Annotated in this window: 53 protein-coding genes, 2 tRNA genes, 1 other RNA gene and 1 pseudogene (2 of these 57 running past the window's edge); 20 read left to right on the forward strand and 37 right to left on the reverse strand. The window is 54.2% G+C overall.

What is annotated here, in order from left to right:
• The 4 genes from acnA to dut all read right to left on the reverse strand — a co-directional run.
• On the reverse strand, positions 1–1,439 hold the 5' portion of the coding sequence (acnA, locus tag HCR00_RS02125; RefSeq protein WP_167142312.1) for an aconitate hydratase AcnA. 1,258 nt of this gene lie to the left of the window's left edge; the window shows 1,439 of its 2,697 coding nt (coding positions 1–1,439); it begins with the start codon at positions 1,437–1,439; its stop codon lies beyond the left edge, outside the window.
• 211 nt (positions 1,440–1,650) lie between these two features.
• The gene (locus HCR00_RS02130) at positions 1,651–2,346 is read right to left on the reverse strand and encodes a DUF3159 domain-containing protein (RefSeq protein ID WP_167142315.1); all 696 of its coding nucleotides are present in this window, start codon (positions 2,344–2,346) and stop codon (positions 1,651–1,653) included.
• A 14-nt stretch (positions 2,347–2,360) separates the two neighbouring features.
• Positions 2,361–3,119 (reverse strand): DUF3710 domain-containing protein, encoded by a 759-nt coding sequence (locus HCR00_RS02135; protein ID WP_243854501.1) that lies wholly within the window; start codon positions 3,117–3,119, stop codon positions 2,361–2,363.
• A gap of 53 nt (positions 3,120–3,172) precedes the next feature.
• Entirely contained in the window at positions 3,173–3,616 is a 444-nt protein-coding gene (dut, locus tag HCR00_RS02140; RefSeq protein WP_166984676.1) for a dUTP diphosphatase, read from the reverse strand.
• Between the two features lie 100 nt (positions 3,617–3,716).
• Here dut and HCR00_RS02145 point away from each other — a divergent pair, with 100 nt between their 5' ends.
• On the forward strand, positions 3,717–4,172 hold the full coding sequence (locus tag HCR00_RS02145; protein WP_243854502.1) for a DUF3093 domain-containing protein: 456 nt from the start codon (positions 3,717–3,719) through the stop codon (positions 4,170–4,172).
• Positions 4,173–4,231: 59 nt separating this feature from the next.
• Here HCR00_RS02145 and HCR00_RS02150 read toward each other — a convergent pair whose 3' ends face one another.
• Positions 4,232–4,525, reverse strand: a complete 294-nt coding sequence (locus HCR00_RS02150; protein ID WP_166984674.1) for a DUF4193 family protein — start codon at positions 4,523–4,525, stop codon at positions 4,232–4,234.
• A 200-nt stretch (positions 4,526–4,725) separates the two neighbouring features.
• Between HCR00_RS02150 and sepH the strand changes: the two genes are divergently transcribed.
• Positions 4,726–5,829: a septation protein SepH gene (gene sepH, locus HCR00_RS02155; protein WP_167142321.1), complete on the forward strand. Its 1,104-nt coding sequence runs from the start codon at positions 4,726–4,728 to the stop codon at positions 5,827–5,829.
• Positions 5,830–5,834: 5 nt separating this feature from the next.
• Here the strand turns inward: sepH and HCR00_RS02160 are convergent, their stop codons facing one another.
• Positions 5,835–6,968, reverse strand: coding sequence for an alkaline phosphatase family protein (locus tag HCR00_RS02160; RefSeq protein WP_167142324.1), 1,134 nt, complete (start codon positions 6,966–6,968; stop codon positions 5,835–5,837).
• A 112-nt stretch (positions 6,969–7,080) separates the two neighbouring features.
• Here HCR00_RS02160 and HCR00_RS02165 point away from each other — a divergent pair, with 112 nt between their 5' ends.
• Positions 7,081–9,480, forward strand: a complete 2,400-nt coding sequence (locus tag HCR00_RS02165; RefSeq protein WP_167142939.1) for a DNA gyrase/topoisomerase IV subunit A — start codon at positions 7,081–7,083, stop codon at positions 9,478–9,480.
• Here the strand turns inward: HCR00_RS02165 and HCR00_RS02170 are convergent, their stop codons facing one another.
• From HCR00_RS02170 to HCR00_RS02180, 3 genes and pseudogenes are all read right to left on the reverse strand, one after another.
• A complete protein-coding gene (locus HCR00_RS02170; protein ID WP_167142327.1) occupies positions 9,481–11,556 on the reverse strand; it encodes a DNA gyrase/topoisomerase IV subunit B in 2,076 nt (691 codons plus the stop codon).
• Positions 11,557–11,572: 16 nt separating this feature from the next.
• Positions 11,573–13,093, reverse strand: a pseudogene (locus tag HCR00_RS02175) (RNA polymerase sigma factor); the annotation flags it as partial.
• 113 nt (positions 13,094–13,206) lie between these two features.
• A complete protein-coding gene (locus HCR00_RS02180) occupies positions 13,207–14,208 on the reverse strand; it encodes a PAC2 family protein (RefSeq protein WP_167142334.1) in 1,002 nt (333 codons plus the stop codon).
• Positions 14,209–14,368: 160 nt separating this feature from the next.
• On the opposite strand from HCR00_RS02180, the gene lpdA reads away from it, so the two are divergent.
• From lpdA to HCR00_RS02200, 4 genes are all read left to right on the forward strand, one after another.
• Complete coding sequence (gene lpdA, locus HCR00_RS02185; protein WP_166984668.1) at positions 14,369–15,742, forward strand: dihydrolipoyl dehydrogenase; 1,374 nt, start codon at positions 14,369–14,371, stop codon at positions 15,740–15,742.
• 36 nt (positions 15,743–15,778) lie between these two features.
• Positions 15,779–17,215 (forward strand): 2-oxoglutarate dehydrogenase, E2 component, dihydrolipoamide succinyltransferase, encoded by a 1,437-nt coding sequence (sucB, locus tag HCR00_RS02190; protein WP_167142337.1) that lies wholly within the window; start codon positions 15,779–15,781, stop codon positions 17,213–17,215.
• Between the two features lie 161 nt (positions 17,216–17,376).
• Positions 17,377–17,865 (forward strand): hypothetical protein, encoded by a 489-nt coding sequence (locus HCR00_RS02195; protein WP_167142340.1) that lies wholly within the window; start codon positions 17,377–17,379, stop codon positions 17,863–17,865.
• On the forward strand, positions 17,858–18,562 hold the full coding sequence (locus HCR00_RS02200; protein WP_166984665.1) for a DUF4191 domain-containing protein: 705 nt from the start codon (positions 17,858–17,860) through the stop codon (positions 18,560–18,562). The genes HCR00_RS02195 and HCR00_RS02200 overlap by 8 nt, the downstream gene beginning before the upstream one ends.
• 54 nt (positions 18,563–18,616) lie before the next feature.
• On the opposite strand, the gene HCR00_RS02205 is transcribed toward HCR00_RS02200, so the two are convergent.
• Positions 18,617–19,060: an RDD family protein gene (locus HCR00_RS02205; protein ID WP_166984664.1), complete on the reverse strand. Its 444-nt coding sequence runs from the start codon at positions 19,058–19,060 to the stop codon at positions 18,617–18,619.
• 184 nt (positions 19,061–19,244) lie between these two features.
• Between HCR00_RS02205 and glnA the strand changes: the two genes are divergently transcribed.
• Entirely contained in the window at positions 19,245–20,669 is a 1,425-nt protein-coding gene (gene glnA, locus HCR00_RS02210) for a type I glutamate--ammonia ligase (RefSeq protein ID WP_166984663.1), read from the forward strand.
• A gap of 55 nt (positions 20,670–20,724) precedes the next feature.
• Here glnA and HCR00_RS02215 read toward each other — a convergent pair whose 3' ends face one another.
• The 5 genes from HCR00_RS02215 to HCR00_RS02235 form a co-directional block, all read right to left on the reverse strand.
• Positions 20,725–23,784, reverse strand: a complete 3,060-nt coding sequence (locus tag HCR00_RS02215) for a bifunctional [glutamine synthetase] adenylyltransferase/[glutamine synthetase]-adenylyl-L-tyrosine phosphorylase (protein ID WP_167142343.1) — start codon at positions 23,782–23,784, stop codon at positions 20,725–20,727.
• Complete coding sequence (locus HCR00_RS02220) at positions 23,771–25,108, reverse strand: glutamine synthetase family protein (protein WP_166984661.1); 1,338 nt, start codon at positions 25,106–25,108, stop codon at positions 23,771–23,773. The genes HCR00_RS02215 and HCR00_RS02220 overlap by 14 nt, the downstream gene beginning before the upstream one ends.
• The gene (locus tag HCR00_RS02225; protein ID WP_166986384.1) at positions 25,105–25,320 is read right to left on the reverse strand and encodes a hypothetical protein; all 216 of its coding nucleotides are present in this window, start codon (positions 25,318–25,320) and stop codon (positions 25,105–25,107) included. Before HCR00_RS02225 ends, HCR00_RS02220 begins: the two co-directional genes overlap by 4 nt.
• Before the next feature lie 45 nt (positions 25,321–25,365).
• Positions 25,366–25,737: RNase P RNA component class A (gene rnpB, locus HCR00_RS02230), an RNA gene on the reverse strand.
• Between the two features lie 28 nt (positions 25,738–25,765).
• Entirely contained in the window at positions 25,766–26,485 is a 720-nt protein-coding gene (locus tag HCR00_RS02235) for a zinc ribbon domain-containing protein (protein ID WP_166984660.1), read from the reverse strand.
• 144 nt (positions 26,486–26,629) lie between these two features.
• Here HCR00_RS02235 and HCR00_RS02240 point away from each other — a divergent pair, with 144 nt between their 5' ends.
• Together HCR00_RS02240 and HCR00_RS02245 are read left to right on the forward strand one after the other, a co-directional pair.
• Positions 26,630–28,051: a glyceraldehyde-3-phosphate dehydrogenase gene (locus tag HCR00_RS02240; protein ID WP_166984659.1), complete on the forward strand. Its 1,422-nt coding sequence runs from the start codon at positions 26,630–26,632 to the stop codon at positions 28,049–28,051.
• 54 nt (positions 28,052–28,105) lie between these two features.
• Entirely contained in the window at positions 28,106–28,954 is an 849-nt protein-coding gene (locus HCR00_RS02245) for a universal stress protein (protein ID WP_166984658.1), read from the forward strand.
• A gap of 53 nt (positions 28,955–29,007) precedes the next feature.
• On the opposite strand, the gene HCR00_RS02250 is transcribed toward HCR00_RS02245, so the two are convergent.
• A tRNA-Val gene (locus HCR00_RS02250) sits at positions 29,008–29,081 on the reverse strand.
• 58 nt (positions 29,082–29,139) lie between these two features.
• Positions 29,140–29,661 carry a redoxin domain-containing protein gene (locus HCR00_RS02255; protein WP_166984657.1) on the reverse strand — a complete coding sequence of 174 codons (522 nt, stop codon included), beginning with the start codon at positions 29,659–29,661 and terminating at the stop codon, positions 29,140–29,142.
• Between the two features lie 160 nt (positions 29,662–29,821).
• Here HCR00_RS02255 and aceE point away from each other — a divergent pair, with 160 nt between their 5' ends.
• Entirely contained in the window at positions 29,822–32,548 is a 2,727-nt protein-coding gene (gene aceE / locus HCR00_RS02260; RefSeq protein WP_167142346.1) for a pyruvate dehydrogenase (acetyl-transferring), homodimeric type, read from the forward strand.
• Positions 32,549–32,687: 139 nt separating this feature from the next.
• On the opposite strand, the gene HCR00_RS07040 is transcribed toward aceE, so the two are convergent.
• On the reverse strand, positions 32,688–33,044 hold the full coding sequence (locus tag HCR00_RS07040; protein WP_167142348.1) for a helix-turn-helix domain-containing protein: 357 nt from the start codon (positions 33,042–33,044) through the stop codon (positions 32,688–32,690).
• A gap of 95 nt (positions 33,045–33,139) precedes the next feature.
• On the opposite strand from HCR00_RS07040, the gene HCR00_RS02270 reads away from it, so the two are divergent.
• Entirely contained in the window at positions 33,140–33,511 is a 372-nt protein-coding gene (locus tag HCR00_RS02270; protein WP_167142352.1) for a helix-turn-helix domain-containing protein, read from the forward strand.
• Positions 33,512–33,774: 263 nt separating this feature from the next.
• Here HCR00_RS02270 and HCR00_RS02275 read toward each other — a convergent pair whose 3' ends face one another.
• The 3 genes from HCR00_RS02275 to HCR00_RS02285 form a co-directional block, all read right to left on the reverse strand.
• Positions 33,775–33,978: an XRE family transcriptional regulator gene (locus HCR00_RS02275; protein ID WP_167142355.1), complete on the reverse strand. Its 204-nt coding sequence runs from the start codon at positions 33,976–33,978 to the stop codon at positions 33,775–33,777.
• A 465-nt stretch (positions 33,979–34,443) separates the two neighbouring features.
• On the reverse strand, positions 34,444–34,644 hold the full coding sequence (locus HCR00_RS02280) for a transcriptional regulator (protein WP_208317288.1): 201 nt from the start codon (positions 34,642–34,644) through the stop codon (positions 34,444–34,446).
• Between the two features lie 203 nt (positions 34,645–34,847).
• The gene (locus HCR00_RS02285; protein WP_167142358.1) at positions 34,848–35,093 is read right to left on the reverse strand and encodes a hypothetical protein; all 246 of its coding nucleotides are present in this window, start codon (positions 35,091–35,093) and stop codon (positions 34,848–34,850) included.
• Positions 35,094–35,324: 231 nt separating this feature from the next.
• On the opposite strand from HCR00_RS02285, the gene HCR00_RS02290 reads away from it, so the two are divergent.
• The 6 genes from HCR00_RS02290 to HCR00_RS02315 all read left to right on the forward strand — a co-directional run bounded on the left by HCR00_RS02290 (position 35,325) and on the right by HCR00_RS02315 (position 40,809).
• Complete coding sequence (locus HCR00_RS02290) at positions 35,325–36,533, forward strand: PucR family transcriptional regulator (RefSeq protein ID WP_166984653.1); 1,209 nt, start codon at positions 35,325–35,327, stop codon at positions 36,531–36,533.
• 76 nt (positions 36,534–36,609) lie between these two features.
• Complete coding sequence (locus tag HCR00_RS02295; RefSeq protein WP_167142362.1) at positions 36,610–37,563, forward strand: ACP S-malonyltransferase; 954 nt, start codon at positions 36,610–36,612, stop codon at positions 37,561–37,563.
• Positions 37,564–37,592: 29 nt separating this feature from the next.
• The gene (locus tag HCR00_RS02300) at positions 37,593–38,594 is read left to right on the forward strand and encodes a beta-ketoacyl-ACP synthase 3 (protein ID WP_166984651.1); all 1,002 of its coding nucleotides are present in this window, start codon (positions 37,593–37,595) and stop codon (positions 38,592–38,594) included.
• Between the two features lie 57 nt (positions 38,595–38,651).
• On the forward strand, positions 38,652–38,897 hold the full coding sequence (locus HCR00_RS02305) for an acyl carrier protein (protein WP_166984650.1): 246 nt from the start codon (positions 38,652–38,654) through the stop codon (positions 38,895–38,897).
• A 125-nt stretch (positions 38,898–39,022) separates the two neighbouring features.
• Positions 39,023–40,255: a beta-ketoacyl-[acyl-carrier-protein] synthase family protein gene (locus tag HCR00_RS02310; RefSeq protein ID WP_167142365.1), complete on the forward strand. Its 1,233-nt coding sequence runs from the start codon at positions 39,023–39,025 to the stop codon at positions 40,253–40,255.
• Positions 40,255–40,809: a PadR family transcriptional regulator gene (locus HCR00_RS02315; protein WP_166984648.1), complete on the forward strand. Its 555-nt coding sequence runs from the start codon at positions 40,255–40,257 to the stop codon at positions 40,807–40,809. The genes HCR00_RS02310 and HCR00_RS02315 overlap by 1 nt, the downstream gene beginning before the upstream one ends.
• Positions 40,810–40,836: 27 nt before the next feature.
• On the opposite strand, the gene HCR00_RS02320 is transcribed toward HCR00_RS02315, so the two are convergent.
• The 4 genes from HCR00_RS02320 to HCR00_RS02335 all read right to left on the reverse strand — a co-directional run bounded on the left by HCR00_RS02320 (position 40,837) and on the right by HCR00_RS02335 (position 44,775).
• Positions 40,837–42,162, reverse strand: a complete 1,326-nt coding sequence (locus HCR00_RS02320; RefSeq protein WP_167142368.1) for an ABC transporter substrate-binding protein — start codon at positions 42,160–42,162, stop codon at positions 40,837–40,839.
• Between the two features lie 117 nt (positions 42,163–42,279).
• Complete coding sequence (locus HCR00_RS02325) at positions 42,280–43,119, reverse strand: carbohydrate ABC transporter permease (RefSeq protein WP_167142371.1); 840 nt, start codon at positions 43,117–43,119, stop codon at positions 42,280–42,282.
• On the reverse strand, positions 43,109–43,999 hold the full coding sequence (locus tag HCR00_RS02330) for a carbohydrate ABC transporter permease (protein ID WP_167142375.1): 891 nt from the start codon (positions 43,997–43,999) through the stop codon (positions 43,109–43,111). Before HCR00_RS02330 ends, HCR00_RS02325 begins: the two co-directional genes overlap by 11 nt.
• 65 nt (positions 44,000–44,064) lie before the next feature.
• Positions 44,065–44,775, reverse strand: a complete 711-nt coding sequence (locus HCR00_RS02335; RefSeq protein ID WP_167142378.1) for a type 1 glutamine amidotransferase — start codon at positions 44,773–44,775, stop codon at positions 44,065–44,067.
• A gap of 153 nt (positions 44,776–44,928) precedes the next feature.
• Between HCR00_RS02335 and HCR00_RS02340 the strand changes: the two genes are divergently transcribed.
• Positions 44,929–45,002: transfer RNA gene (locus HCR00_RS02340), tRNA-Ile, on the forward strand.
• A 79-nt stretch (positions 45,003–45,081) separates the two neighbouring features.
• On the opposite strand, the gene HCR00_RS02345 is transcribed toward HCR00_RS02340, so the two are convergent.
• The 11 genes from HCR00_RS02345 to efp all read right to left on the reverse strand — a co-directional run bounded on the left by HCR00_RS02345 (position 45,082) and on the right by efp (position 56,743).
• Complete coding sequence (locus HCR00_RS02345; RefSeq protein WP_243854503.1) at positions 45,082–45,996, reverse strand: DMT family transporter; 915 nt, start codon at positions 45,994–45,996, stop codon at positions 45,082–45,084.
• A gap of 8 nt (positions 45,997–46,004) precedes the next feature.
• Positions 46,005–46,877 carry a guanylate kinase gene (gene gmk, locus HCR00_RS02350; protein ID WP_166984643.1) on the reverse strand — a complete coding sequence of 291 codons (873 nt, stop codon included), beginning with the start codon at positions 46,875–46,877 and terminating at the stop codon, positions 46,005–46,007.
• Position 46,878: 1 nt separating this feature from the next.
• The gene (pyrF, locus tag HCR00_RS02355) at positions 46,879–47,736 is read right to left on the reverse strand and encodes an orotidine-5'-phosphate decarboxylase (protein ID WP_208317289.1); all 858 of its coding nucleotides are present in this window, start codon (positions 47,734–47,736) and stop codon (positions 46,879–46,881) included.
• A gap of 1 nt (position 47,737) precedes the next feature.
• Positions 47,738–51,028: a carbamoyl-phosphate synthase large subunit gene (gene carB / locus HCR00_RS02360; RefSeq protein WP_167142381.1), complete on the reverse strand. Its 3,291-nt coding sequence runs from the start codon at positions 51,026–51,028 to the stop codon at positions 47,738–47,740.
• Positions 51,028–52,269, reverse strand: coding sequence for a glutamine-hydrolyzing carbamoyl-phosphate synthase small subunit (gene carA, locus HCR00_RS02365; RefSeq protein ID WP_243854504.1), 1,242 nt, complete (start codon positions 52,267–52,269; stop codon positions 51,028–51,030). Before carA ends, carB begins: the two co-directional genes overlap by 1 nt.
• Positions 52,263–52,760 (reverse strand): PH-like domain-containing protein, encoded by a 498-nt coding sequence (locus tag HCR00_RS02370; protein ID WP_167142384.1) that lies wholly within the window; start codon positions 52,758–52,760, stop codon positions 52,263–52,265. The genes carA and HCR00_RS02370 overlap by 7 nt, the downstream gene beginning before the upstream one ends.
• Positions 52,760–54,103 carry a dihydroorotase gene (locus HCR00_RS02375; RefSeq protein ID WP_167142387.1) on the reverse strand — a complete coding sequence of 448 codons (1,344 nt, stop codon included), beginning with the start codon at positions 54,101–54,103 and terminating at the stop codon, positions 52,760–52,762. The genes HCR00_RS02370 and HCR00_RS02375 overlap by 1 nt, the downstream gene beginning before the upstream one ends.
• Positions 54,103–55,047 carry an aspartate carbamoyltransferase catalytic subunit gene (locus HCR00_RS02380; protein ID WP_166984639.1) on the reverse strand — a complete coding sequence of 315 codons (945 nt, stop codon included), beginning with the start codon at positions 55,045–55,047 and terminating at the stop codon, positions 54,103–54,105. Before HCR00_RS02380 ends, HCR00_RS02375 begins: the two co-directional genes overlap by 1 nt.
• A complete protein-coding gene (gene pyrR / locus HCR00_RS02385) occupies positions 55,047–55,586 on the reverse strand; it encodes a bifunctional pyr operon transcriptional regulator/uracil phosphoribosyltransferase PyrR (RefSeq protein WP_166984638.1) in 540 nt (179 codons plus the stop codon). Before pyrR ends, HCR00_RS02380 begins: the two co-directional genes overlap by 1 nt.
• 168 nt (positions 55,587–55,754) lie before the next feature.
• Positions 55,755–56,171 (reverse strand): transcription antitermination factor NusB, encoded by a 417-nt coding sequence (gene nusB / locus HCR00_RS02390; protein ID WP_166984637.1) that lies wholly within the window; start codon positions 56,169–56,171, stop codon positions 55,755–55,757.
• 8 nt (positions 56,172–56,179) lie between these two features.
• Positions 56,180–56,743 (reverse strand): elongation factor P, encoded by a 564-nt coding sequence (efp, locus tag HCR00_RS02395; protein ID WP_166984636.1) that lies wholly within the window; start codon positions 56,741–56,743, stop codon positions 56,180–56,182.
• 56 nt (positions 56,744–56,799) lie between these two features.
• On the opposite strand from efp, the gene HCR00_RS02400 reads away from it, so the two are divergent.
• Positions 56,800–57,411, forward strand: coding sequence for a thioesterase family protein (locus tag HCR00_RS02400; protein WP_243854505.1), 612 nt, complete (start codon positions 56,800–56,802; stop codon positions 57,409–57,411).
• A gap of 59 nt (positions 57,412–57,470) precedes the next feature.
• Here the strand turns inward: HCR00_RS02400 and aroB are convergent, their stop codons facing one another.
• On the reverse strand, positions 57,471–57,671 hold the end of the coding sequence (gene aroB / locus HCR00_RS02405; RefSeq protein ID WP_166984635.1) for a 3-dehydroquinate synthase. 882 nt of this gene lie beyond the right edge of the window; the window shows 201 of its 1,083 coding nt (coding positions 883–1,083); its start codon lies beyond the right edge, outside the window; it ends in the stop codon at positions 57,471–57,473.

The raw sequence follows: 57,671 nt of genomic DNA on the forward strand, positions 1-57,671 counted from the left end.
GTAACGACCTTAGAGCCTGGCGCGAGTGAGGTCTTCACCCACGGTTTCGATGTCAAGCCCTTGCGCACAGCATTGCGTGCCAGCACACCGGCTGCCACCATAACTGATGGGTTTGAGGTGTTAGTGCAAGAGGTGATCGAAGCGATTGATACCGCACCGTGGTCAAGGGTGAATTCACCGGCTTCGGTCTTAACCTGAACCGGAGTGCTCTGTCGGCCGAGCTCAGCATCAACGGCGACATCATCGGCAACATAGTTTGTTAGATCCGAACGGAACTGCTGCTTTGATGCTGTCAGTGCGATGCGATCCTGCGGGCGTTTCGGGCCGGCGATTGACGGCACAACGGTCGACAGATCGAGTTCAAGATACTCAGAAAACGCTGGTTCAATCTCAGGGTTGTGCCACAGCCCCTGCAGTTTTGTGTACTCGCGCACGAGATCGATCTGCTCTTCTGAACGACCGGTCAGGCGCAGGTAATCGAGGGTCACGTCGTCAATCGGGAAGATTGCCGCGGTTGAGCCAAACTCCGGGCTCATGTTACCGATCGTCGCACGGTTAGCAAGCGGCACAGCAGACACGCCCTCGCCGTAGAACTCCACGAACTTTCCAACTACGCCGTGTTTACGCAGCATTTCGGTGATGGTGAGCACAACATCGGTTGCGGTTGCGCCGGCAGGGATTTTACCCGAGAGTTTAAACCCAACAACACGTGGGATCAGCATTGAAACAGGCTGACCGAGCATCGCTGCTTCTGCTTCGATGCCGCCGACACCCCAGCCGAGCACGCCGAGACCGTTCACCATGGTGGTGTGCGAGTCCGTGCCAACACAGGTGTCTGGGTAGGCGCGCAGCACACCATCAACCTCGCGGGTCATGGTGATACGGGCGAGATGCTCAATATTCACCTGGTGCACAATGCCCATACCAGGCGGCACAACCTTAAAGTCGTCAAAAGCGGTCTGCCCCCAGCGCAGGAACTGATAGCGTTCACCGTTGCGCTGGTATTCGATGTCCATGTTGCGCTCAACTGCGTTTTCAGAGCCGAAAACGTCGATCTGAACTGAGTGGTCGATAACCATCTCAGCGGGTGCGAGCGGGTTAATGCGTTTTGGGTCACCGCCGAGCTCTGCAACCGCTTCACGCATAGTTGCGAGGTCTACCACACAAGGAACGCCGGTGAAGTCCTGCATGATCACACGTGCGGGGGTGAACTGAATTTCAGTGTTTGGCTCCGCCGCGGGATCCCAGTTAGCAAGCGCCTTAATGTGGTCGGCGGTAATATTTGCGCCGTCTTCTGTGCGCAGCAAGTTCTCAAGCAAAACCTTCAAGCTAAATGGGAGCTTCTCGTAACCCTCAACTGCGTCAAGCCGGTAGATTTCGTAGCTCTTGTCACCGACAGCGAGCGTGTCTTTTGCATTAAAGCTGTTTACGTTGCTCACGTTTTCTCCAATCCGCGACACTGCCGCAAATAGTTTGATGTCAAGATAATTCTATAGCACTTCTTCCCACCCAGAATACACCTCAGATCGCCGTGTTTATGCGGCGCAAAAGCCTATTCATCAGATGTAGGCAAGGCGTAATTTGCTAATAATTTTCTTGCGGATCGCAGCGCAAAACACTGTTAAAGCAAGCACGCGCGCTGATCCCCGACTATTCGATAATCAGTTTTTTCGAGCGCTGCTTTTCTACCGCAAACGCCGCAGCAAAACCGCGCCAAGTAAGAAACAGCAACAAACCATAGAGGGGTAATCCCATCACTATGCGCGAGAGGCCCAGAGCCTCAACATGACCTGCAAAATAAAGCGGCAGCTGCACCGCTAGACGCGCAATGAACAACCCCAGCCAGGCAAAGGTAAACACCCACGCAGTGCGACGCAGCGGTTTCGAGTCGCGCCACGCAGTCAGGCTGCCGGTGAGAGCGCCGGTGATAATTCCTAATAACGGCCATCTAACAGCCAGAGACACAATGATTACTATCGCCCACAGCGTGTTTATCCAGAACCCCGGAACGTAGTATGTGGTTCCTTTACCCGTGAACAGCACCAACAGTGTGCAGATACCAACAGCTGCTGCACCGTACAGTGCGGGCAGCGGATTTTCACGCCTGAACGCCCGCACTAAAACAAGCGCGAATGACAGTGCAAGGGAAATGAGCGCCGCCCAAACCGCCTTCTGAGTCAGCGTGAAAATAATTAGAAAGATAATTCCTGGCGCGGCGCTCTCAATGAGCCCGCGCACACCACCCATGCTCGTAACAACCGAGTTGGCGGTAGCTTCTTCTCCGCGGGCGGCACGGCGCACAGCGGTCACCATTCCGCCGCCAGCGTTTTTCCCCAAAAAAGCCACTAGTTAAACCCGCGCTAAGCTTCGATGTTGCCGGTGACACTATTTGGGGTTGCTTGCTCCTGAGCCGCGCCAGCAGGCACCCGCAACGGTAGCAACTCACGCGGCGGCATGGGAGCCTGCCCCCGCACCACAACAAGCTCACGGAACACGCTTTCAATCTGTTCGACGCCCTCCCCACCGGCAGCGGCATCTCCGACGATGACGCCGCGCAGCATCCAGCGTGGGCCGTCAACCCCAATGAAGCGAATTGGCTTGGCGTTCTCAGGCGCATCCGGGCGTGGACTAATAATCAGCTCGCCACCGAATCTGCCAACCTGTTCGGTTACTGTTGCGCCCTGCTGTTCCAAACCCTGTTTAATCTCAGCGCGCACCTCAGACCAGATGCCAGTGCTTTTTGGCGCTGAAAAGGCCTGCACCTGCATAGTGGAACCAGCGTAGTCCATCGAAATTGCAACAATCCGCTTGGAAGCCTGATCAACGTCCAGACGAACCTTCAACCCCTCGCGCGGAGCAACCTTAATTCCGCCCATGTCGATGTACGGGCGAATGCTCGGCACCTCAGTAACATCAAACGGGCCGTTCACGGCACGATCAACCGGGGCGTCTTTACCTCCCTGCACATCAGTCGGCGCAGCCTCGGCAACAGTTGCATCGGCAACAGCAGCGTCAGCAACCGTAGTGTCACCATCCTTGGCCACCACAGCCTCTATGTTTTCATTTTTCTGAGTTTTACGTTTCTTACCAAACATTGAATAAGCCTCGATTGTATCCATCAGCGGGACATCCGCTACTGCATTAAGTCTAGTTACCCTCTAGATTCGCCTAATTAAACTGCGTCGCGCACACCGGTTGATCCAAACCCGCCCTCGCCACGCGCACTCTCTTCAAGCGTCTCAACCGGCACAAACTCTGCGTGTGTGACCGGCATAATCACAGCTTGTGCGATGCGATCGCCCGGCGCAATCTCAAAAGGTGTGCGCGGATCGTGATTGATAAGCGGCACAAAGATCTCACCGCGATACCCAGAGTCAACAACTCCTGGGGCGTTCAAAACCGTCACCCCGTGCTTTGCCGCGAGACCTGAACGCGGCATCACGAAAAGCGCATAGCCGTCTGGCAGCGCGACTCGCACACCGGTCGGTACTAGCGCCCTCTCCCCTGGCGCAATAGTTACTGCGCTGCTTGCGCGTAGGTCAGCGCCGGCGTCTCCCGGCAGTGCGTAGCGCGGTGGCTCGGAAGCAACAAATGGAACCTCTAGTTTGTCAGTCACAGTATTTATGTTAGCGACCGCAGATTTGTGTTCGCTTAAACATCGCCTAGGCAGGCGTGACCTGAAACCAGCTCTCAGAATCAAGACCCATAATTAGATGGTGACTGTCTACTACAAAGAACGCTTGCTACCGACCCCGTGGCTCTACATCATTCTGCTGCTCATTCTGCCGGCGGTTGGCCTCTTATTTATGCCGCTCAACATCACCCTCGGCTTGGTGTTGGGGCCGGTTATTTATGTTCTAGTGGTGGCTTTCCTAATTCTCACCAGCCCACGAGTGGCAGTCGAAGATGAGGAGTTCATCGCTGGCAGGGCAAATATCCCAGCCCGCTTCATCGGTGAGGTTGAAACTCTCAACAGTGACGAACTGACGCTGGCGATAGGCATACACGGTGATGCTCGCGCTTATCTGCTGATCCGCGGGTGGATTCACCAGGCCGTGAAAGTGCACAACACAGATCCGACAGATCCAGCTCCATTTTGGATCGTCACAACCCGCACCCCAGAAGAGCTGCGGAAGGCGCTTGAAGCAGCAAAAGCCCGCGCAAAGGGTTAGGCCACCCAGGCTGTCTCTAATGCTGCTGTAACGCTGTTAGAAACAGCAGGAGTGAGCTGCTAGGCTGAGCATTCAGCGCACACCGGCCCAAACTGACCATCGTGGTCAAACTGTGAACGATGGCGCACAAGGAAGCAGTTGGTGCAGGTAAACTCATCATCTTGCTGCGGCAGCACCACAACATCAAGCTCAACGTCTGAAATATCATCGCCACCGGTCATCTCGAAACCGAGATTGTCAGCATCAACGTCATTCATAGTTGACGCCCCAGCTTCAGGACGCTCTTTTAGAGCCTCAAGTGACTCGTTTTCGTCCTCAGCTGATTTGCGCGGTGCGTCGTAGTCTGTCGCCAAAGTGTCACCTCAATGTTTGAACGGTTGTGGTCGTGGAATTTGACCCATATAGCCGCATATTATGTCTCACATTTTGCCTAAACACAAACACACGGCGCGTCATCCCAGAAAACTAGGCTAAAAATGCGCGTCTATACAAGTAATTTCAGCGTGTCGTGCCATTCTAAGGGGGACTACAATCTCTTTTAGGAGGAAACCTGATGACTGAACTTCGCTATGAGCGTCGTGAAGACGACAAGCTTGTGCTCACTGATGAGCAGGGCGACGAGTTCACGCTGCAGGTAAATGAGGATCTTCTAAATGAGGTGCGCGTTATCGTGCAGCAGCAGCGCGGCATTTCAAAGGTAAACCCAGCACAAATCCAAAAGCTGATCCGGCAGGGTCATACCCCGAGTGAAGTGTCAGAGATTACCGGCTTCCTGCTGACCGATGTTGAACGATTTTCACCGCCAGTCGAAAACGAGTTGCGTCACATACTCACAGTTGCTCGGGCGGTTCCTGTTCGCACCGGTGCAGCCGGCGATACAACCGAGCAGTTTGGCGAGGTTATTGATGAGCGTCTCGCAAGCCTGAACGCCAGCAATATTGTTTGGAAGAGCTGGAAGGATGCTGAAAAAGGTTGGCTGGTTGCGGTTTCTTTTACCGCTAGTGTGGGTGAGCAGCGAGCGGTGTGGACCTTCGATAACCGCAGTAAGCTACTGCACCCAGACACTCCAGAAGCTGTCAATCTGTCGAAGCAGGGGCGTGTCACCGAGGGACTAATCCCGAAACTGCGCGCCGTAGATACAAGCACAACACAAAACACTGCGGCGCCCAAACAAGAAACTCTAGAACCTGCCGACCAGCACACAGATGCAGCTATCACAAGCGATACTGCGCAGCAGGAAGATGTGCCAGACTTTCAGGCTGGTGCAGCACCCGATCTCGGCGAAACACAGGATCTGCTCGAAGCACTGCGTAAACGGCGCGGAGAGCGTGAACAGGCACGCAAGAAACAGCGCGAAACAGTTTCTGAGACAGCTCACGACTGGGAAGCAACTCCAAGCTCTCTAGAGCAGCAGCCGCAGACTGCAAACACTAGCGCAACACCAGAGCTGATTAACGAAGCTGATCTCGATGACTCTTGGGAGCCAGCTGGTTTTGGTGACAGCAACGACGCGACAGAAAAAACCTCGCCCGACACACCAAACGCTGCTGCCGCAGCGGCTAACGACGGTGATGCAAAAAAGAAAAAGAGCAGACTCGGCATCCCCTCTTGGGATGAAATCCTGTTTGGCACCCGCAGCGAAGAAGATCCCTCTTAAAATCTTTACGCGAATGGAAACCGCGCACGCCATGCGCCTGCGGTTAGCAACGGCACCCCGCGTTCATCGTCGTCGAATCCACCGTGCTGCCCCACCATCAGCCGCACTTCAGGTTTCTCATTTTCTGTGTAGTAGGCCACTCGCTTTCGTGAACTAAAAAGCACATCACCGATCCGATCGGTATTTTCTGGGTCTACCGCACCAAACACACCCGCATGCAACCACTGCGCTTTTGTGCCAACCAGCAAGGATCCACCCTCCACAGCTTTCAGCTCTGCCACAACGTGCTCAGCCTGTTCAGGATCGGGCAGATACAGCGACCGAAAACGCGGTTCGCCGCCAATCAGGGTACCCTCGGGGATACACCCCAACTCTTCAATCTGCCGCTGCCCAGTTTTTGGAATATTCACCATCCCGTGGTCGGCTGTCAGCGCAAACCCATACTTGTTTGACAGCCCTGCCAGAACATCACCGATCGCCGTATCAAGCTGGCAGAGCCGGTGCAACCAGAGCTCTGTCCCCCAGCCTGCTTCATGCCCCGCCTTATCCAACTCATCGATGTAGACGTATGCTAAGCCGCCTACGTCACGCAACTGCGCCAGCGCGGCTAAGAGACGATCCTCGATTGTTGCAGTCGCAACATACTCGGCACCCGTCAGAACAGCCTGCGTGAAATCGGAGTGTGCGTGCGCTTTTCGACCGTATACTCGAGCGACAATCCCCGCCGCAGACAGCTGCTCAAAAACGGTTTGGGAGCGTTGCCAGTCTCTAAAGTTGGTGACGTGCTGCCAGTCAGAAAGAGTTGTTTTAATCTGGCGCGTATCCGGATCAAGCATGCGATATCCGAGAAGGCCGTGCTCACCGGGCAGCTTTCCCGTTGTGATAGATGTGAGTGCGGCGGCGGTTGTGCTCGGAGCTACTGTTTCTATGCGTTTAGCGGTCAGATCGTGCAGATTCTGCGCACAGGCGGCGGGCACCAATCCAGATACCGTTGCAGCTCTGCTGCGCAGGTTGGCCCAGCCGAGCCCATCAACAACAACAAACAGTGCGCCCGACACTTTACCGGCCTTTAGAGCTGCAGAGATTGTTGGCAGCAGCGCGGCTAGCCTCGCACCGTAATCTCCCCCACTCGGTAACATATTTTCAATACTAATCTCCGCACACGGGTGCGGGTGGAAGGTTGGCCGAGCTGTGACTGCAAGCACAAACGAGATTGTCGAGCGCATCGAGCACATTGATGTGTCGCAAGAAATGGAAAGCTCCTTTCTTGAATACGCCTACTCGGTGATCTATTCACGCGCTCTGCCTGATGCTCGAGACGGTCTGAAGCCTGTGCAGCGCCGCATCCTATATATGATGGGCGAAATGGGTTTGCGCCCAGATCGCGGGCATGTAAAAAGCGCGCGTGTTGTCGGTGAGGTGATGGGAAAGCTGCACCCCCACGGCGATAGCCCTATTTACGAAGCACTGGTGCGCCTCGCGCAACCTTTTTCTGTGCGCGTGCCGCTTGTTGACGGGCACGGCAACTTCGGCTCCTTAGATGACGGCCCTGCTGCTTCCCGCTACACCGAGGCGCGTCTGGCTGCTGCTGCACTTGAGATGATCCGCGACCTTGATGAAGATGTCGTTGACTTCGGCCCAAACTACGACAACTCACATCAGCAGCCGGTTGTGCTGCCAAGCGCTTTCCCAAACCTGCTTGTTAACGGCGCTAGCGGTATCGCAGTGGGTATGGCTACGAACATGGCTCCGCACAACCTTGGTGAGGTTATCGCGGGTGCTCGTTTCCTGATGGAGAAACCGGACGCCACCCTGGCAGAGGTAATGGCGTATATTCCCGGCCCAGACTTTCCCTCTGGGGGTGTGCTCGCGGGGCTTGAGGGCGTTCGGGAAGCCTACGAAACAGGGCGTGGCTCACTGAAGGTGCGCGCCAGGGCTACTGTCGAAAACGTTACAGCTCGCCGCAAAGCGCTTGTAATCAACGAGCTCCCCTATCAGGTTGGCCCGGAAAAAGTTATTGAAAAAATCAAGCAGGGCGTGCAGGCGAAAAAGATTCAGGGCGTTGCTGAGCTAAACGACTTTACCGACCGTAAAAACGGCTTAAAACTTGTTATCACAATCAAGACCGGCTTCTCTCCTGAGGCCGTGCTTGAGCAGCTTTACAGACTAACACCGCTTGAAGAGACATTCGCAATCAATAATGTTTGTTTGGTTGATGGGCAGCCACAAACACTGGGGTTGCTGGATCTATTACGCGTTTATATTGCGCATCGCATAACAGTAGTGCGCCGCCGCAGTGAATATCGTTTAGATAAGCGCCAACAACGCCTACACCTGGTTGAGGGCCTGCTTATCGCAATCGCAGATATCGACGATGTGATAGCAATTATTCGCTCAAGCGAAGATGGTGAAGAAGCCCGGCAGCGTCTGATCGAGGTTTTTGATCTATCGCTAGCTCAGGCAGAATATATTCTTGAGCTACGACTGCGTCGCCTCACTAAATTCTCACGTATTGAGCTCGAAACAGAGCGCCAAGAACTAGAGCAGGCAATTGCTGAGTTGCAGCGGCTCTTATCTGACGAACAGTTGCTGCGCACTCGAGTGAGCGAGGAACTGCAAGATGTGGCGGATCGCTTTGCGGATGATCGTCGCACCACCCTGCTCAACGCCGCACCCGCAACAGCAGCAAGCGGCAAACGTCAGGGGCAGATGAGTCTGCAAATAGCAGATAGTCCGTGCAAAGTTCTGCTCTCGGCAAGCGGTCGTTTGCTGCGGGTGGATGCTGCGGCAGGCAGCACAAATGTGGAGATCGTGCCACCGGCCCGGCGCACAAAGCATGATGCAATTCTGAGCAGCATAGACACAAGTGTGCGCGGTGAGATTGCGGCACTCACCAACACCGGTCGTGTGCTGCGTTTTAGCCCGGTTGATTTGCCCTCTGCCGCACCGAACTCGGTGCAGCTGGCAGCCGGTGCGCGGGCCTCGCAGTATCTGGAGATGCTAGCGAAAAATGAACGCATCGTCGCACTGCTGCACGAAAAATTAGAAACACCACTCGCCATTGGAACATCTCGCGGTGTTGTGAAACGTCTGGCCCCCGGCGATTGGCCAAAAGGCGATGGCTTTGAAATCATTGCGTTAAAGCCAAAAGATGAAATTATCGGCGCTGGCTATGCCGACGATGATGCCGAACTGGTGTTTATTAGCAGCGATGCCCAACTGTTGCGCTTCAGCGCCGCCGCAGTGCGCCCCCAAGGTCGTGGTGCGGGCGGCATGGCCGGCATCAAGCTCAGTCAGGGCGCGACGGTGACATCTTTTAACGTTATTAATCCTGCATCCGAAAACCTCGTCTGCACTTATGCGGTGGGTGAAGCAGATGCGGATGCACTGTTCTCCGACGGTTCAGTTGGCAGTGTGAAAGTTTCAAAACTTAATGACTTCCCCGGCAAGGGGCGCGCAACCGGCGGTGTCAGAGCACACAAATTTATACGCGGTGAAAACAGTTTGGCTGCCGCGTGGGTTGGCCTCTCTCCGCGAGCTATCGGCCGTGATGGCAGCCTGCGCAATCTGCCACAGGAACACAGCAAGCGAGATGCAACCGGAGTTCAGACCCAACAACCGTTTGAGCTGTTTGGCAACGCTATCGGCTAGTTAAGCGTCAATACTATCGGCGTCAATCGCGGCGCTGCCAGCAACGATAAACTCTTTGCGTGGAGCAACATCTGTGCCCATGAGCAGGGAAAAAACGCGCTCTGCTGCTTCGGCATCTGTTACGGTAATGCGCCTGAGCAGTCTTGCACCGCGATCCATTGTGGTTTCTTCGAGCTGTTTTGCGTCCATCTCGCCGAGACCTTTATAGCGCTGAATCGGTTCCTTATAGCGTTTATTAGCGCGTTTAAGTTTTTTCAGTAAGGCTGCAAGCTCTGCTTCTGAATAGGTGTATATCGTCTCGTTCTTCTTGGCGCCGTTATTGATTACAACAACACGGTGCAGTGGTGGCACAGCCGCATAAACACGCCCTTCTTCTATCATTGGGCGCATGTAGCGGAAAAAGAGTGTCAAAAGCAGTGTGCGAATGTGTGCACCATCGACGTCAGCGTCTGTCATCAGCACAACTTTGCCGTATCGCACCTGTTCGAGATCGAAGGATCTGCCGGATCCGCCGCCAACAACCTGAATAATATTTGCGCACTCAGCATTTGCGAGCATATCGGCCAGGCTTGCGCGCTGGACGTTTAGGATTTTGCCGCGGATCGGAAGCAAAGCTTGATATTCACTATCGCGTGCAAGCTTTGCAGTGCCTAACGCAGAGTCACCCTCGACAATAAACAGTTCTGAGTTTGCGACGTCATTTGAGCGGCAATCAACGAGTTTTGCGGGCAGTGAGGAATTCTCAAGCGCATTTTTACGGCGTTGGGTATCGCGCTGGGTGCGAGCGGCGATGCGCGATTTCATCTCGCCAACAACTTTTTCTAGCAGCATAGTGTTTTGCTGCTTATCAATTTTCGCGGTTGAGTCTAACTGTGCGTTGAGTGCATTTGTGACAGTGCGCGACACGATGCTGCGCACAGCTGATGTGCCCAGCACTTCTTTAGTCTGCCCCTCAAACTGTGGCTCAGGCAGCCGCACCGTCACCACCGCCGTGAGACCGGCAAGCACATCGTCTTTTTCGGGGCGGTCGCTGCCAGCCTTAAGTTTGCGGGCGTTTACTTCGATTTGTTTACGTAAAACCTTCAGAAGAGCTGCTTCAAAACCAGCGACGTGGGTGCCGCCCTTGGGGGTTGCGATAATATTTACGAAGCTTTGCACCTTAGTGTCGTATCCGGTGCCCCAGCGCAGCGCTATATCCACCTCACAGGTGCGGTTCACCTCAGCCTGTTCGAGGCGTCCGCTCTGTTCGTCGAGCACCGGCACGGTTTCGGTAAAGTCGTGGCTGCCCTGGAAGCGCCAGGTGTTTGTAACCGGCGCATCGTTTGCAAGGTAGTCAACAAACTCAGAAAGCCCGCCTTCAAATTTAAAGCTGTGCACCGCTGGCTCAGCGCCGCGCAGATCGTGAATATTAAGCGCAAGCCCGGGCACCAAGAAGGCGGTCTGTCTTGCTCTGGCAAGCAGTGCCGCGGTCTCAAACTCAGCATCTGGCAAAAATGATTGTGGATCAGACCAGTAGCGCACACGGGTTCCGGTTTTAGCTTTCGCCACACGCTTTAATTTCGTGAGCCCCTCCCCTGGCGCTGTGGGGGTAAAAGGTGCGTCCGGCCCGTCTCCAGCAAAAATACCAGGCACACCGCGGCGAAATGAAATTCCCCAGGTGGCGCCAGCACGATCCACTTCCACGTCGAGACGGGCAGAAAGTGCGTTTACAACCGAAGCTCCAACGCCGTGCAGACCACCCGATGAACCGTAGGAGGAGCCACCAAATTTACCGCCGGCGTGTAGCTTTGTAAACACCAGCTCAACACCGGAAAGCCCGCTTTTTGGTTCAATGTCTACCGGCACTCCACGGCCGTGGTCGACCACCTGCACACTGCCGTCTGCGTTCAGCGTAATATCAATCGTGTCGCCGTAACCGCCAAGCGCTTCATCGACAGAGTTATCAATGATTTCCCACAGGCAGTGCATCAGCCCGCGTGAATCGTTCGAGCCGATATACATCCCGGGGCGCTTCCGGACAGCCTCAAGCCCCTCAAGAACTGTAAGGTTTTTAGCTGAGTAGTCGGGGTTTGCCAAAGGCGCCTCTTATCTACTAATCGAGGTAGTCACGCAGCTGCTGCGAGCGGGATGGGTGGCGCAGTTTAGCCATAGTCTTTGATTCAATCTGGCGAATACGTTCACGAGTAACGCCAAACTCTTCACCAATCTGATCGAGTGTCTTAGGCAGACCGTCACCCAGGCCAAAACGCATGCGGATAACACCGGCTTCACGCTCTGACAGTGAGTCAAGCAGCTGGGTCAGCTGCTGCTGCAGCATGGTGTAACCAACAGCATCTGCCGGCACAACTGCTTCAGTGTCTTCGATGAGGTCACCAAACTCAGAGTCACCGTCTTCACCGAGCGGGGTGTGCAGTGAAATCGGCTCACGGCCATATTTTTGCACTTCGACAACCTTTTCAGGTGTCATATCAAGCTCAAGTGCCAGCTCTTCTGGGGTTGGTTCACGGCCGAGATCCTGCAGCATCTGCCGCTGCACTCTGGCGAGTTTGTTAATGACCTCAACCATGTGCACCGGAATGCGGATCGTGCGCGCCTGGTCGGCCATCGCACGGGTAATCGCCTGTCGGATCCACCAGGTTGCATAGGTTGAGAACTTGAATCCCTTGGTGTAGTCAAATTTTTCGACAGCGCGAATCAGGCCCAGGTTGCCCTCCTGAATGAGGTCGAGGAACTGCATACCGCGACCTGTGTAACGCTTCGCTAGCGACACAACAAGACGCAGGTTAGCGCCGAGCAAATGCGCTTTGGCTCGCCGCCCGTCGCGTGCCACCCAGCGTAATTCACGTGCAAGCTTTTTTGGCAGATCTGGTGTGGTCGCAAGCTTATCTTCGGCGAAGAGACCGGCTTCAATACGCATTGCAAGCTCCACCTCTTCAACGGCTGTGAGCAGCGCAACCTTACCGATCTGTTTCAGGTAGTCCTTTACCGGGTCAGCGGTTGCACCAGCGATCTGGGTGCTGCGCTGCGGCACGTCGTCATCTTCTTTTCCGCTCAGCACGATCGCCCCCTGTGGGAGCGCCTCCAGCGGTTCTGAATCCGTCTTCTCGTCTGCGTCTACGTCGTCTTCGGTTTCATCAAAATCGCCACCGGCAGCTTCGAGTAGCTCTTCAAGATCTGCTTCTGCTTTTGTCTTGCGCCGCCCCGGTTTAGCCTCTGCAATCTCTTCTACTGCACTTTCCGGCTCTGCTGGTGCCGCAACTGCTTTCTTCCGGGTTGCGGTCTTCTTTGCAGCAGTGCTTTCCTTGGCAGCGGTAGTTTTCTTTGCCGTAGCAGTTTTCTTTGCTGCAGTAGTCTTTTTCGCGGCAGTGGTTTTCTTTGCAGCGGCTGTCTTCGTTACAGCGGTGCTTTCCTGCTCCGCAGCTGTCTTTTTCGCAGTGCTCTTTGCCGCCGCAGTTTTTGTTGTGCCGGCCTTTTTAGCTGTTGCCTTTTTAGCACCAGGCTCAGTTTGTGTATCGTCGCCCGAAACTGCTTTCTTTGCAACGGTCTTCTTGGTTGAGGTTGCCACGCAACACCCTTCATTACTCGACTTTGTTACACCTGTGAATCTTCGCGTAACCTGGTAAAACCCGTGTCAAGTTCTTCTTTAAAAAATAGAACTTCCACGGGGTACTGACCTTATTTTAACGAGTCATAAGGGCTTAGGTCAAACTGGGTTCGTAACGAAGATTAATCCCGCTCTTCGCGGTCATCACCATCTGTCCGGTCGTCTTTTGCGCCGGGGTTTATTCCGTCTAGCCCAGACGCACGATCCGCACGATAGTGATTTTTTAATGTGCCACCCTGGGCTAGAAACTGCTCAAACTCATGGCCTAGTTCTTCTGCAGACGGCATATCGTCAAGCGATCCGAGCAAATCTGCGGTGCGTGACTCACGGGCTTTAAATTTGTCGTAGCGCGCCTCGAGCGCTGCCACCAACTCAATAAATTCCTCGTTTTCTTGTAGCTGATTTGCCAGTTGATGGGCGAAGCGAGCTTCTTCTTCTATCACTCTCTCAGTTGAAAAAACGAGACCGGTAACGCGTGAAATAACAGAAATTGCCGCAAGCATTCCGGTTGGGTAATAGTTCGTAGCGAGGTAGTTGGGTAAGAAGAGAGTGCAGCCAACAACATCTTCACCCAGCAAAGTGAGCCGATACTCGAGCATCTGCGTAATTGAAGCAGCAATGCGACTGCTCGGCTGCCAATCTGTGAGCTCAGCGATGACGTCTTCACGGGTGCCACTGATAGTTTTTGCAATCGGCCTGGTGTGCGGCACCGGCATCGGAAACGCTTGACCCCAAAAGGTCACGCTCACCTGCAGCTCAGCGATCAACAGCAAAACGCTGTCTGCAAAACGCTCCCACCGATAGTCTGGCTCAAACCCTGCGAGCAGCAGAAACTGATTGCCGAGTGAATCAGACCCCAGAGACAGGGTTAACTCTTCTGGCTGATATGAAGTGAAGTGATCGCGTTCAAAACCCATCTCAGGGCGGTGCGCGCGATAGTCGAGCAATAGATCGGCTTTAAACGAAACTAGGGTTTCCTCGATTGCCTCATTAAACATGAAAGTTTGCAAGCCCTCAACGATCTGCCCCACATCAGCCACAGGGCGAGTGAGAATAATCAGCGGCAGGTTCCGCGGAACATCGGCAAGGTTCTCGCGATGAAGCTGAAAAAGTGACTCACTCATTCAAACAATCATACGCCCCCGCCTGAGTTGGCGCCTGCACCTGAGCTGAGAGAATTATGAGTATCACTACGGATTCAGTAGCCGAAAGGGAGTAGGATACTAAGGGAGTGTCGTAACCATACGACCACAAGAGAAAACTCGCAACAACGAGGAGATTCTGTTGGCAGATCAGCAGTTTGACTTAGTAGTACTTGGTGGCGGCAGCGCAGGCTATGCGGCTGCAATTCGCGCGACACAGCTGGGCAAAACCGCAGCCGTGATCGAGAAAGATAAGCTTGGCGGCACCTGTTTGCATCGCGGTTGCGTTCCAACAAAAGCACTGTTGCACGCCGCTGAAATTGTAGATGTTGTGCGCGGCGCAGACACCTATGGCATTCAGGCTTTGCTCACCGGTATCGATATCGAGGCTGTTTCAGCCCACCGCGAAGCAATTGTGAATTCTAAGTTCAAGGGCTTACAGGGTCTGCTGAAGGCTGTTGGCGTTACTGTGATTGCTGGCGAGGGTAAGCTCACCGCACCAAACACCGTTACAGTCAACGGCGAATCGATTGTTGGTGAAAATGTTGTGCTCGCAACAGGCTCATACTCACGCACCCTGCCGGGTCTTGAAATTGCAGGTCGCGTAATTACCAGTGAGCAGGCGCTACAGCTTGACGAAGTGCCTGAGCGCGCGATCATTCTCGGCGGTGGCGTTATCGGTGTAGAGTTTGCGAGTGTTTGGCGCTCGTTCGGGGCGGAGGTCACCATTGTTGAGGGCCTGCCGCACCTGGTGCCAAACGAGGAAGAGTCAATCTCTAAGCAGCTGGAACGCGCTTTCAAGAAGCGCGGTATCGGTTACCAGCTTGGTGTGCGATTCAAGTCAGTATCACAGACCGAAGATGAGGTAACAGTAACCCTCGAAAACGGCACCACGCTCACCGGCGATTACCTCCTTGTTGCGGTTGGTCGCGGACCGGCAACAGACAACATTGGTCTCGATGAGGTTGGCGTAAACCGTGATCGCGGCTTTGTAACCACGAATGAACGCCTGCAGACTAACGTGCCTGGCGTGTGGGCGGTTGGCGATATCGTGCCAGGTCTGCAGCTTGCGCACCGCGGTTATCAGCAGGGTATTTTCGTTGCCGAAGAAATCGCGGGCTTGAATCCACAGATCGTCGAAGACGTAAATATTCCGAAGGTGACCTACTGCGACCCAGAAATTGCCTCTGTCGGTCTCACCGAAGCAAAAGCGGTTGAAAAGCTTGGCAAAGAAAAGGTGACAGCCTACGAATACAATCTCGCGGGTAACGCGAAAAGTTCAATTCTCGGCACCGCCGGCTCAGTTAAGGTTGTTCGCGAAGTTGACGGCCCGGTGCTTGGCGTGCACATGATTGGTGCCCGTGTAGGTGAGCTCGTCGGCGAGGCACAGCTGATTGTGAACTGGGATGCCTACCCAGAAGATGTCGCACCGTTTATTCACGGTCACCCAACCCAAAATGAAACCATTGGCGAGGCGATGCTTAAGCTCGCCGGCAAGCCACTGCACGCAATCTAAGCTGCGAAGAAAGTTTTAAAGAACGGAGAATTTGAGATGAGTCAGGAAGTTGTTCTTCCCGCACTCGGTGAGAGCGTAACCGAGGGCACAGTCACCCAGTGGCTGAAACAGGTTGGTGACAGCGTTGAGGTTGACGAGCCGCTGCTCGAGGTCTCGACAGACAAGGTAGACACCGAGGTGCCTTCGCCTATCGCCGGTGTCATCGAAGAAATCCTCGTCGCCGAAGATGAGACCGTTGAGGTTGGCGCAGTGCTTGCGCGTGTCGGTGACGGCTCAGGAGCTGCCGCTGCCCCTGCGGAAGAAGAATCATCTCAGTCAGAAGCTGCAGAAGAACCGGCAGCTGAGGAGCCTGCAGCTGCAGAGGAATCAGCGCCTGCAGAAGAGCCTACCGCCGCAGAGACAGCGGCTGCAGAATCTGCCCCTGCTGAAGAAGCACCTGAAAAAGCAGCAGAGCCTGCAGCTGCAGAAACTTCAAAACCGGCTGCTGAACCTGCTGAAAAGCAAGCAGCAACTGCTGCTTCCGCAGCACCAGCTCAAGGGTTCGATACCCCACCAGCTGATACTCCCGTTGGCGGCTACGTCACTCCTATTGTGCGCAAGCTCGCACAGCAGCTCGGTGTAGACCTCTCACAGGTTAAAGGCACCGGTATCGGTGGTCGGATCCGCAAGGAAGACGTGAAAAACGCTGCGGCAAACACCGCTAACGCTAACGACGCAGCAACAAGCACACCGGCACCAGCGAAGTTTGAGGTTTCAGAGCTGCGCGGCACCACACAGGCAATGAGCCGCCTGCGCAAGGTTGTAGCCTCACGTGCGGTTGAGTCGCTGCAGCAGACAGCACAGCTGACAACCGTTGTTAAGGTTGACGTCACCAAGGTGGCAAACCTACGCAACGCAAAGAAAGATGAGTTCCTGCAGAAGACCGGCAATAAGCTGTCATTCTTGCCTTTCTTTGCACTGGCTGCGGTTGAGGCATTGCAGACCTACCCAATTATCAACTCTTACGTTGACGGTGAGAACATCGTTTACCCAGCTCAGGAAAACTTGAGCATCGCAGTTGATACAGAGCGTGGGCTGCTCACCCCTGTTATTAAAGACGCAGCCGGTAAGAATATTGCTGAGCTTGCAAACAGTGTTGCAGATCTCGCTGCTCGCACCCGCGACAACAAGATCAAACCAGACGAGCTGTCGGGCGGCACATTCACCCTCACCAACACTGGCTCACGCGGTGCGCTGTTCGATACACCGCTAGTGTTCCTGCCGCAGTCTGCAATTCTCGGCACCGGTGCAGTTGTCAAGGAGCCTGGCGTATTCAGCACCCCTGAGGGTGATGCAATCGGAGTGCGCTCATACGTCTACCTCGCGCTGTCTTACGATCACCGCACAATCGACGGCGCTGACGCTGCCAGGTTCTTAACACAGATTAAGAAGCGTCTGGAAGAGGGTAACTTCGAGGGCAATCTCGGCATCTAGTAGGAGCGTTTCAACGTAACTAAACAAAAAGGTTGCGAACCAAACTTTAACCGTTTGGGATCGCAACCTTTTTGTTTGTAACAACCTCTGTTGGTGAGAGTTTTCCACCATAAATTGCTCGCGCACAGTCCGTGCAGCTGCAGTTTTCTAATCTGAGTGTTATGAAAAGAAAACGGCGCTCCCCCACAAGTTTCTTAAATGCGGCTGATCTCGCCGGAATACTCATCGCTGTTACCAAACATATTGAGGCGGGGCAGGCTCAAACATGTCATGGCGGCTTAACTGCAGCGCAGCTGCGTATCGGTGACGGGTGCCTGTCATATCGCAAACTACCAAAACAGCCGCTCAAAATCGCCCAATGGTCTGACGAAAAGCGCCACAAACATGACGAGCTGTGCACTCACGCTGGATACTCAGTTAGTGACGTTATTCGGCTCGTAAAATCTCTCAAAGTGTCTGGGGCGCGCCTTATAGAGCATATTGCGAAGATAAGCCGAATTGCGATATCGGAAGAGTTTTCTGAGGGCAAGTATCCCAGATGGTCGGTGTCAGAAATTTTAACCGCAGAATTTGAGAACTATCTCACGCCACGTCTGCCAACTAAAGCACTTGATGTGGGCTGGCTCAGCTATCCTAGAAGTTATGGCTAAAGAAAAGACGCAGCGCGAACCGGGTCGCATCAAACAGATGATTCAGGTCTACAAGACCACCAAACAGCACGACAAAAATCTGCCTTTTGTTTTGCTGTTCTGGTTCCTCGCGCCGATTCTGATCGCAATCGCGCTGCCGATCCTCCTGCCAGGGGCGGGCATTGTCTCTTGGATTCTGTGGCCTCTAACCGGCATTATGGCCGGTATTCTCGCCGCGATGATTGTGCTGGGACGCCGAGCAGAGCGCGTCATCTACACACAGATTGAAGGGCAGCCTGGCGCTGTTGGAGCGGTGCTCGCGAACGGTCTGCGTCGCAGCTACCGTGGTTCAGAGGTGCCAGCAGCTGTTTCAGCGCGCACAAAAGACGCTGTCTACCGTGCGGTTGGTAAGGCCGGTGTTGTTCTCGTCGGTGAGGGGCGGCCCGACCGGCTTGGGCGACTCATGGGTGACGAAGAACGAAAAGTAAAACGTGCGCTGCCAAGTGTGCCGGTGCACCGCGTGTACGTTGGAAACGAGACCCCCGAGCAGGTGCCACTGCACCAGCTGCCGAAGACCATCTATCGCTTTAAGGGCGCACTGCGTCGCAACGAAGTAACCGTTGTGCACAATCGGCTGCAGGCGCTGCAGGGCGCACCAGTTGGTATTCCGAAGGGTGTCGACCCCAACCGGGTGCGCCGTCCAAGCAAACCACGCTAAGCTTTTTAACTGCTGGGCTAAAATTTGCGCGAGCTTGCAGCGCGGCACTAAAAATTAGGGGCGGATCAGCACGGTTCCGGCAATCTTGTCGTGAAAACCGCGCTGGTCACTATCCCAGACCAGAGCTGGCACCACAAGGCACAGCAGCAGTGTGCGCACAATCGGGCGCCACAGCCACTGTAAATAGCCGTCTTTTTCTGCATAGATTGAAGCCAGCCGGAGACCAAAAATATAGTGTCCTACTGAGCCGCGCACAGTCAGCAGCATAACCATCTGCATTAGGGCAAAAACGATTAACTGGTTCAGCGGTTCAATTCGGCCACCACTCTGCCAGTAGACAATTGCAGTCGCAAGACCCCAATCAACAAAAATTGCCCCCAAACGGCGCCCGATCCGCCCGATAGAGCGCGCACCAGACTCGTTCAACCCTAAACGCTCACCGGGATATTTACTCGGTGACACATCACCAAACTTGACCCCTTGTTGCTTGCTTGCCATGCCCTCAAGTATACGAGGCTCCAATGATTTCAAGCTTCCCCGCTCGTCGTCAGCGGACGCGGTCAAAACGGAGTAATCTAAAACACGTGCCGGATGCATTCGCTCGCTGGGCAAAACCACGCTGAGTCTGGTTTATTCCGCTACTCGAGTTAGCCGGCCCCTTCAATTCATAGGAGAGTAATCAATGTTTAAAACCTCGACCGAAATGCTCAGCTACATCAAAGAAAACGATGTTGTCTTCGTTGATATTCGTTTCGTCAATCTCCCCGGCGTGCAGCAGCATTTCAACGTTCCGGCGCAGGATCTTGACGAAGATTTTTTTACAACAGGCCAGCTTTTTGACGGTTCTTCGATCGCGGGTTTCGAGGGCATTGCAAACTCAGATCTGCAGTTAATTCCAGACCCCACGTCTGCCTATGTAGACCAGTTCCGTGACGAAAAAACACTGATTGTTGTGTGCGATATTTACAATCCACGCACCGGCGAAATTTATCACAAAGATCCGCGTCAGGTCGCTAAAAAGGCAGAACAGTATCTCCTCTCTACCGGCATCGGAGATACCGCATACTTCGCACCAGAGGCGGAGTTTTATATTTTTGACTCGGTACGGGTTAGAAACCTCCCAAACGCATCCGGGTATGAGATTGATTCAGATGAGGCAATCTGGAACAGCTACGAGCATCAAAACGGCAATAATCAGGGGCACTACACACCGCTTAAGGGTGGCTACTTCCCAGTAGCACCGGTAGACAAGCAGGCGGATCTGCGTGACGACATTTCGGTGCGTCTCATGGAGGCCGGTCTTACTGTTGAGCGCTCACATCACGAGGTTGGGGCACCGGGCCAGGCTGAGATTAACTACCGTTTTAACACGCTAGTGCGCTCAGCAGATGACGTTCTAAAGTTTAAATATGTGGTAAAAAATACTGCAGAACTCTGGGGCAAGAGCGCTACATTCATGCCAAAACCAGTTGCCGGCGACAACGGCTCCGGCATGCACGTGCACATGTCACTCTGGAAGGGCGGCGAACCACTTTTCTACGATGAGAACGGTTACGCAGGCCTGAGCGACACCGCACGGTGGTACATTGGCGGCATTCTAAAGCACGCGAAAGCCTTGGCTGCCTTTACTAACCCAACCGCAAACAGCTATCGCCGTCTTGTTAAAGGCTTTGAGGCGCCGGTAAACCTTGCATACTCTGCCGGCAACCGCTCAGCTTGTGTGCGCATCCCGATCACCGGATCCAACCCGAAAGCAAAGCGGATAGAGTTTAGAGCTCCCGACGGTGCTTCTAACCCCTACCTCAGCTTCGCCGCCCAGCTGATGGCCGGTATCGATGGAATCCGTAATCGTATTGAGCCGCTGGCACCAATTGATAAGGATCTGTACGAACTGCCACCAGAGGAAGCAAAAGCTATTCCACAGCTACCGGGCTCTCTGGAGGAGGCACTCGTGGAGCTTGAGAACGACCACGACTTCCTGCTTGAGGGTGGGGTCTTCACCGAAGAGCTAATTCAGACTTGGATCGATTACAAACGAGAGGAAGAGCTAAAGCGCTTAGCTGCTCTGCCAACACCGGGAGAGTTCGAGCTCTACTACTCCATCTAATGCACTAGATTAAAGTCCCGCCAGCTGGAAACTAAGACGCTGGCGGGACTTTAATCTATAAGCGAGCACCAAAGAATTGTTCTTCAAACACCTGCCTGGCGCGACGTGAAGCGCTAAACCAGGCTTCCTCTAACTCAGTGGTGTGAGCGGGATCAAACCCGAGGATGCAACTGATACCGGCTAATGCGTGTCGATCAGTCGGTAGCGTGTCAGATGCACGCCCCTCCCACAGCATAATTGCGGATCGCAATTGACTCGCCAGCTCCCAAGCGGTGCGCAAAACTCTAGCGTCAGCAGCCGAACAAATCCCCGCTTGCACAGCCGCTTCCAAAGCCGCAAGTGTTTCCACAGTGCGCAGAGCCGGCACTTTTAGCCCGTGCTGCATCTGCCACAGCTGCACCAACCATTCGGTGTCCGAGACTCCACCTGGTCCAAGTTTTAAATGCCTGCGGGGTTGTGCCCCGCGTGGCAAGCGTTCGGTCTCCATGCGGGCCTTTAGCTTTCGCACTTCCCGCAACTGTTCACTGCCGAAGGAGTCACGGTAGCGCACAGCATCTGCAATTTCGAAGAATTCTGCCGCCAAAGTTTTATCACCGGCAACGAAGCGGGCCCGTAATAGCGCTTGCGCTTCCCAGGTGAGCGACCATTTTTCATAGTAGTTGCGGTAACCCGTAAGATTGCGCACAAGCGATCCGTTTTTCCCTTCCGGGCGTAAATCTAGATCGAGTTCTGTGCCGGTGAGCGGGTCAGATACCAGCTGCCGCAAAGTTGCTACAACTGTCTGTGCGATACTCGCCGCACCCTCGACCCCTTCTGGCGCGCCATACACCGCTATAACATCTAGGTCGCTGGCAAAACCGAGTTCACCACCGCCGTAGCGCCCCATAGCAATTAGTGCGATCCTTAAACTGTCGGCGCCGGGGGTAAATCTTTGAATCTGGGTGAGCAGCACACTCAACAGCGCGGTGTGTGCGGCGTCAAGCCCTGCGGCGCTCTGTTTTTCGTCTGTCACCCCAACCAAACGAGACAGCACAAGACGTAATATCTCGCGTCTGTGCACACGCTTCACCGCCTCAGCAACGGCTTCAATAGTTTCTCTGCGGGTGGCGAGCGCGTTCATTTCCTCTGTGATCGCGCTGCTTGCAAGAGGCTGTAACCTGCTGTCGTCTTCCAGCCAGGCGACACACTCTGGCATTTTTTCGAGCAGATCAGCCCCGAAGCGTGAGCCGGAGAGCACACGCGTTAAGCGTTCAGCCGCTTCTGTGCCATCACGCAATAGGCGTAAATACCAGGGTTGTTCAGCGTTCGCTTCACTAATTCTTCTAAACGCTAGCAGCCCCGCATCAGGGTTTACACCCTCCCCCAACCACTGCAGCAATACCGGGAGCAGATTACGTTGGATCTGCGCCCTTCTGCTGGTTCCTGCGGTGAGTGTTTGGAGATGGCGTAACGCGCCTTGCGGATCCTTAAATCCAATACTCTGTAGGCGATCGCGGGCGGCATCGGGGGTTAAGAGGAGATCCTCACCCTGCAACTGGGCTACTGCGCTGAGTAACGGTGCATAAAAAATTTTGATGTGCAGACTGCGCACCCGCTGTTTGATTTTTTCCCAGGCGGTAACCAGCGCCTCAGCATTTCCGTAACCGCTAGTGCGCGCAAGCACACGCTGCGGTTCATGCTCTCTAGGCATGAGTGCTGTGCGCCGCAGGTGGCGAAGCTGCAGCCGATGCTCCCACACACGCAGTTGCCGGTATGAGTTGCTCAGCTCTTCGCCGTCTGCGCGTGCGATATAGCCGCCCTGCACGAGCGCTGTTAGCGCGTCTAATGTCGATCTCAGACGCAGCGACTCATCGTGTGCGCCGTGCACCAACTGCAACAGTTGCACACTAAACTCAACGTCACGCAGGCCCCCAGGCCCCAGTTTGATCTGGTAATCAATATCTGCGATATCTATGTTTTCGGTGACGCGCTCACGCATTCGTCGCACACTGCCCACGAAATCGGGGCGATCCTTCGTCGCCCAGATGAGCGGAGTAACCGCTGCAATAAACTGTGTTCCGATCCGCTCATCGCCAGCAGAATAGCGCGCCTTTAAGAGCGCTTGAAACTCCCACGACTGCGCCCACCGATCGTAATAATTGAGATAGGAATCAACTGTGCGCACAAGTGCACCGTCTTTACCCTCCGGGCGTAAATTGGGGTCAACCTCCCACAGCGGCGGCTCAAAGCTCGGAGCCCCGATCGCGCGCATGGTTTCACCCGCTATTCGCGTTGTGGCGCGCAATAAATCGTCAGTTCCGATATTACTTGCTGCGCTATCGGTCACAAACAGCACATCAACATCAGAAACTATGTTTAGTTCTCGGGCACCGCACTTACCCATCGCTATCACTGCGAGGGGTGCTTTGCGCGCGTGCTCAGCAGGTATCGGGATGCCGGACCCACCGCCTGCGGCTAGTGTTGCACGAGCGACCAACATTGCAGCTTCTAAAGCAGCATCGGCAAGGTCGGACAGTGCGCGTGACACCTCAGAAAACAGCAGAGTGGGATCCGCAGCTTCAAGATCTGCGAGGGTAATTTCGGCGAGCAACTGGCGATACCTGATACGCAGAGCCGACCAGCCCGCCTCACCGGCCCTAACTTTACGATCGATAGGCTCTTCCCAAGCTTCCGGATTGTCGCGCAAACGCTGCTGCAGTTCCGGGGTGAGCACCGGGATTGCAGCTGTTTCACCGCTCTCAACGGCGCTGAGCAACTCATCTCGGTAGGTTTGGGCTGACCTAATTGCGCCGCCGCGTGACAGCAGCGGCAGCAGACTTGCCGGGTTCCGCTGCCAAAACTGCGCCAGACCTTCTGATGCCCCGTACAGCAGCGCAAGTCGCTCCCATTCGAGACCGGATAGCTCACTAAACCTGCCGGGGTGGCGTTCGAGATGCTCCCGCACAAGCCGGAGCGCGGAGTCTGGATCGCCAGCTCGTGCGAAAGCCGTTAGTAGGTTTCTAATATCAGTGCTCGTCAGGTTGCTTAACTCTGCAAGCGCCTCACGCGCACTGCTCAACTCGGCGAAACCAGCTCGCGCGAGTTCAGACAGCGTTACCTGTTCAGAGACGGTCAAGGTTCTGTTCTAGCTCCCATTTCGTAACCTGACTGCGGTACTCTTCATTTTCGCGACGTTTTTCGCGCAAGAAATAAGCAAAAGCCTGCTCACCCAGTGTTTCAGCGACAAGCTCAGACCGCTCCATCACCTGCAGTGCCTCACCTAACGAGCCGGGCAGCGGGGTCAGGCCGAGTGCGCGGCGTTCAGCTCGTGAGAGATCCCAGACATTCTCTTCAGCTTCCGGCGGCAGTTCGTATTCTTCTTCGATGCCCTTCAAACCGGCCGCAAGCAGCACAGCATACGCAAGATACGGGTTCGCGGCGGGATCCAGCGCACGATACTCAATACGCGCGGATCCGCCTTTGCCTGGTTTATACATCGGCACACGAATGAGCGCGGAATGGTTGAGGTGCCCCCAGGAGATATATGGCGGAGCTTCGCCACCACCCCACAGTCGCTTGTAAGAGTTCACAAACTGATTGGTGACCGCAGTAATTTCAGCAGCGTGCTCCAGAATCCCAGCCATGAAACGCCGACCGATAATCGATAGCTGATACTTTGCACCCGGATCAAAAAATGCATTCTGATCGCCCTCAAATAGCGAGAGATGGGTGTGCATACCGCTGCCGGGTTGGTCGCGGAAAGGCTTGGGCATAAAGGTTGCGCGCACACCCTGCGCGATAGCCACCTCTTTGATGACGGTTCTAAACGTCATAATATTGTCTGCCATTGTCAGCGCATCGGTGTAGCGAAGATCAATTTCGTTCTGCCCCGGGCCGCCCTCATGGTGGCTAAACTCGACAGCTATCCCGAGATCTTCGAGCATCGCAACGCTTGCGCGTCGAAAGTCATGCGCTAAGCCACCGGGAACATTGTCGAAGAAGCCTGCGCCGTCTACCGGAATCGGCACACCGTTTGCGTCAAGCTCTTTCTCTAACAGGTAGAACTCAATCTCAGGGTGTGCGTATAGCGTGAACCCTTTTTCGCTCGCCCGTTCTAACTGTCGCTTTAAAACCTGCCGCGGATCTGACACCGCCGCCTCGCCGTTCGGTGTGAGCAGATCGCAAAACATGCGGCCGGTTGGTTCAATTTCACCGCGCCACGGCAGTAGTTGGAAGGTGGAAGGATCGGGAACGGCGAGGAAGTCAGATTCAAAAGCGCGTGTGCGCCCCTCAATCGCTGAGCCATCAAAACCGATTCCCTCAGTAAACGCGCTCTCCACTTCGGTGGGTGCGAGCGCAACGGATTTTAGACCGCCGCCGATATCAGTAAACCAGAGCCTGACAAAGCGAACTCCGCGTTCTTCTATCGTGCGTAAAACAAAGTCACGCTGTTTTGTCATGCCCGGCCCCAGTCGTCTTCTTCAGCTTCTTCGGCTTTCCAAGCATCTGCTCGCTGCTGCAGCTTGTCAGGCGCGGCCTGCGCTTCAGCAGCGGTTGGAAAAGGCCCAACGCGATACACAGACGGGGAGAGTTTCCCTTTTTCAACCTCACCGGTCTGTGTGTTGTACCAGTACTCTTCGCCGGTCTCTACACCCCAGTCTTCTGCTGTCATTAGCGTGCCCTCCAGATGAAATTTAGACACTACTAAGACTAGTACGGAACGGGTCGGATCATACGCCGGGTTCTGTGCGACGCGCTAGACGTCGTGACAATCATCTATCTCGGCCTACTGTTGCCAGCAGGCTCTAGCAACCTACCCGAAAACTCGACGGGGAGTCTGTTAGCGTTTTCTGCATGGTCTTGCTCCGAGCGAGGTTTACCTAGCCGACTGCGTCACCGCAATCGCTGGTGGTCTCTTACACCACCCTTTCACCCTTACCAGCAAAACACTGGCGGTCTACTCTCTGTTGCACTTTCTCGCGGGTCACCCCGGGTGGGCGTTACCCACCGCTCTCCCCTGTGGAGCCCGGACGTTCCTCGGCGCAGTCTCACTTGCGTTTAACTGCGACGCGATTGTCTCACCAACCCGTTCCACGCTCTAGCTTAGCGTTAAGAATTTAGATGCGCACCAGGATGACACCGGTTTGTGGATCATAAATGATCTCGTCTTCAGGTATCGCATTGATTTCAGCAAGCTCACCCGGTGACAGTTTCATATTGCTCGCCTCAGAAACACCGTTGCGAAGTGCCGCCGCTCCAATGCCTGTGCGGCCACGCATTTCTTCATACTCTGTCAGCAGCTCTTTTGGAATACGCGTTTCTTTATTCAGCCGCTCTTCCTGTGTTGCCTCTAGCTGCGCGCGAATTTCAGCCGCAGCCGCCTTAGCCTCCTGCTGCGTCTCTTTCCCCTGCGTTGCAATGGCATCGAGCACCGCTTTAGTTTCTGCAAGGTTTTTTTGAGCGTCTGCAGTAATCTCGCCAAGCTCGAGCTCTTGCAGCTCTAAGTTTTCTTTCCGCGTTAATAGAGTGGCGATCTCGTGCTGCAGATTCTGTGCAAGCTTCGCGTCGCTAGCTGCTGTGAGCCGCTTCTCGTCTTGTGTAAGGCGTTTCAGCACAGTTTCAATGTCATCGCTGGTGCGTTTTTCTTGCACCTCAGCAGCTTCCAAAGCGCGCTGGGCCTCAAGATAGTGCGCGCGTGCCGTAGCTGCCTGCGTCTCTAACTCCCGCAATTTGGCAATTTGAGGTAGCTGCTTCAGGCTGCGATTGTGTCTAGCAACTTCGGTGTCGAGTTTGGCTAGCTCAAGCAGCGCCAACTGCTGTTCTCTGCTGGCTTTCATATGACCCTCTTTCAATTTTGAAGCAGTACCTAAACTTTAGCCTGTCTGAGCGCGAAACACAGAGAAATTTGGGATACTTAATACAGCCAAAGCTGGCTGCGGCGGGCAGGCCGGTTTCACCTTCGATGCTAGGAAAGTAACTTCATGACTACCACTGCAAAAGATCATCTCGAAAGCTGGAACACAAAAATTGCGCTTGCTGAAGAGCTGGTGCCTCAGATTGGCAAACTGTACCGCGAGAATGATGTTGTGCTCTCGGTTTACGGCGCTTCTTTAGTGGGTCAGAGCCCGATTGAAATAGTGCGCAGTCACCGCGCTGTGCGACACATTGAAGACGCTGAGCTACCGCTTGCGCAGACCGCTGCCGTCGTTAAAGCTCTGACAGAATTAAACCCCGCACCTGTCTCCTTAGATATTGCAAAGGTGCTGCGCGAGGTTGGCACGGGGGATGTTACCGAGTATCTGCGCAAAGAGATTTCTAATGCCAACGCAGCAACTGGCAACGGCACAGATGTTGTGCTCTACGGTTTTGGGCGGATCGGCCGGCTACTCGCCCGCATTCTGATTGATCACACCGGCAGCGGGCGCGGTCTCAATCTCCGCGCTGTTGTGGTGCGCAAAGCTAGTGAGAACGATCTCGAAAAACGCGCCAATCTGTTGCGGCGCGACTCAGTGCACGGCCCCTTCAACGGTGTTATCTCTATCGATGCTGAAAATGACGTAATTATTGCCAACGGTGTGCGCATTCAGGTCATCTACTCTAACGATCCAGCAACCGTAGACTACGAACAGTACGGCATTAAAGACGCAATTGTGGTTGATAACACAGGCCGCTGGCGTGATGCGGAAGGCCTAAGCCAGCACCTGCAGTCAAAAGGTGTTGCGCGCGTGCTTCTAACCGCACCCGGCAAGGGCGACCTCAAGAATGTTGTGTACGGCATCAACCACGATGTCATTACCGATGACGACAAGATTATCTCTGCAGCAAGCTGCACAACCAATGCGATCACTCCAGTATTAAAGATTGTTAATGACGCCTACGGAGTCACTCAGGGTCATGTTGAAACAGTGCACAGCTACACCAATGATCAGAACCTCATCGACAACTTCCACAAGGGCGATAGGCGTGGTCGCGGTGCGGCGCTAAACATGGTCATCACTGAGACGGGCGCAGCAAAAGCGGTCGCGAAGGCACTGCCCGAGTTTGCTGGCAAGCTCAGCGGTAGCGCGATTCGTGTGCCAACCCCTGACGTCTCCCTCGCAATTCTCAATCTGCAGCTTGAAAAAGATATCACTCGCGAAGAAATTAACAGTCTGCTGCAGGAAGTTTCACTGACCGGTGAGCTCCGTTCACAAATTAACTATGTGGAATCACCAGAGATTGTCTCTACCGACTTTGTTGGTGAGCGCCGCGCAGGAATCGTTGACGGTCTGGCAACTCAGGTGAGCGGTAAAACCGCGATCCTCTACGTGTGGTACGACAATGAGTTCGGATACAGCTCACAGGTTGTGCGCGTCATTGAAAAAATGGCCGGTAATCACCCGGCGCATATCCCAGCGAAGTAGCCAGATTCTGGCACCTGCTGACCAACAACAGATTAATCAAGAAATTAGATGACAATGGCAGAGAAATATATTATCGGCGTAGACGGATCAGAAGAGAGCCATCGCGCTCTTGCGTGGGGGCTTGAACGGGCAGCAGCGCATAAGGCGGATGTCGAGCTGCTCTACGTCGCCGACGACTCCTTCCTTTCTGAGACACCTGTTTTCGTCTCCGACGCGCAGGCAGCTGGTGAGAAACTGCTTAAAGCAGAGGCCGAGCACGCACGCACACTTGGATTCGAAGGCACAATTACCGGCAATGCGATCGTTGGCAACCCTGTTGGTGAGCTAGAGAAGGCTTCAAAGCGTGCAGACTTAATCATTCTCGGCGCACACCACGGCAGCAGACTCGCAGGCACGTTCTTTGGCACACGGGCGGTGAAGATCGCAGCGGCTGCACACTGCCCCGTCGCTGTAATTCCGCTTGAGAAGCCGGTACGCCCAACTAAGGGTGTTGTTGTTGGTGTTGATGGCTCTGACGCATCTGTTAAGGCTGTTGAGAAGGCCGCAGCAGAGGCCGCCACACTCGGTGTGCCGCTGCACGCTATCTATGCTTGGATGACGCCGCTTACTCCCGGTATTGAATTTCTGTGGAGTCCAGAGCTGATTCAGGAGCAGGAAGAAAAAGCGCAAGAGGCCCTCGCTATCGGCACCGCGGGTGTTAAAGAACGCTTCCCCGATCTTGAGATTGTGCGTGAGGTGGTGCAGGCACCGCCTGTCAGCGCGCTTGTTGAGGCCGGTCAGGACGCCGCCGCGGTCGTTGTTGGAAGCCGCGGCCGCAACGCACTATCTCGTTTGCTGCTCGGTAGCGTCAGCCACGGAGTGCTACAGCAGCTCCCGACCACTGTTATTGTCACCCGCGCTTAAAACGGGATAAAAAGAAAAGTCCGGCTCAGCCGGACTTTTCTTTTTAGTTTCAGTGCGCCCGGAGAGACTCGAACTCCCGACCCCCTGGGTGTAAACCAAGTGCTCTAACCAACTGAGCTACAGGCGCTTGTTGTTTTTGACAACTCGAAAACTATAACACGGTTTTAAAAACCAATGCAAGCAAGCTATTTTCGGCGTGTCGATAAAAGCTCTAACGCTTTGAAGTAGCGCGTAATCTCTCGCGCGCGGCTCGGCGCTGAGCTAAAACGATCGATGATCTCTCCGTCACCCACAACAAGCACAGTGGTGCGGGTCGCATGTTTAGCAACCGGATTGTATGCAGCAAACTTCCGCGCCACCCTCCCCCGCGGCTTCGCGTCTGAGAGCAGCTCAAAGTCGACACTGTCACGCACACCATGCTGCGCTGCCCATGAGGCCAGCACCTCGATCTCATCGCAGGTGACAACCTGCAGCCGGACGCCACGCTCTAAAAATTCTGGCTGGTGCGCTGTCAGCTCCTGCAGTTCTTGCGCACAAACCGGTGTGAAAGCGCGCGGAATAAACACTAGAAAAACGGCTTTAGGATCATCGCCCACCTCTGCACCGTTACGCGAGGTTCCTAGAGGGCTTGGCGCACCTGTGGCGCTTGGCAGTGTGAAACGCGGCAGATGCTCGCCGATCCGTCCCGCAAATTTTTGTCGAAACAAACACAACCTACTTTTGTATAAAACCAACTGGCTAAAGGTCAAACTATTGTTGAACAACCCCAGGCTATCCACTGAAACAGGTAGTAGGCTTAAAGAGTTGGTTTGTTACCCAAATGGGCAGTCACAAACTTAACTTTCCAACGTTGAACTTAGGAGCACAATGCCTATTAACACTGAAGATCCTTATGCACCGGCTACCCCCGATCAGGATCCAGAAGAAACAGCGGAATGGCGTGAATCCCTTGATGATCTGGTAGCGCAGCGCGGCCCGGGTCGAGCTCGTGAAATTATGAGCAGCATGTTGGCTCGGTCACGTGAGCTGCATCTAAATGTGCCACAGATTCCTACCACTGACTACATCAACACCATCGCCACTGAAAATGAGCCAGAGTTCCCGGGCGATGAGCAGCTGGAACGCGAATACCGCTCATATATCCGTTGGAACGCAGCAATGCTTGTGCACCGTGCGCAGCGTCCTGGTATCGAAGTTGGCGGGCACATCTCAACTTACGGCTCAGCAGCGTCTCTTTACGAGGTTGGGTTTAACCACTTCTTCCGCGGCGCTGAGCACCCAGGCGGCGGCGATCAGATCTTTATGCAGGGTCACGCATCTCCGGGCATGTACTCTCGCGCATTCCTTGAGGGGCGTCTCTCGGCGGATCAGCTTGACGGTTTCCGTCAAGAGGTGTCGCATCACAGTGGCGGCATGCCAAGCTACCCGCACCCACGCTTGATGCCCGACTTCTGGCAGTTCCCGACAGTGTCTATGGGTCTCGGCCCAATCAATGCGATCTATCAGGCGCAGTTTAATAAGTATTTAACGAACCGCGGCATTAAAGACACCAGCGATCAGCATGTGTGGGCTTTCTTGGGCGACGGTGAGCTCGACGAGGTTGAGAGCCGTGGTCAGCTGCAGGTTGCTGCGAACGAAGGTCTTGACAATCTCACTTTTGTGATCAACTGTAACCTGCAGCGGCTTGACGGCCCTGTGCGCGGTAACGGCAAAATCATTCAGGAACTTGAGATGTTCTTCCGGGGTGCGGGTTGGAACGTTATCAAGGTTATCTGGGGTCGCGAATGGGACGATCTGCTGAAGCGCGACACCGAGGGAGCGCTGCTGAACCTCATGAACACCACCCCTGACGGCGACTTCCAAACTTACAAGGCTGAGTCTGGTCTCTTCGTCCGGCAGAACTTCTTCGGTCGTGATGAGCGCGCACTGAAACTGGTTGAAGATTACACTGACGACCAGATTTGGGGTTTGCGTCGTGGTGGTCACGACTATCGCAAGGTTTATGCGGCATACAAGGCTGCTGTCGAGCACAAGGGCCGCCCAACTGTGATCCTTGCGCACACTATTAAGGGTTACGGTCTCGGCCCGCACTTTGAGGGTCGCAACGCAACCCACCAGATGAAGAAGATGACGCTGGACGATCTAAAACTCTTCCGCGATACCATGCATATTCCGGTCAGCGATGCACAGCTAGAGGAAAACCCATACCTGCCGCCGTACTACCGTCCAGATGCTGACAGTGAAGTCATTAAGTACATTCACGAGCGGCGTCGGGCGCTCGGCGGCTACCTGCCCAGCCGCAGCGCAAGCCACATCGATTTGGCGATGCCCGATAAGAAGGGTTATGCGATTGCGAAGAAGGGTTCTGGCACACAGAAGGCTGCGACCACGATGGCCTTTGTGCGCATGCTGAAAGATTTGATGCGTGATCCTGTTTGGGGTGAGCGGATCGTGCCTGTGATTCCTGATGAGGCTCGTACTTTCGGCATGGACTCATATTTCCCGAGTGCGAAGATCTACAACCCGCAGGGTCAGAACTACGTTTCTGTAGACCGCGATCTGCTGCTCGCATATAAAGAGAGCCCGCAGGGGAAGATCCTGCACGTTGGCATTAACGAGGCCGGCGGTCTCGCCGCCTTTACAGCGGTTGGCACCTCCTATGCCACACACGGTCAGCCGATGATCCCTGTGTATATCTTCTACTCGATGTTTGGTTTCCAGCGCACCGGAGATGCGTTCTGGGCTGCCGGTGATCAGATGGCGCGTGGTTTTGTTATTGGTGCAACCGCCGGGCGCACTACGCTGACCGGCGAAGGCTTGCAGCACGCTGACGGGCACTCACCTCTCTTAGCGTCAACCAACCCGGCTGTGGTCACATACGACCCCGCCTACGGCTATGAGATCGCACATATTGTGCAGTCCGGTATTGAGCGCATGTATGGCGGTAAGCACCCGGATCCGAACGTTATGTACTATCTCACTGTTTACAATGAACCTGTTTCACAACCGGCTGAGCCTGCAGATGTTGATGTTGAGGGCATTGTGAAGGGCATTCACCGAGTGCACACTTCTGACGCAAGCGGTGAAAAGGCGCAGATATTTGCTTCTGGTGTTGCGGTGCATTGGGCGATTGAGGCATCTAAACTACTCGCGAAAGACTGGGGTGTGAGCGCAGATGTCTGGAGCGTTACCAGCTGGTCTGAGCTTTACCGCGACGGTTTGCGCGCCGAGAAGCAAGAGTTTATGAACCCAGATCAACCAGCGCCTAAGGCGTATCTGACGCAGAAACTTGCTGACGCTGAGGGGCCGATAGTTGCGGTTAGTGACTTTGAGACCGCGGTGCCTGAGCAGATCCGCAAGTTTGTTCCAAACGATTACTCTGTGTTGGGTGCTGACGGTTTCGGCTTCTCTGATACTCGCGCGGCAGCGCGACGCTATTTCGGCATTGACCGTGAGTCTGTTGTTGTGAAGGTGCTGCAGCGTTTGGCCGCGCAGGGCAAGATCGATCGAGCTGTGCCACGCGAAGCATTCGATAAGTACAGGCTGAAAGATGTCAAGGCCGGCACAACCGGTAGCGCTGGTGGTGACGCTTAAGCTTTGGTCAGCAACGCTTAGCTTGCATTATTTGTCGCTAATGAACAGGGGCAGCGTCCTAAACCCTTTAGGGTTTAGGTACTAAGCCTTTGGAAGTGTGTGAAAATCCCCGGAAAATCAATAGCTTTTCCGGGGATTTTCACATTTTTGTTTGCATTGCTTTAGCTGTTTTTATGGTTTTACTCGCAAGCCATGCGACCACATCAGAACGCCTATAACGGGGCTTAGCCCCTACGCGTATAACGGGTAAATCTAAATATTTACGTAATGTCGCTACCGACATGTCTAGTTCGCTTGCTAACCGTGTTGCGGAGACTACTGCCGGGATGTTAAACACTTCCCCAAGTTTTCTAACCTCTCCTACCGTGAAGTCACTGTGCCCGTTTATCTTGTGCGATATAGCCGTGCGGGACAGTCCAAGCTTTCGCGCTAGTTGCTCCGTCGTTAGGTTATTTCGGAGTAGTTCTACTTTTATCTCTGTGTTAATCTTCCTCACCTCCTCGGAATGATTAATTTAACAATATGTGCGAAAGTTGATACAGTCAAGTCATATAACTGCACGGCGTGTCGCGTTGTTGATACGCTTAAAACATGGCTCAAAAAGCAGTAGAAATAACAGACTTAGATAAGGCGCTAGCTGCCGTAATTGATAAGTTGCGCGAAGAACACGGCCTATCGGGACGTAAGTTATCAAGCCGGGCAAATCTGCCGTTTAATAGGGTTGCTCGTCGTTTAAGACTTGAAGCACCTTTTCTAGTAAGCGAAGTAAACGCGATAGCCGCCGTATTCAACCTAAAAGGCTCACGGCTACTTCTAAAAGCCGAACAACACCTCGAAACTATTGACTACAACCATCAAGTACACGCGGAAACCGAAACCGGCGAAGAATACGCCCTCGCCGCACAAACAATGACAGACCACGACCACGCCCTCACCCAACAATGGGACCAACACGCAGAATAACCCCCGCCATTTTGCGCACGGAATTAAGTTTTAACTAAAAACAAGCAACCCCGCCCAAAACTTAACCCCGTTATAAACCCATACACCCCCCAAATAAACTAAACCCCGAAAAAACCACACCACCAACCGGGGGCACACAATGCACCTAGAACAACTAGAAACCCTCGCCGCAAAACAACAAATCAAAGTAGACAGCCCCGCCTAGAGAAAGCACTACAGCCAACCCTAGACGGGCACACTACCTAACATAGGCAGTGAGAAAATTATTCCTGTGTCTCGGCTTGTTGGCTACGCCAGTTGCCGCGCCCCGGTCTACTCTCGTTCCAACGGTCAATAGTTTCCGGCGACCAACCACGGACACGACCTATCAACACATCTGGCTCTGGCATTTTGTAATTGTTGATCGTGATAGGTTGCACCCCGATACGCTCGGCCACCTCTTTAGCACCTAGATAAACGATTGCCATAACTAATCCTTTTTCCGCGTGTCCATTGTAAATAAAATTGCTGCGAATACCGCGAGCGAACCGGCGTAGTGCGCGCCGTCTGCGATTGCCCAGGCTCCGGCGGCTAGGGCGAATATTGTCGCTAGTGTCTTCATTTTGTTTGGTAATCTTGGAGGGATCCCCCGGAGCTAGTTGTCGTAGTTCCGGGGGTTTCCTTATTTATTTTTTCGCTTTCTTATCTCCCTCATTATTTGGGCGGTTGCTGCGATGACTGCGGCGATGCCAGCATGAGCTGTGCGAGTGTTTCCAAGATTTCCATTTCACCTCCTTCCCTCTTTAATATTAGAGCACAATATTAGGCTATTATCGGTTTATTTTGAGTTATTTTATTGCGCCTATCTAAAAAGAAACAAAAATGCCCGCCTAGAGAAAGCACTACAGCCAACCCTAGACGGGCACACTACCTAACATAGGCAGTGAGAAAATTTATTCCTGTGTCTCGTTTTGTTGGTTGCGCCAGTTGCCGCGCCCCGGCCGATTCTCGTTCCAGTCATCCACTGTTTCGGGTAGCCACCCGCGCACGCGCCCTATCATTGCGTCGGGTTCAGGTAGTTTGTAATGCCGTATAGCGCCAGCGGTGATGCCTAGGCGGTCTGCTATATCGGTTGTCGATAGGTACTGAATCATTATTATTTTTCCTTGTCTTTTACTGAGATACCTAAGGCGGCCGCGGCGAAACAAAACACAGCTACGACCCAAGGCACAGAGCCAGTTAACGCGAGAATGCCAGCGAAACCTGCAATTATTGGTGATAGTGTTTTCATTTTTTGTTTTAATGGCTAGAGTATAGTTTTAGGTGTGGGAGGGTTTCCCCCTCCCACACCTACCGGCTATCTAATTAGATTCCCGATGGCTGCGATCAGGGCAGCTAGTCCAGCTAGTAATTTAGCGATTGCGTGGATTAGCTCGCTCTGATCTTTCTTTTTATTCTTCTCTGCCATTTTCCCTCCTTTCAACTCATCAACCGCCACAACACGCTCCAAATCATCAACCGGCACCGGCTGAACAGGGCGACCCGACACCGACGCCGACTCCCGATTACCCTGCGGGGCAGACGCAACCCAAGCTGAATACAATACTCACCAGCCTGCGCCAGTGTTGCAGTCATAGACGGTGTAGAATTATGAGGCAACGCTACCGGCAGATCAAAGGAGAGGCGAGGTGCGTCTCCCCCGTATCGCCCTTATCGCTACGCGGTAAAACCAACCGAATATACGGTTCGTCACGCATCTCAGATTGCGAGACAGTAGCCACCCTTTGCTCTACCGGTTCGACCTTTAAACACAACGCTGTCGCAGGAGGTAGCTATGTCCACTCAGCTCGAGCAAACAAAGCTCTCCGAACTGAAGTGGTTGCGTCAAGTGGCTGGCGAGATGGCACAGCTTTCTGTGCGGCGTATGCAGACAGAACTGCCCTGGTTTGCCGGCACGCCATCCCGGCGCCGCCAACTGCTAACAGTCGTAGTGCAATCAGGTATCGACTCTTTTATTCACTGGTACGAGAATCCAAACGACTTTAAGCAGGTAACGGGCCTAATTTTTGGTAACGCACCGCGAGAGTTGCTGCAATCAGTGAGCCTCCAGCAAACCCTTCAAATGACTCAGATCGTGGTCACTGTGATTGAAGAACGTGTTGCCAAAAAGAGCCCCGCTCTGCGCGAGACGACACTGCTATTCAGCCGCGAAGTTGCTTTTGCTGCCGCGCAGGTTTATGCGCGTGCCGCAGAGGTGCGGGGCTTGTGGGATGCACGTCTTGAAGCGCTGATAGTAGATTCGATTATCACCGGCACCTCAGATGATGAGCTGCCGAGTCGCATTGCAGCACTCGGCTGGAACGGTCAGGGTGAGGCGGCGGTTGTGGTTGGCTCAGCCGATCGCAGTCTCGATATTGATGAGTTGCGGCGTGAAGTGCGCAAACACCACTGTGATGTTTTAATAGGGCTGCAGGGCACGCGATTAGTGCTTGTGCTCGGCGTGCTTGAAAAGCAGGATGAACCCACAGCATCGCAGCGATTTAAGTCACTCACAAACGATCTCAAACAGTTCTTTACCGATGATCCGATTGTGCTCGGCCCCACCGTAGAATCACTTGTAAAGGCGCACATCAGCGCTCGCGCAGCACTCAACGGCATAACCGTAGCCGCCGCAAGATCCGAAGTGCACTACCCCATACACGCCGATGATCTACTCCCAGAACGGGTAATCGCCGGCGATCCGCTCGCAAAACAAACTCTGCTCTTGCGCGCATACAAGCCACTTTCAGAAGCCTCAGGCGAGCTGCTGCCAACACTGCGCACATATCTCGCGCAGGGTCGCTCACTAGAAGCAACCGCGCGGGTGCTATACGTGCACACTAATACGGTGCGCTACCGTTTGAAACGAATCTACGAACTTATCGGGTGGCAGCCCACCGAAGCTCGCGACGCATTCACGCTGCACACTGCGCTGGTGCTTGGGGAGATCAGCCAGATGCCGCGCAAAAAGATGAGCAGCGCAAACAACCGTCATACATTGTAGATAACCTCTAACAATTTCTAAAATCTTTAGCCTTAAATTGCTAAGTTTTTCAGGGAGTATCTGTAAAACTAGTTATGTGATTGTCATTGCATGCCCCGGTCAGGGGTCTCAAACACCAGGTTTCCTCAGCGAGTGGCTAAAAGATGCGTCTTCGGCTGCTTGGCTGCGTGAGGTTTCAGAACAGATCGGCATAGACCTAGTGCAGCACGGCACCGAAAGCGACGCAGAAACCATTCGCGCCACGAACATTGCGCAACCACTGATTGTCGCTGCCGGCGTGCTCACAATCAATAAGCTCAACTCAGAGCTTGACAGGCTTGATCCGACTCTCGCACAGAAAATCAAAGAGCAGCTTGTTTTTGCAGGCCATTCTGTGGGCGAAATTACCGCGGCCTACGGTGCCGGAATATTCGACGCGGAAACCGCCGTCCGTTTTGTTTCGCTACGCGCAAACGAAATGCAGAAGTGCGCTGCTGTCGCCGAAACAGGGATGGCTGCTGTTTTAGGCGGAGAAGAAAATACAGTGCTCGAAAAGCTCACCGAACACGGTCTGGCTACGGCTAACTACAACGGCGGCGGTCAGATTGTTGCTGCGGGGCTGGTTACCGGTGTTAAGGCTCTTACAGCTGATCCTCCTGAAAAAGCACGTGTGATCCCGCTTCAGGTGGCCGGCGCCTTTCACACAGAGGTGATGAGCGGCGCGCGTGAAACACTTTCTGCAAACCGCAATCAGTTTGCCGCTAACGATCCGGTGTATCCAATTCTCACAAACAAGGACGGATCAGCAGTTACCAACGGAAAAGAATATCTTGATCTGCTAGTACACCAGGTTGCTGCGCCGGTGCGCTGGGATCTGTGCATGAAGACACTCGCCGAGCAGGGCGCAAAACTGTTTGTCGAGTGCGCACCAAGCGGTGCACTCGCGGGTCTTGCACGCCGCGGCTTAAACGGAGTGCAAACCGAAAAAATTAACAGTCCTGACGATGTAACCGCGCTTGTAGCAGAACTAGCAAGCACAGCCGCAGCTTAAACACGGTGATCGAGTTAGAGAGAAGTAGCATGACACTAACACTGAAGCAAACAAACGGACCTAAGGGTTCCGAGATCCTTGCTATGGGCGCCGCCCGCGGGGAAAACACGGTCGCCAATGATGATCTGGTTGCTGCAATCGACTCTTCAGATGAGTGGATTCGGCAGCGCACCGGAATCGTCACCCGCAAACGCGCAGGTAAAGATGTTCTTGCAGTCGATCTTGCGACCGCTGCGGCACAGGAGGCGATTGCAAAATCAGGTATCGACCCGAGCAAAATCGACCTGGTAATTGTCGCAACCATTAGTAACGTGCAGCAAACGCCATCAATAGCAACTGTGCTCGCCGATCGAGTTGGCGCAACTCCGGCCGCGGCAATTGACGCCAACGCTGCATGCGCCGGCTACTGCTACGCGATCGGGCAGGCTGACTCTTTAATTCGTGCGGGGCAGGCAACATACGCCCTTGTTGTTGGCGCAGAAAAACTGTCTGACCTTGTTGACCCCACCGACCGCACTATTTCATTCCTATTGGGTGATGGCGCTGGCGCAGCAGTGCTTGGCCCGACAGACAATCCAGGTATTAGCGCGAGTGTTTGGGGTTCCGACGGGGGGCGTGCGGGTGCAGTGGGCATGAACGCAACGCTCACGGAGTTCCGTGATGGTGTTGCTGAATGGCCAACCCTCCGCCAAGACGGCCCGAGCGTCTTCCGCTGGGCAGTGTGGGAGATGGCAAAAGTGGCCAGGGAGGCTCTCGAAACCGCCGGTGTTACCGCAGAAGATCTAACGGCGTTCGTTCCCCACCAAGCGAATATGCGTATTATTGACGAATTTGCAAAGCAGCTTGGTCTGCCAGACCATGTTCTTATTGCGCGCGATATTGCAGAAACCGGCAACACTTCCGCTGCATCAGTTCCGCTGGCAATGCACCGCCTCCTTGAGGAGCATCCAGAAGCTTCCGGCGGGCTCGCACTGCAGATCGGTTTTGGCGCAGGGCTTGCATACGCGGCACAGGTAGTACGCCTGCCGTAAAATTAAAAAGCTTGGGTTTGAGAAAGCTCAGACTCAATAAATTAAAGGAGAAATCAAATGGCACTTAGCAACGAAGAGGTACTTGCTGGCCTCGCAGAGCTGATCAACGACGAAACTGGCATCGCGCCAGAGGTTGTGGCTCTCGAAAAATCATTCCAGGATGACCTTGACATCGACTCAATCTCAATGATGACCATCGTCGTTAACGCTGAGGGCAAGTTTGGCGTTAGCATCCCAGACGATGAGGTTAAGAACCTCAAGACTGTTGGCGATGCGGTTAACTACATCGTGAACGCATCTTAAATACAGTTCAATCTAATTGATGTGCCGAAGTGGCAGTCACTTGATTAGTGACTGCCACGGCGCACATATTTAAGACTTTTATTGCACACCTTCCCATAACTTTTACTGCACAGCTGGAGAAAAAATTGACCAAGATAGTAGTTACAGGTATCGGTGCGACCACCCCACTCGGAGGCAATGTTAGGGATACCTGGGCCGCCTTGAATGCTGGAAAGTCTGGTGTGCAAACACTTACCCATCCGTGGGTTGAGCAATACAATCTACCTGTGCGATTTGCGGCTGAGGCGCTTGTGCGCCCGGAAGAGGTGCTCGAGCGGCCCGTCGCAAAACGTCTCGACCCTGCAAGCCAGTTTGCCCTCATAGCAGCTATGGAGGCATTCGCAGATGCGGGAAGCCCAGAGGTCGCCCCTGAACGTTTCGGAGTTGACTTCGCAACCGGTATCGGCGGTGTCTGGAGTCTGCTCAATGCGTGGGATACGCTGCGCGAGAGCGGCCCCCGTCGTGTTATGCCAATGACTGTGCCCATGCTGATGCCCAATGCAGCATCCGCAGCAATCTCTATGCACTTCGAAGCTCGTGCATACGCGCACACAGTCGCTTCCGCCTGCGCTTCGAGCACTGAATCTATCGCTAACGCACTGCAAAATCTGCGCGCGGGTAAAGCCGACATTGTGATTGCCGGCGGCACTGAGAGCGCAATTCACCCAATCACAGTCGCCTCATTTGCCTCGATGCGCGCGCTTTCAACCCGCAATGATGACCCGGCAACAGCGTCACGCCCATACGCGGTCGACCGTGACGGCTTCGTGATGGGTGAGGGCGCTGCTGCTCTCGTACTCGAAACAGAAGAACACGCAAAAGCGCGCGGCGCAAAAATTTACGCTGAGCTTGCTGGCGGCGGTGTAACAGCCGACTCTTACCACATCACCGCAAACGACCCTGAAGGCCGTGGCGCTGCACGCGCTGTCACACTCGCACTGCAGCAGGCTAACGCAACGGCAGATGATGTCACTCACATCAACGCTCACGCAACCAGCACACCAGTGGGCGATATTGCTGAATACACTGCGTTAAAGCGGGTATTTGGTGAGCGTGTGAACGAGATTCCGGTCTCTGCCACTAAAGGCGCAACCGGGCACCTGTTGGGCGGCACCGGCGCGCTTGAAGCAGTGTTTACAGTGCTCGCCCTCGGCGACCGCCAGGCCCCGCCAACTATCAATACAGGCACGCAGGATCCAGAAATCCCGCTCACCATCAGCGATCAGCGGCTGCCGCTGGGAGATGGCCCACAGCTTGCGATTAGCAACAGTTTCGGGTTCGGTGGGCACAATGCGGTGGTTGCGTTCCGCAGCGTCTAATGTCCTTTGTAAAGCACGCTCTGATCTCGCTTCTAACTCTCGGTGACGCCTATGGGTCACAGCTTGGAAGCGAGATTTTGTGTCGCAGCGGGCACAAGCTAAACACCGGTCAGATTTATTCAACACTCGACCGTCTCCAGAGCGAAGGCCTTGTAACAACAACTGGCGCAACAGCCGACGGTTTGCAGCTGCTTAGCGTGACTGAGGCTGGAGCTCAAGCAGTACACAACTGGGCAAAAACTCCCGCAGAGTCGTATACAGACATGGTTGCAAAAGTTAGCCTGCTGGCTACTGTCGACGCCCAGCTGTTTGCTACCGCTGTGCGGGTGCAGCGAGATTACTGGGTAGCTAAAGACAACAGTTTTGAATTGCAGCACGGCAATAATTATCCGCATCAGGTGTTTACGGAAGAAGCAACAACTCTTCTGGCAGGCGCAGCTTTTGCATGGCTGTCACACGCTGAAAAAATCGGGGCTGCGCCGCTACCATTAAACGCCGAACGCCCTAAACGCGGCCGTCCAAGCACAAAAAAGCGGCCGCCAAGTTTTACATAAACTTAAGCGGCCGCTTCCTGCTAACTATTAGCCGTTCACAACCTCATTAGCCACCCGATCCGCTTCAGCCACCGCTTCGCTAACCGGCCGCTGACCTAAGAACATTTCACGCATAATCGGCATAAACACCTCAGCAGCTTCATTAAATTTGGTGCCGGTCACCGGCTCAATTACTGTTTGATCAGCCGCTACCACTAGAGCAGAGATGTCAACACCAGCCGCACTCCAGAATGACTGGAACGCATCGCCTGCTTCACTCACCGCTGGGAATGCGACGCCAGCCTCACCGAACGGACGGTTACCAGCTGCAGTGCTTAGATACTTTGCAAAAGCCTTTACTGCTTCATCATTTGCGCTTGCCGCATTAATCAGAGCTGACACTCCTGGGGCTACAGTAACCGCCCCAGCATCACCTGCTGGAAGTGGTGCGATCCCCCATTCGAAGCTCACACTGTCGTTCACGTTTGTCAGGTTGTAGGTGCCAGACTGGAACAGCGCCATGCGCCCCTGCAGGAAGGCGTCGCGTGAAAAATCACCGTTGTTGTTGGTGTCAGCAGCAGGCGGCGCAACATGATAGGTGTCTACCAAATCTACGATATATTTAAACGCTGCTTCGGTCTCAGGTGTTGAGAAGGTGAACTGTTCACCGTTTTGGAAGGTGCCACCGTTTGAACCGATAAATGGCAGCAGGATCGCCTGTATATCCCAGGCAGAGTTAAAACCGTACTGCACAACATTATTCGCATCGAATTCAGGATCTAGCGCGTTACGGCCGGCGCTATCTTTGGTTAGTTTCTGCAGCAGCGGCAGCAGAGTGTCTTCACCGCCGGTCGCACTCCACTTCAGATTTTGTAGCTCAGCCGGATCAACTCCAGCCTCCTTCAGCAGATCCGCATTGTAGAACAGCCCAATGCCACCGTCAAAAATTTGTGGGATGCCGTAGAGCTCTCCCTTGGAAGAGTACTGATCCACCACTGCAGGCACGAAGCGTGCCGCAGCATCCTCTCCGATCACATCTTTTACAGGAGCAACCTGACCGGCGGCAACATAGGCGGCAAAGTTAGCGCCATTAAGCCAGAAAATATCCGGCCCCTGACCGGCGGCAACCTCCTGGCGCAAACCTGAGAAGTAGTCAGCCCACGGAACTGTTTCAACCTCAACATCGATGCCGCTGTTTTGTGCCTCAAAGTCTTCAGCAATCGTCCTATAGACAGCTGCCGCATTCTCATCCCACAGTCGTAAAGTCACAGTTTGAGAGTCGCTCGCACTGTTACCGCCATTTGCGCAACCGGCAAGCACTAGGGCTGCAGAGGCGGCGACAGCGCCCACAGCCAATCGACGTTTGTTAGTCATTGAAATTCCTTTCGCGAAAGATCACATACGGTGCAACAACGCAGCTTTATCTCTTATTCCCCGCTTTAAAACTTTTTTCGGAGTATCAGCAGCGGGTCAGCAAAACAGTCGTTTCAACTAGGGCGCAACACGCCCGACGGTAACCGAGCGCACAAGCTGTCGATGAAAAAGCAGCAGCAGCACAATAAGCGGCAGCACGGCAATGACAGAGGCTGCCATCACCAGCCACCACTGGGAATTATGTTCAGACTGCAAAGCAATCGTGGCTACCGTAACTGTGCGAGATCCGCTCAATGGCGAAATCATGAGCGGCCACAAAAAGTTATTCCAATGACTCACAAAAGTGATAACGGTCAGAGTTGCAGTTATCGGTTTCGCGTTCGGCACAATTATCTGCCACAAAATCCGCCAGTGCCCTGCACCGTCGAGCATAGCTGCGTCAGTAATCTCTTTCGGAATTTCTTGGAAAAACTGTCGCAGCAAAAAAACCGCGTAGGGGCTGACGAACGCAAACGGCAGCACGATGCCCCAGAAAGAATTGCGCAAACCAAGTTGCGCCATCATCAAAAATAGGGGGATAAAAACCACCGCAGCGGGGATCATCATCGTCGCAAGGTAGAGCCAGAATAAAACATCGCGACCTTTAAATCGCAAACGCGCAAAAGCATAGGCTGCAAGAATACTCGTAAATATTTGGCCCGTTGCTGTCACTAAAACCACACCGCTGGTAACCAAAAGCGCGTTCGTAAAATCTGTTGTGGTAAAAAGCCGCACGTAGTTTTCAAACGTGACAGGGCTTGGCAGGTCAAGCGGCTGGCCGGTAACAAACTGTGATTGGGTTTTCAGCGATCCGCTAAGTGCAATTAGAAAGGGCGATACCGCCAACACAGCGGATACCAATAGCAGTGCGTATGCCAGTGTATTTGCGCCAAATCGTTTTGCGCTCTTAGTTTGCATAGCTCGTCCTCCGCGCAAAATACTGCTGCTGCCCTACCGTTATCAGCACCAGAATCAACATCAGAATCAGAGCCATTACGGATGCGTGACCCACTGAGAATTTTTCGAACGCTTCGTAATAAATACGGCCTGCGATAACATCAGTCGTTCCGCGGGGGCCGCCGTTCGGGGTGAGCGCATAAGCTATGTCGAAAACTTGAAAGCTAGAGATTACTCCTGTGGCGAGCACAAAGAACATAGTCGGGCGCAAAAGCGGCAGCGTCACCGACCACAGGGTGCGGATCGGGCCTGCTCCATCAAGCATCGCCGCATCATAAACCTGCGGATCTATAGCCTCCAGCCCGGCGTAGAAAAATAGCGCGACGTAGCCTACTGACTGCCACACAGCGACAGTGGCCACCGCAGGAAGCGCAAGTGAGGGGTCGTTGAGCCAGTCAATCCGCTGCCCCAGCAGCTGATTTAGAATGCCGTCAGAGTAACCGAGAATCCAGCGCCAAATAACACCGACAGCAAGCGGAGCACTCACCCAGGGCATTAAGATCAACACCCGCAGCCACGCTGTGCCCGGCAGGTTGCGTCGCATTGCGAGCGCGACAAGCAGGCCAAGACAGGTTTGGATCGGGATCACCAATGCCACAAACAGAATCGTGATCCCGAGTGAGCGCCACAGGGTGCTGTTGCTAAACAGCCACTCATAGTTGTCGAAGCCGACAAAAGTGATAGGCCCTAACAGGTTCCATTCGTGAAAGCTGAGCCAGATAATCAGAAAGATTGGGGCAATCAGAAACAGAAACAGCGCAATTAGGCTCGGTGCTAGAAATGTGTAGCCAACAGTAGACTCAATGCGGCGCTGCGCGTTGAGTGTGCGGGCTGATTTCATAACTGCTATCTTATTGGCGGCCGACCTTAATATTTTGTGGGTTCGCTGTCGGCGTTATTGAGATTTTAGTTTTGTTTAGCGATCTCTAGCCATTTTAAGGCAAGGGTGTTCCAGCGTTCTTCGAGCTCAGCGTCTTTCTCAGTCACTTCCTGCACCAGCTGCTCTGGGGTTTTTCGGGTGTGCTGTTTGAGATCTTCGTCAGCACCCGGTTCAGCAGCCCACGCTGCAGCTGATTCGCTGTTAGCTTCTGGGTGAAATTGGAGGCCCCATGCGCTCTCACCCACTCGGAATGCTTCAACCTCACAGTTATCGCTCTCCATTAGAGTGACAGCGTTTGGGGGTAGTTCTGTCACCTCAAGAAAATGCCACTGCATAGCTTCTAGAGGTTCTTTGCGGGTGTTAAGCACTGAAATGAGCGGATCGTTTGCGCCGGCACTATTCACACGAACTTCATGAATACCGATCTCGGGTGTCTTAGCCTCGTTAACTTTGCCGCCTGCAGCTTCGGCCAGGATCTGCCCACCAAGACAAACTCCAAGGTATGGAATATTCTTCTCGAGTGCTTCCTTAACCAGTTTGTGTGTTTGTTTTAACCACGGCGCTTTATCAAATTCGCTCGGGCCTGGGGTGCCACCCATCACAATCAGCGCGTCACACTCGGCAAGAGTTTCCGGTAGCTCTCTACCAGCACCAGGACCAACTGTCTTAAGCTCGGCACCGGCGCTTCTCAAAGCCTTGCCCAGCATGTGAACACGACAGTTTTCTTGGTGTTCCACTACCAATATTTTCAATCCTGCTCTCCTTTGAAACTCCGGTGACACGATCAACAATTAATTTACTTTATTTATTGGAAACCCACTAACCTGACGCTGCGCAATATTAATTTTGCGCTACTATTATCGAGGTGCGTTTTTCAAAACGTTCCGGTTGGGGCGTTAGCTCAGTTGGTCAGAGCAAAGGACTCATAATCCTTGGGTCGCGGGTTCAAGCCCCGCACGCCCTACAAACAGCAGCTTTATGTGGTGCACTAAAATTCTATGTCGGGTGTTTTTGGTTGCAGCAGCCGAGCATATTCGAGCTCTCTAATCGTCCTGCAGTGCATCCTTACCAACCTGGGGATGGAACTTTGCTATGCCAAAAACTCCGAGCATTGCGATAAGCCCCGATATGGAAAAAATTAGTGCCGCCCAGATTGGCGCATGCTGCGCCTCGCCGAGCACAATAATCCCGATTAGCACAGCGACAATCGGGTCTATCACGGTAAGACCTGCAATAACCAAATCGGGCGGCCCGGATGAGTGCGCATTCTGCACATAGATCATGCCTAAAACAGCCCCCAAGATAAGCGCTCCCAAGGCAAGCCACGTGAGAAAACCAAACTCTCCCTGTTGAATTCGAGAAATCACGGTCTTCGCAAAAGTTGCAACAAAACCGTAGAGAATACCGGCCCCGACAATATAGAGCAGTGCGTTCGGCCGGTGTCTCAGCGCAATGAATGCTGACACAAGGGAGGCTACAACAACCGCAAAAATCACCAAAATGATAATGAGCTGCATCTCAGAGACCTGCACGTCGTGAGCGGTCATCGCCGCCGTCGCAACGAACACAAAAATCCCCAGCACGCAAAAGGAAATAGCAACTCTGACGCGTTTGGGAATAACCACACCCGTAAATTTTGCGTTCAAGACCGCCGTCACAACCAGCGCAACAACGCCAAGCGGTTGCACCACGATCAGCGGAGACAGCGCAAGAGCAACCATTTGCAGACCCACAGCAAGCCCAAGCGCTCCTGTTCCGAAAAGCCAGCTCGGTCTGCGCAGCAGCTGCCCTAAGTGTGCGCCTGACAGGCCAGAGGAAGCGCTTTTGCGGGTAATCCGCTCTACTTTATTAAGACCTATCGACTGATACTGGGTGCCGATAGACATCAGCACTGCACCGGCAAGCGCAATGGGAATACCCAGTAACTGTAGACCGCTGAATGCAAGCGTTGATTCCAAAATCGAGCCTAACCACGCATCACACGCACAAGCTCTTCAGCCGCGCGTGCAACCTCATCGTTTACTATCTCTACGTCAAATTCTTGTGCTGCTGCAAGCTCTACACGAGCTGTAGCTAGCCGCCGCTCCTGCTCCTCTTTACCCTCTGTGCCGCGACCTGTAAGGCGCCGCACGAGCTCTTCCCAGCTGGGCGGTTTTAGAAACACCAATCGTGCTGCTGGTTCTGCTTTGCGCACCTGCCGCGCTCCCTGCAGATCGATCTCAAGCAGCACGAGAAATCCTGCTGCAGCTGCCTCTTCAATCGGTTTGCGCGGTGTGCCGTAACGATGTGTGCCGTGCACTGTCGCCCATTCCAGCAGCTCATTATTGGCCAGCATCCGGTCAAAATCTTCGTTACTCACAAAGAAATAGTGTTCACCGTGTATTTCACCCGGGCGCGCAGGTCTGGTTGTTGCGGAGACCGACAGTTTTACCTCAGGGTAGTTTTCTTTGATGTAGGAAACAACTGTGCCCTTACCGACGGCGGTTGGCCCGGCAAGCACGGTTAGGGGTGGTGCTTTGCGGATCCCAGCGCGCTCAGACAGCCACGCAGTCAGTCGCTGCTGCTGCAGTCTGCCAAGCCCGCCAAGGCGTTTGCGCGGTGAAATTTGCAGCTGGTTGAGCACACGCTCAGCTTTGACTCTGCCGATTGCGGGCAGGGCCATCAAAAATTCGGTAACGCGCAGACTTGCAGCCGCAGCATTTCCCTGCCCGGCCAACTGCAGCACGCGCAACTCGCTTATCTCACCGGTCACCATCTGCTGTTTCAATTCAGCACGCGCTTGACGCGCTGCAACCGCCGCTCTGCTCGCAGCTTTCCGATCAACTTCTGGCATCTGCATTTTAACTCAGCGCCTCCCCTACCTCAGCTGCACGCACCCGCACCCGCTCGGCCAGTCTGTCGGGATCTCCCGCGAGCACACCACGTGACTCGTTTGAAATAAGCCCCTCCGCAAGAGAGCCAAAAATATCTTTTGCTCGCTCGAGTTTTGCACCTTGGGCCCCAAATCCCGGCGCCAAAATAGGTAGGATGGGATGCTCTCCACGTGACAGCGCGGTATCAATCTCAAAATCCGCCAGCTGCAGTGTGGCACCCAACACAACACCAACCGCACCCACACCGGCTGTTAGAGCAAGCTCATCAGCGGCATTAAACTGCTGCGCCTCACGCACAATACTCGACGCAACGGTTAAATTGTCAGCACGGCGCGCCTGTTGCAGGGTTCGTGCTTCAGGGTTGCTGGTTGCGGCCAGCACAAAAAGCCCCTTGCCGTGCTCTCGCACAAGTTCCAGCCCGCCGTTAAGCGATCCGAACCCCTGATAAGCAACAGCGGTCATTGCATCTGCTTCGAGCGGGCTGCCCGGCATCAGCCATGCTTCCGCATATGCTGCGAATGTTGATCCGATATCCCCGCGCTTAACATCGGCGATAATCGGTAAACCCGCTTCTCGCGCGGCAGCAAATACCTGTTCGAGTGCGCGATAGCCAGCGCTGCCAAACCGCTCAAAGAAAGCAATTTGTGGTTTCACTGCGACAGCAGCTCCAGCGGCTGCCTCAACCACCCGAAGCCCGAAGTCGCAGGCACCCTGTGCGGTATCGTTAAGCCCCCACTCTTGTAAGAGAAAACGGTGCGGATCGATGCCGACACAAAGATGCTTGCCCTGCTTAAGCCCGGCAGCTAGCGCTTGCACAAACGTCACTTTAGGCGCCTCGTTTCGCTTGGCGTTCTGCTTCGTATTCCTGCAGGGACATCACGTCGAACGGTTTCTGCTGCGCTCCAAGGGCTGACACCGCAGCAGACAGCTCAGACGCTGTTGTGAAGATCGGCTTATCGGCGGTTACTGTCGCAGCACGAATCTCGTAGCCGTCTGCGCGTTCTGCCTGGCCGCTTGGGGTGTTGATCACCATATCAACCTCGTTACGCTCTATTAACTGCACGATATCAGGCGCATCAGATTTACTCTGAGAAACCTTCCGCACTGTCTGGGCGGGCACCCCGTTTCGCGCAAGCACAACCTGGGTGCCTTGGGTAGCCAAAATCTTGAATCCCATTTCGTGCAGGCAGCGGGCACTCAGCACGATCTCCCGTTTATCGCGATCCGCAACAGAGATAAACACTGTGCCGCTCATTGGGAGCGCGCTTCCTGCTGCAGTCTGCGCTTTTGCAAACGCGGTCGGGAAATCGCGATCCATCCCCATAACCTCACCGGTTGAGCGCATTTCTGGGCCGAGCAGGGAGTCAACGCTCTTCCCATCGGCGCGCCGGAAGCGCTTGAACGGTAGCACCGCTTCTTTCACCGCGACAGGCGCATCAATCGGAGCGTTAGCGCCGTCCTTCTCCGGCAGCAATCCGCAGGCTATGAGATCAGCGATGCTCTCCCCCGCCATAATGCGTGCAGCCGCCTTCGCCAGTGGAATACCCAGCGCCTTAGAAACAAACGGCACTGTGCGGCTGGCACGCGGGTTTGCCTCAATCACAAACAGCTGACCCTGTGCGATCGCAAACTGCACATTCAAAAGACCGCGCACACCAATACCGCGTGCGATTGCTTCCGTTGCCCGACGCACCTCCTGAATCTGACCGTGCCCGAGGGTGACCGGCGGCAGGGTGCAGCTTGAGTCGCCTGAGTGCACACCCGCCTCCTCGATGTGCTCCATCACACCACCCATGTAAAGGGTTTCACCGTCAAAGAGAGCATCAACGTCAATTTCGGTAGCGTCATCAAGGAAGTGATCAACCAGCAGCGGATGCCCAGGGCCCACCAGCGCGTGTTCTTTAATGCGCTCAAAATAGTCTTGCAACCCCGCGGTTGAGTAAATAATCTCCATGCCGCGCCCGCCGAGCACGAATGACGGCCGCACCAGCACGGGGTATCCGATTTCTTCAGCAACCTTAATTGCCCCAGCCTCAGTTGTGGCGGTGCCATGGCGTGGCGCGAGAAGCCCAGCCTGCTCAAGGATCTCACCAAACGCCCCGCGCTCCTCGGCAAGATCAATTGCCTCCGGCGTGGTGCCAAGAATCGGAACACCAGCGTCTTTCAGCGGCTGCGCGAGACCGAGAGCGGTCTGGCCGCCGAGCTGCACAACAACACCGAGCACTTCGCCAGACTGCTGCTCAGCATGGATCACTTCGAGCACGTCTTCAAGAGTTAGCGGTTCAAAGTAGAGCCTGTCTGAAGTGTCGTAGTCGGTTGAGACTGTCTCCGGGTTGCAGTTGACCATCACAGTCTCATAGCCCGCCTCACTCAGCGCGAACGAGGAGTGCACACACGAATAGTCAAACTCGACGCCCTGCCCGATACGGTTGGGGCCGGAGCCTAGAATAATGACTTTCTTGCGATCGCTCGGCGCAACCTCAGTCTCAAAATCATATGAGCTGTAGTGGTATGGGGTCAGCGCCGGAAACTCACCGGCACAGGTATCAACGGTTTTAAACACCGGACGCAAGCCGAGACCGTGCCTAAGGCCGCGGATCTCAGCCTCAGTTGAGCCACGCAGCTGCGCTATTTGCGCGTCACTAAAACCGTGATTCTTCGCCTCACGCAGCACCTCTTCATCTAGTTTCGGTGCGCTCTTAACCAGCTCTGCTACTTCGTTAATAAGTTGTATCTGGTCAAGGAACCACGGATCAATGTCGCAGGCAGCATAAACATCAGCGATGCTTGCGCCAAGACGCAGCGCCTGCTGCACTGCGATGATTCGACCATCGGTTGGGCGTTTGATCTCCTCTAAAAGCTCTGCAACTGAGCGAGTCTCTGCGCCCCAGTGGAATGATGAACCACGCTTTTCGAGTGAGCGTAGCGATTTCTGCAGCGCGGTTGTGAAGTTGCGCCCGATAGCCATCGCCTCACCGACAGACTTCATAGTGGTTGTGAGGGTGTCATCAGCTGCCGGGAACTTCTCAAATGCAAAGCGCGGCGTCTTCACAACGATGTAGTCGATTGTTGGCTCAAAGCTTGCCGGAGTTTTTTGGGTAATATCGTTTGGAATCTCATCCAGACGGTAACCGATTGCAAGCTTTGCAGCGATCTTGGCGATCGGGAAGCCGGTTGCTTTCGATGCCAATGCTGAAGAGCGCGAGACGCGCGGATTCATTTCAATGACGATAACGCGCCCGGTCTGCGGATCGATTGCGAACTGAATGTTGCACCCGCCGGTGTCAACACCAACACGACGAATAATGTCAATGCCGATATCGCGCAGGTTTTGGAACTCACGGTCGGTGAGAGTCAGCGCTGGTGCAACGGTAATTGAATCACCTGTGTGCACCCCAACCGCATCTACGTTCTCAATTGAACACACAACAACGGTGTTATCAGCCTGGTCTCGCATCAGTTCGAGCTCATACTCTTTCCAACCGAGAATTGATTCCTCGAGCAGCACTTCGCTGGTTGGGCTGTAGTGCAGCCCGTCACCTGCGATACGCACAAGATCTTCCTCAGTGTATGCGAAACCAGAGCCCAGGCCACCCATTGTGAATGAGGGCCGCACAACAAGCGGGTAGCCAAGATCTTTAGCCACCTCTTTTGCTTCTTCAAGTGTGTGCACAATAGCTGAGCGCGCAACATCAGCACCGGCCGCGAGCACAAGATCCTTAAACAGCTGACGATCTTCGCCACGCTGAATTGCCTCAACATTAGCTCCGATGAGCTCTACACCGTGTTTATCAAGAATGCCGCGTTCGTGCAGCTCGATTGCAGCGTTCAGCGCGGTCTGCCCACCGAGTGTCGGCAGAATAGCATCCGGCTTTTCCTTAATAATTATTGACTCGATAACCTCTGGGGTGATCGGTTCAACGTAGGTCGCATCGGCAAAATCCGGGTCGGTCATAATCGTTGCGGGGTTTGAGTTAATGAGGATAACTCGCACTCCCTCGCTGCGCAGCACACGACATGCCTGGGTGCCTGAATAGTCAAACTCACACGCTTGGCCAATTACGATCGGGCCAGAACCGATAACAAGAACTGAATTAATGTCGGGACGCTTTGGCATTATTTGCTCTCGCTTTCGGTTGCGGCTGGAACACTCACGTTTGGCTTGAATTCTGTGTCAGGATCTGCTGCACGACCCTGCCGGGCGAGCACCAGCTGACGGAAACGGTCAAAGAGGTAGAAGGCGTCGCGTGGGCCACTCGCCGCCTCTGGGTGATACTGCACACTGAAAGCAGGAATATCGAGGCACTCAATGCCCTCGACAACATCATCGTTAAGGCTGACGTGGCTGACGCGCACCCGCCCGAAACCCGCTGGTGAGTTGTGCTCACCGTCGGCTGTCAGAGCTACCGCAAAACCGTGGTTCTGCGCTGTAATTTCCACCTTACCGGTCTTCGTATCAAGCACCGGCTGGTTAATACCGCGGTGCCCGAACGGCAGCTTGTAGGTGTCAAAGCCGAGCGCGCGGCCGAGCAGCTGGTTACCAAAGCAGATACCAAAATATGGAATTCCGGTCTTTAGCATCTCTTTCAGCAGCTCAACCTGTGCGTCGCTCGCGGCAGGATCTCCCGGCCCGTTTGAATAAAAGAGCGCGTCAGGAGCAAGCTCTTTTATTTCTTCCACCGTAGTGCTCGCCGGGAGCACCACAACATCGAATCCGTGTGCGGCAAGATAGTTGATAGTAGCGCTCTTCACACCAAGATCGAGCACGGCGATAGTGCCAATTTTTTCGACCTCAGCTGCGGCAGCTACCTCGTAGCGCTCCGGCGTTGTCACAACCGCAGATAGATTCTTGCCCGCCATTGGCTCCTGATCCACCACAATATCGAGCTGCTCGGCCGCATCTAGATCATAATCAGCACCGGAAAACACACCGGCTTTCATCGATCCGACAGAGCGAATGTGTCTGGTTATTGCGCGCGTATCAACACCAGAAATACCAACGATACCGTTTTCTACTAGCTCCTCATCGAGTGACTTTTCAGCGCGATAGTTTGACACCCGGCGCGCGGGGTCACGCACAACAAAACCCGCAACCCAAATTTTGCGCGACTCCATATCTGTTTTGTTAGCACCGGTGTTACCGATGTGCGGCGCAGTCATGAGCACAATTTGACCAGCGTATGAGGGATCGGTGAGGGTTTCCTGGTATCCGGTCATCCCGGTTGTGAACACTAACTCGCCGAGAGTGCGCCCCGTAGCACCGTATGCACGACCCTCATAGCGGGTTCCGTCCGCTAGCACTAGCACGGCTTTTCCGTTTGGAACTGTTTCAGCCGGAGGAGCAAATGTTTCTAACACGCTACGGTTTCCTTCTTCTTTATGATGTTTTCGAGCAGGGCAACAGCTGTTTCCTGCTCTTCAGTTGTTGTAAACCTAATATGAGTTTCGACTCTCTTGTCTGGCTCACCCCAGGAAATAACCACCAGACCTGCGGCTTCCACCGCTTTTGCGATCGATGTTCCTGTCAGTGACACACCAGTAATCGGTGCGAGAGTGGTCGGATCTTCGCCGGCGACCTGGAGCACCGCACCCGATTCGGCGATTACGAACCTCGCCCAGCCTCGATATTTAAGACCGGGTGGCAGCACTCGTTCACGACGGTCTGCTGCATCTGTGGTCACGACGTAGAAAACTCGCTCAAAAATTTTTACCGGCTCACCGATTGTTCCGGTAAATCGCGGTAGCGCCTCGCCACTGATGCTGCGTTTGCGCCAGCCAAACCACATGCCTGCAAGCGCCAGCACCACAATGCCAGCACACACAATCACATTGATGCTATAACCGTTCATCAGAGGTCTACGACCTCACCGTTATCGCAGGTGATAACACCGTGCCGGATGGTTGTGTGAATCCTGGCTGGAAGCTCCATGCCAAAGTATGGACTGTTCACACTGCGGCCGCGCAGATCCTGTTCCCCAAATGAGCGTGTGCCGGCCGGATCCACCAGCACAAGATCAGCTATTTCGCCAGCCGCAAGCTGCTTTGGATGCTCGTCGTAAGAACCGATTTCTGCTGGTTTCTGACTCAATAGCTGCTCCAGCTTTGCCCAGCTGATGTGCCCCGGTTTGATCAGCGAAAGCACCGAGATAGGCAGTGCCGACTCCAAACCAACCATGCCAAAAGCGGCTGTGTCCCACTCGCACTCTTTTGCTTCTGCCGGGTGTGGGGCATGATCGGTTGCGATAATGTCGATCACCCCAGCGGCTACAGCACGCCGTAGCGCCTGCACATCCTCTTCACGACGCAGTGGCGGATTCACCTTATAACGCGGATCATATGAGCGCACAAGATCCTCAGTCAAAATTAGATGGTGCGGAGTCACCTCGGCGCTAATCTTCACACCACGCTCTTTTGCCTGGCGCACCACCTCAACCGAGCCCGCTGTCGAGAGGTGGCAGACGTGCAGACGCGCATCAAGGTGCTCAGCAAGTAAAGCATCGCGCGCAATGATTGATTCTTCGGCAACCGCTGGCCAGCCTGCAAGCCCCAGCTCGCTCGACAGCTCGCCCTCGTTCATCTGTGCGCCCTCTGTCAGGCGCGGATCCTGCGCATGTTGCGCAATCACACCGTCAAAGGTGCGCACATACTCCATTGCACGCCGCATCAGGAGGGAGTCGTGCACACACTTGCCGTCGTCACTAAACACACGCACTTTGGCGCGAGACTCAGCCATCGCACCGATTTCAGAGAGTTTCTCACCGGCAAGATCTTCGGTTACCGCGCCAATTGGTCGCACAGTTGCGTATCCTGCGCGCTCACCGAGCGCCTGCACCTGCTCAACAACTCCGGCAGTGTCTTGCACAGGTGAGGTGTTGGCCATTGCGAAGACTGTTGTGAAACCTCCGGCAGCTGCGGCGCGGGTGCCCGTGTAGACGGTTTCTGACTGTTCAAAACCGGGTTCACGTAAATGAGTGTGCAGATCGACAAAACCGGTAAAAGCGATCAAACCGCTTGCATCAATGACACGCTCGTTTTCTGCTGCCTCAAGCCCAGCAGCTACCTCAGTAATTCTGCCGTCAGCGATCCGCAGATCAACGCCGTTCCCTGTTAGCGGTTGCTCGCCCTTCTCGGTCAGCTCGCTGGCCAGGTGCGCGTTTTTAATTAAAATCTTTGTGGCGTTTGTCTCCGACATTATGCTTCCTTTCCTGCGAGCAGCATGTAGAGCGCGGCCATCCGCACACTCACACCGTTTGCTACCTGTTCGAGCACGGTTGATTTGGCTGAATCTGCTGGGGCAGACGAGATCTCCAGGCCCCGGTTCATCGGCCCCGGATGCATCACCAGCGCGCTGTCTTTAAGTTTGGCGAAGCGGCTGTCATCCAGCCCCCACTGCCTGGAATATTCGCGGACGCTCGGGAAAAACGCATCGTGCATGCGCTCCCCCTGGATACGCAGCATCATCACAACATCCGGCTTGGCTGCAAGCGCACGATCAAGTGAGGTCTCTAGCGCAACGGGCCATTTCTCAGCACCATAGGGAAGCAGTGTTTTGGGCGCCACAAAAGTTACCGCAGCACCGAGGGTGTTTAACAGCCACAGATTTGAGCGAGCGACGCGCGAGTGCAGAATGTCTCCGACGATTGTGACGGTAACGCCGTCCAAACCTTTGCCGCGGGCACCAGCGCCGTGCAGCCGTCTGCGCATTGTGAACGCATCAAGCAGCGCCTGGGTTGGGTGCTCGTGTGTGCCATCTCCGGCGTTCATAACACCGGCGTCTATCCAGCCGCTAGTTGCAAGTCTGGCCGGCGCCCCCGATGCCCAGTGGCGAATGACCACACCGTCTGCGCCGATAGCTTGCAGTGTCTGCGCGGTATCCTTCAGAGACTCTCCTTTAGACACTGAAGAGCCTTTGGCACTGAAGTTAATAACGTCAGCACTCAACCGTTTTGCCGCTGCTTCAAACGAGATCCTGGTGCGGGTTGAATCTTCAAAAAACAGATTCACAACAGTTTTGCCACGCAAAGTTGGGAGCTTCTTCACTTCACGCTGCTGTGTGTCTGCCATATCTTCTGCGATATCGAGCAGCGTAATAGCTTCTTCACGGCTGAGCTCAGCGGTGTGCAAAAGGTGCCGCATTAGTCTGCCACCTCCTGCTCACCGATAAGCACTTCGTCAACGCCGTCAGTTTCCATAAGGCGCACCCGAATGCGCTCAGTCTTCGCGCTCGGCAGATTTTTTCCAATAAATTCGGCGCGGATCGGCAGCTCACGATGCCCCCGGTCAACCAACGCTGCAAGCCTTACCACGGCGGGACGACCGTGATCGTTCAAGGCGTCGAGCGCTGCGCGCACTGTGCGCCCTGAGTAGAGCACATCATCAACCAGCACAACAGTCTTACCGTCAAGTGCCACATTGGGCATCTCTGTTGGTTTCGGGGTGAGCGTGCGATGCTTGGCCAGGTCATCGCGATACATCGTGACGTCCAGCACTCCGACCGGCACATCTACACCTTCGATGCGCGAGATAACCCCTGCAATGCGGTGCGCTAAATAGGCACCTCGGGTCGGGATACCCACCAAGATAAGATCAGCGGCACCCTTGTTTGATTCAATAATTTCGTGCGAGATGCGCGTCAGAGCACGCTGCATCTCGGCACTTTCAAGCACCCTACGCAAAATAGGCCCCTTCTCTGCCTCACAGGACAGTAGTTAAAGAAGATCTATATTCAGTTTAGCTGATGTTTTTCCCCGGTCAAACACGAAAATAGCGTGCTGTAAAATGTTTTAGCCCACGCTGGATGGCTGCCCTGAAGAGCTGTTAGAGCCTTCCAAAACTAGGCTCTGTTACAGCTCTGCGAGCAGCGCTATGCGCCCCAAGACACCGTTGACAAACTTGCCCGAGTCTTCTGTCGAGAGCTCTTTTGCAAGATCCACCGCTTCGTCGATCGCGACCGGCGTTGGCACCTCTTCATTAAACAGAATCTCCCAGGCTGCAACGCGCAGAATCGCACGATCCACATGCGGCATGCGGTCTAGCGTCCAACCGTTTGCGCTGCTAGTGATCTTTTCGTCGATCTCTTCCTGGTGTGCAAGCACACCCTGGACAATCTGTTCCGCATACAGCCATGATGCACGCCGCTCTGGTTCGTGCACCGCGCGCATTCCTTCAGTCGCAAGCACTTCTGACAGCGGCTGCCGCAGCACATCGGCTTGAAAAATCATGTTTAAAGCACGATTGCGTGCTTTAGTTCTCGCTCCCACGTTAACGCTTAGTCGGTTGCGCGGCCGAGGTATTCGCCGGTGCGGGTATCAACTTTAACTTTGGTGCCGGTCTCCAAAAATAACGGCACTTGAATTTCAGCGCCCGTCTCAACTGTCGCTGGCTTGCTGCCACCTGTTGAGCGGTCACCCTGCAGCCCAGGCTCGGTGTATGTAATCTCAAGCACAACAGATGCCGGCAGGTCGATGTAGAGCGGTGCTCCCTCATGCATTGCGATGGTTACCTGCTGATTTTCCAGCATGTAGTTTTCTGCATCGCCCACAATGTTGGAGCTAACGTTAATCTGGTCGTAGTCAGCCAGATCCATGAACACGAAATCTGCGCCATCACGGTAAAGATACTGGTAGTCGCGACGATCAACCAGTGCAGTCTCGATTTTTGCGCCAGCGTTATAGGTCTTGTCAACCACTTTGCCGCTAACAACGTTCTTCTGTTTGGTGCGCACAAACGCACCACCCTTACCGGGCTTCACATGCTGAAATTCAACTACACTCCACAGCTGACCGTTTTCTTTAATAACGGTGCCGTTCTTAATGTCATTAGTGGTTGCCATTGCGCGGCTCCTTGCTGCCTAGATTTGAGACTTAACCTGTCCATTCTAACGGATTCATGACAGATAAAACCGAGTGTCACCCGAAGATTCGACAGCCGCAGCTCGCTAGGATTATGCCTATGCATATGCTTCCCAGAATTCTATTTCATATCTTCCGTGGACGCACAAAATCTAAGCTCGGCTTGTTCGACGTTGCCAAAGCACGATTTCGTGTGTGGCCAACCGACCTTGACATTCTTGTCCACATGAACAACGGTAAATATCTCTCCGTGCTGGATAGCGCCCGCATCGAATACACTATTCGATCGGGTTTCTGGGATATTTTTAAGCAGCAGGGCTGGTACACAGTTGTTGGAGCCCAGACGATTTCGTATCGCAAATCATTAGACCCCTTTCAAAAATTCTCGATCGAAACGCGAGTAATTGGTTTTGATGAACGCGCTTGCTACATTGAGCAGCGATTTCTTAGGAAGGGCGAGATCTATGCGCGCGCATACATCCAGGCACGCATCTTAAGAAAGAGCGGCGGCACAGTTTCAATGCAGGAACTAGGCGAGGTGGGCAACTTTGATGTTACCGCGCACCCAATTCCAAAAGAGCTTGCCGCATGGGCAAACGCTGTGCGCTTACCCTCCACTCGCACACCCGCGCCAAGCATCTGGGATTAGCCTAACGCCTCCTGTGCACAGAGCTAACAGCTCTTAGAGCCTAACGGAGAATTATTGCGTTAAGCTGCAATCTCATCGTAGGCAAAGCGCAGCAGCGACTGATCCACCCCGGCAAGCACCCGGGGCTTAGCAATATCGTCAAGCACAATAAAACGCAGCATGCCCGCACGTGCTTTTTTGTCCCGCTGCATTGTTGCGAGCAGCCCCTCCCAACGCCCAGCAGGGTATGTCAGAGGCAGCTCAAGCGCGCCGAGAATACT

Source organism: Canibacter zhoujuaniae (assembly GCF_011752005.1).
In the GTDB taxonomy this organism is placed as follows: Bacteria; Actinomycetota; Actinomycetes; order Actinomycetales; family Microbacteriaceae; genus Canibacter; species Canibacter zhoujuaniae.

What these genes read in the sequence shown, in the direction of transcription:
- sucB (WP_167142337.1), top strand. Translation starts at nt 15,779, where the DNA reads ATGAGTCAGGAAGTTGTTCTTCCCGCACTCGGTGAGAGCGTAACCGAG.
- HCR00_RS02320 (WP_167142368.1), bottom strand. Translation starts at nt 42,162, where the DNA reads ATGACTAACAAACGTCGATTGGCTGTGGGCGCTGTCGCCGCCTCTGCA.
- HCR00_RS02195 (WP_167142340.1), top strand. Translation starts at nt 17,377, where the DNA reads ATGAAAAGAAAACGGCGCTCCCCCACAAGTTTCTTAAATGCGGCTGAT.
- sepH (WP_167142321.1), top strand. Translation starts at nt 4,726, where the DNA reads ATGACTGAACTTCGCTATGAGCGTCGTGAAGACGACAAGCTTGTGCTC.
- HCR00_RS02200 (WP_166984665.1), top strand. Translation starts at nt 17,858, where the DNA reads ATGGCTAAAGAAAAGACGCAGCGCGAACCGGGTCGCATCAAACAGATG.
- HCR00_RS02205 (WP_166984664.1), bottom strand. Translation starts at nt 19,060, where the DNA reads ATGGCAAGCAAGCAACAAGGGGTCAAGTTTGGTGATGTGTCACCGAGT.
- aceE (WP_167142346.1), top strand. Translation starts at nt 29,822, where the DNA reads ATGCCTATTAACACTGAAGATCCTTATGCACCGGCTACCCCCGATCAG.
- HCR00_RS02235 (WP_166984660.1), bottom strand. Translation starts at nt 26,485, where the DNA reads ATGAAAGCCAGCAGAGAACAGCAGTTGGCGCTGCTTGAGCTAGCCAAA.
- HCR00_RS02275 (WP_167142355.1), bottom strand. Translation starts at nt 33,978, where the DNA reads ATGGCAATCGTTTATCTAGGTGCTAAAGAGGTGGCCGAGCGTATCGGG.
- HCR00_RS02290 (WP_166984653.1), top strand. Translation starts at nt 35,325, where the DNA reads ATGTCCACTCAGCTCGAGCAAACAAAGCTCTCCGAACTGAAGTGGTTG.
- HCR00_RS02160 (WP_167142324.1), bottom strand. Translation starts at nt 6,968, where the DNA reads ATGTTACCGAGTGGGGGAGATTACGGTGCGAGGCTAGCCGCGCTGCTG.
- carB (WP_167142381.1), bottom strand. Translation starts at nt 51,028, where the DNA reads ATGCCAAAGCGTCCCGACATTAATTCAGTTCTTGTTATCGGTTCTGGC.
- HCR00_RS02270 (WP_167142352.1), top strand. Translation starts at nt 33,140, where the DNA reads ATGGCTCAAAAAGCAGTAGAAATAACAGACTTAGATAAGGCGCTAGCT.
- HCR00_RS02245 (WP_166984658.1), top strand. Translation starts at nt 28,106, where the DNA reads ATGGCAGAGAAATATATTATCGGCGTAGACGGATCAGAAGAGAGCCAT.
- HCR00_RS02220 (WP_166984661.1), bottom strand. Translation starts at nt 25,108, where the DNA reads ATGACAAAACAGCGTGACTTTGTTTTACGCACGATAGAAGAACGCGGA.
- HCR00_RS02225 (WP_166986384.1), bottom strand. Translation starts at nt 25,320, where the DNA reads ATGACAGCAGAAGACTGGGGTGTAGAGACCGGCGAAGAGTACTGGTAC.
- HCR00_RS02300 (WP_166984651.1), top strand. Translation starts at nt 37,593, where the DNA reads ATGACACTAACACTGAAGCAAACAAACGGACCTAAGGGTTCCGAGATC.
- HCR00_RS02380 (WP_166984639.1), bottom strand. Translation starts at nt 55,047, where the DNA reads ATGCGGCACCTTTTGCACACCGCTGAGCTCAGCCGTGAAGAAGCTATT.
- HCR00_RS02180 (WP_167142334.1), bottom strand. Translation starts at nt 14,208, where the DNA reads ATGAGTGAGTCACTTTTTCAGCTTCATCGCGAGAACCTTGCCGATGTT.
- HCR00_RS02135 (WP_243854501.1), bottom strand. Translation starts at nt 3,119, where the DNA reads ATGGATACAATCGAGGCTTATTCAATGTTTGGTAAGAAACGTAAAACT.
- HCR00_RS02280 (WP_208317288.1), bottom strand. Translation starts at nt 34,644, where the DNA reads ATGATTCAGTACCTATCGACAACCGATATAGCAGACCGCCTAGGCATC.
- efp (WP_166984636.1), bottom strand. Translation starts at nt 56,743, where the DNA reads ATGGCAACCACTAATGACATTAAGAACGGCACCGTTATTAAAGAAAAC.
- HCR00_RS02165 (WP_167142939.1), top strand. Translation starts at nt 7,081, where the DNA reads ATGGAAAGCTCCTTTCTTGAATACGCCTACTCGGTGATCTATTCACGC.
- HCR00_RS02240 (WP_166984659.1), top strand. Translation starts at nt 26,630, where the DNA reads ATGACTACCACTGCAAAAGATCATCTCGAAAGCTGGAACACAAAAATT.
- glnA (WP_166984663.1), top strand. Translation starts at nt 19,245, where the DNA reads ATGTTTAAAACCTCGACCGAAATGCTCAGCTACATCAAAGAAAACGAT.
- HCR00_RS02330 (WP_167142375.1), bottom strand. Translation starts at nt 43,999, where the DNA reads ATGAAATCAGCCCGCACACTCAACGCGCAGCGCCGCATTGAGTCTACT.
- HCR00_RS02325 (WP_167142371.1), bottom strand. Translation starts at nt 43,119, where the DNA reads ATGCAAACTAAGAGCGCAAAACGATTTGGCGCAAATACACTGGCATAC.
- HCR00_RS02400 (WP_243854505.1), top strand. Translation starts at nt 56,800, where the DNA reads ATGACAGATAAAACCGAGTGTCACCCGAAGATTCGACAGCCGCAGCTC.
- gmk (WP_166984643.1), bottom strand. Translation starts at nt 46,877, where the DNA reads ATGCAGATGCCAGAAGTTGATCGGAAAGCTGCGAGCAGAGCGGCGGTT.
- HCR00_RS02305 (WP_166984650.1), top strand. Translation starts at nt 38,652, where the DNA reads ATGGCACTTAGCAACGAAGAGGTACTTGCTGGCCTCGCAGAGCTGATC.
- HCR00_RS02375 (WP_167142387.1), bottom strand. Translation starts at nt 54,103, where the DNA reads ATGTCGGAGACAAACGCCACAAAGATTTTAATTAAAAACGCGCACCTG.
- HCR00_RS02315 (WP_166984648.1), top strand. Translation starts at nt 40,255, where the DNA reads ATGTCCTTTGTAAAGCACGCTCTGATCTCGCTTCTAACTCTCGGTGAC.
- HCR00_RS02370 (WP_167142384.1), bottom strand. Translation starts at nt 52,760, where the DNA reads ATGAACGGTTATAGCATCAATGTGATTGTGTGTGCTGGCATTGTGGTG.